Origin of the sequence: Actinoplanes sp. CA-051413, assembly GCF_050955795.1 — a bacterium.
GTDB lineage: Bacteria > Actinomycetota > Actinomycetes > Mycobacteriales > Micromonosporaceae > Actinoplanes.
On the sequence record NZ_CP192100.1, the window covers coordinates 6,474,600 to 6,528,848 of the forward strand.

The 54,249-nt window shown below is 72.1% G+C and carries 57 protein-coding genes and 1 pseudogene (2 of these 58 running past the window's edge); 31 read left to right on the forward strand and 27 right to left on the reverse strand.

Annotated features, from left to right (window positions below):
* Positions 1–21 carry the end of an aldo/keto reductase gene (locus ACQP2Y_RS30515; RefSeq protein WP_212994108.1) on the forward strand. The gene continues 996 nt to the left of window position 1, outside the view, so the window shows 21 of its 1,017 coding nt (coding positions 997–1,017); the start codon falls outside the window, past its left edge; it ends in the stop codon at positions 19–21.
* Positions 22–26: 5 nt separating this feature from the next.
* A complete protein-coding gene (locus ACQP2Y_RS30520; protein ID WP_203771494.1) occupies positions 27–218 on the forward strand; it encodes a DUF5703 family protein in 192 nt (63 codons plus the stop codon).
* 61 nt (positions 219–279) lie between these two features.
* Here ACQP2Y_RS30520 and ACQP2Y_RS30525 read toward each other — a convergent pair whose 3' ends face one another.
* Complete coding sequence (locus ACQP2Y_RS30525) at positions 280–945, reverse strand: hypothetical protein (RefSeq protein WP_433718618.1); 666 nt, start codon at positions 943–945, stop codon at positions 280–282.
* 19 nt (positions 946–964) lie between these two features.
* Positions 965–2,275: a M20/M25/M40 family metallo-hydrolase gene (locus ACQP2Y_RS30530; protein ID WP_433718620.1), complete on the reverse strand. Its 1,311-nt coding sequence runs from the start codon at positions 2,273–2,275 to the stop codon at positions 965–967.
* Between the two features lie 98 nt (positions 2,276–2,373).
* Here ACQP2Y_RS30530 and ACQP2Y_RS30535 point away from each other — a divergent pair, with 98 nt between their 5' ends.
* Positions 2,374–2,979: a hemerythrin domain-containing protein gene (locus ACQP2Y_RS30535; protein WP_360826488.1), complete on the forward strand. Its 606-nt coding sequence runs from the start codon at positions 2,374–2,376 to the stop codon at positions 2,977–2,979.
* Between the two features lie 179 nt (positions 2,980–3,158).
* Positions 3,159–4,139, forward strand: coding sequence for a LysR family transcriptional regulator (locus tag ACQP2Y_RS30540; protein ID WP_433718621.1), 981 nt, complete (start codon positions 3,159–3,161; stop codon positions 4,137–4,139).
* Between the two features lie 48 nt (positions 4,140–4,187).
* Here ACQP2Y_RS30540 and ACQP2Y_RS30545 read toward each other — a convergent pair whose 3' ends face one another.
* The gene (locus tag ACQP2Y_RS30545; protein ID WP_433718622.1) at positions 4,188–6,785 is read right to left on the reverse strand and encodes an ATP-dependent Clp protease ATP-binding subunit; all 2,598 of its coding nucleotides are present in this window, start codon (positions 6,783–6,785) and stop codon (positions 4,188–4,190) included.
* A gap of 108 nt (positions 6,786–6,893) precedes the next feature.
* On the opposite strand from ACQP2Y_RS30545, the gene ACQP2Y_RS30550 reads away from it, so the two are divergent.
* The 5 genes from ACQP2Y_RS30550 to ACQP2Y_RS30570 all read left to right on the forward strand — a co-directional run bounded on the left by ACQP2Y_RS30550 (position 6,894) and on the right by ACQP2Y_RS30570 (position 11,933).
* Positions 6,894–7,268, forward strand: coding sequence for a hypothetical protein (locus tag ACQP2Y_RS30550; protein WP_433718623.1), 375 nt, complete (start codon positions 6,894–6,896; stop codon positions 7,266–7,268).
* 152 nt (positions 7,269–7,420) lie between these two features.
* The gene (locus tag ACQP2Y_RS30555; RefSeq protein ID WP_023364464.1) at positions 7,421–7,681 is read left to right on the forward strand and encodes a hypothetical protein; all 261 of its coding nucleotides are present in this window, start codon (positions 7,421–7,423) and stop codon (positions 7,679–7,681) included.
* 4 nt (positions 7,682–7,685) lie between these two features.
* Positions 7,686–8,588 carry a hypothetical protein gene (locus ACQP2Y_RS30560; protein ID WP_433718625.1) on the forward strand — a complete coding sequence of 301 codons (903 nt, stop codon included), beginning with the start codon at positions 7,686–7,688 and terminating at the stop codon, positions 8,586–8,588.
* On the forward strand, positions 8,581–11,226 hold the full coding sequence (locus tag ACQP2Y_RS30565) for an FtsK/SpoIIIE domain-containing protein (RefSeq protein WP_433718627.1): 2,646 nt from the start codon (positions 8,581–8,583) through the stop codon (positions 11,224–11,226). The genes ACQP2Y_RS30560 and ACQP2Y_RS30565 overlap by 8 nt, the downstream gene beginning before the upstream one ends.
* Positions 11,223–11,933 carry a hypothetical protein gene (locus ACQP2Y_RS30570; protein ID WP_433718629.1) on the forward strand — a complete coding sequence of 237 codons (711 nt, stop codon included), beginning with the start codon at positions 11,223–11,225 and terminating at the stop codon, positions 11,931–11,933. The genes ACQP2Y_RS30565 and ACQP2Y_RS30570 overlap by 4 nt, the downstream gene beginning before the upstream one ends.
* Positions 11,934–12,017: 84 nt before the next feature.
* Here ACQP2Y_RS30570 and ACQP2Y_RS30575 read toward each other — a convergent pair whose 3' ends face one another.
* Positions 12,018–13,271, reverse strand: coding sequence for a cupin domain-containing protein (locus ACQP2Y_RS30575; RefSeq protein ID WP_433718631.1), 1,254 nt, complete (start codon positions 13,269–13,271; stop codon positions 12,018–12,020).
* A gap of 10 nt (positions 13,272–13,281) precedes the next feature.
* Positions 13,282–13,599 (reverse strand): BatC protein, encoded by a 318-nt coding sequence (locus tag ACQP2Y_RS30580; RefSeq protein ID WP_433718633.1) that lies wholly within the window; start codon positions 13,597–13,599, stop codon positions 13,282–13,284.
* A gap of 112 nt (positions 13,600–13,711) precedes the next feature.
* On the opposite strand from ACQP2Y_RS30580, the gene ACQP2Y_RS30585 reads away from it, so the two are divergent.
* Positions 13,712–14,443, forward strand: coding sequence for a DUF72 domain-containing protein (locus ACQP2Y_RS30585; RefSeq protein WP_433732137.1), 732 nt, complete (start codon positions 13,712–13,714; stop codon positions 14,441–14,443).
* A gap of 9 nt (positions 14,444–14,452) precedes the next feature.
* On the forward strand, positions 14,453–15,241 hold the full coding sequence (locus ACQP2Y_RS30590; RefSeq protein ID WP_433718635.1) for an aminotransferase class IV: 789 nt from the start codon (positions 14,453–14,455) through the stop codon (positions 15,239–15,241).
* Here ACQP2Y_RS30590 and ACQP2Y_RS30595 read toward each other — a convergent pair.
* The 5 genes from ACQP2Y_RS30595 to ACQP2Y_RS30615 all read right to left on the reverse strand — a co-directional run bounded on the left by ACQP2Y_RS30595 (position 15,238) and on the right by ACQP2Y_RS30615 (position 18,668).
* The gene (locus ACQP2Y_RS30595; protein WP_433718637.1) at positions 15,238–16,104 is read right to left on the reverse strand and encodes a DUF72 domain-containing protein; all 867 of its coding nucleotides are present in this window, start codon (positions 16,102–16,104) and stop codon (positions 15,238–15,240) included. The genes ACQP2Y_RS30590 and ACQP2Y_RS30595 overlap by 4 nt on opposite strands.
* Before the next feature lie 71 nt (positions 16,105–16,175).
* The gene (locus ACQP2Y_RS30600; protein WP_360830648.1) at positions 16,176–16,598 is read right to left on the reverse strand and encodes a TraR/DksA family transcriptional regulator; all 423 of its coding nucleotides are present in this window, start codon (positions 16,596–16,598) and stop codon (positions 16,176–16,178) included.
* A gap of 220 nt (positions 16,599–16,818) precedes the next feature.
* Complete coding sequence (locus ACQP2Y_RS30605; RefSeq protein WP_433718640.1) at positions 16,819–17,448, reverse strand: uridine kinase; 630 nt, start codon at positions 17,446–17,448, stop codon at positions 16,819–16,821.
* A 9-nt stretch (positions 17,449–17,457) separates the two neighbouring features.
* Complete coding sequence (locus ACQP2Y_RS30610; RefSeq protein ID WP_433732139.1) at positions 17,458–17,928, reverse strand: winged helix-turn-helix domain-containing protein; 471 nt, start codon at positions 17,926–17,928, stop codon at positions 17,458–17,460.
* A gap of 362 nt (positions 17,929–18,290) precedes the next feature.
* On the reverse strand, positions 18,291–18,668 hold the full coding sequence (locus tag ACQP2Y_RS30615) for a signal peptidase I (RefSeq protein ID WP_433718642.1): 378 nt from the start codon (positions 18,666–18,668) through the stop codon (positions 18,291–18,293).
* Positions 18,669–18,720: 52 nt separating this feature from the next.
* Between ACQP2Y_RS30615 and ACQP2Y_RS30620 the strand changes: the two genes are divergently transcribed.
* Together ACQP2Y_RS30620 and ACQP2Y_RS30625 are read left to right on the forward strand one after the other, a co-directional pair.
* Positions 18,721–19,113, forward strand: a complete 393-nt coding sequence (locus ACQP2Y_RS30620; RefSeq protein WP_433718644.1) for an ankyrin repeat domain-containing protein — start codon at positions 18,721–18,723, stop codon at positions 19,111–19,113.
* A gap of 20 nt (positions 19,114–19,133) precedes the next feature.
* Positions 19,134–20,042 carry a DUF3500 domain-containing protein gene (locus ACQP2Y_RS30625; protein WP_433732141.1) on the forward strand — a complete coding sequence of 303 codons (909 nt, stop codon included), beginning with the start codon at positions 19,134–19,136 and terminating at the stop codon, positions 20,040–20,042.
* 7 nt (positions 20,043–20,049) lie between these two features.
* On the opposite strand, the gene secA2 is transcribed toward ACQP2Y_RS30625, so the two are convergent.
* The 5 genes and pseudogenes from secA2 to ACQP2Y_RS30650 all read right to left on the reverse strand — a co-directional run.
* Entirely contained in the window at positions 20,050–22,338 is a 2,289-nt protein-coding gene (secA2, locus tag ACQP2Y_RS30630) for an accessory Sec system translocase SecA2 (RefSeq protein WP_433718646.1), read from the reverse strand.
* A 65-nt stretch (positions 22,339–22,403) separates the two neighbouring features.
* On the reverse strand, positions 22,404–24,137 hold the full coding sequence (locus ACQP2Y_RS30635; RefSeq protein WP_433718648.1) for an ABC transporter ATP-binding protein: 1,734 nt from the start codon (positions 24,135–24,137) through the stop codon (positions 22,404–22,406).
* Between the two features lie 54 nt (positions 24,138–24,191).
* The gene (locus ACQP2Y_RS30640) at positions 24,192–25,277 is read right to left on the reverse strand and encodes a zinc-dependent alcohol dehydrogenase (protein ID WP_433718650.1); all 1,086 of its coding nucleotides are present in this window, start codon (positions 25,275–25,277) and stop codon (positions 24,192–24,194) included.
* The gene (locus ACQP2Y_RS30645) at positions 25,270–25,908 is read right to left on the reverse strand and encodes a Gfo/Idh/MocA family protein (protein ID WP_433732143.1); all 639 of its coding nucleotides are present in this window, start codon (positions 25,906–25,908) and stop codon (positions 25,270–25,272) included. Before ACQP2Y_RS30645 ends, ACQP2Y_RS30640 begins: the two co-directional genes overlap by 8 nt.
* Positions 25,909–25,950: 42 nt before the next feature.
* Positions 25,951–26,253 (reverse strand): annotated as a pseudogene (locus ACQP2Y_RS30650) (Gfo/Idh/MocA family protein); the annotation flags it as partial.
* 184 nt (positions 26,254–26,437) lie between these two features.
* On the opposite strand from ACQP2Y_RS30650, the gene ACQP2Y_RS30655 reads away from it, so the two are divergent.
* From ACQP2Y_RS30655 to ACQP2Y_RS30680, 6 genes are all read left to right on the forward strand, one after another.
* Positions 26,438–27,454, forward strand: coding sequence for a glucosyl-3-phosphoglycerate synthase (locus ACQP2Y_RS30655; protein WP_433718652.1), 1,017 nt, complete (start codon positions 26,438–26,440; stop codon positions 27,452–27,454).
* On the forward strand, positions 27,451–28,587 hold the full coding sequence (locus ACQP2Y_RS30660) for a glycosyltransferase (RefSeq protein WP_433718654.1): 1,137 nt from the start codon (positions 27,451–27,453) through the stop codon (positions 28,585–28,587). Before ACQP2Y_RS30655 ends, ACQP2Y_RS30660 begins: the two co-directional genes overlap by 4 nt.
* A gap of 87 nt (positions 28,588–28,674) precedes the next feature.
* Complete coding sequence (locus ACQP2Y_RS30665; RefSeq protein ID WP_433718656.1) at positions 28,675–29,415, forward strand: ATP-binding protein; 741 nt, start codon at positions 28,675–28,677, stop codon at positions 29,413–29,415.
* Positions 29,412–30,464: a chemotaxis protein CheB gene (locus ACQP2Y_RS30670; RefSeq protein ID WP_433718658.1), complete on the forward strand. Its 1,053-nt coding sequence runs from the start codon at positions 29,412–29,414 to the stop codon at positions 30,462–30,464. The genes ACQP2Y_RS30665 and ACQP2Y_RS30670 overlap by 4 nt, the downstream gene beginning before the upstream one ends.
* Positions 30,465–30,497: 33 nt before the next feature.
* Complete coding sequence (locus tag ACQP2Y_RS30675) at positions 30,498–32,363, forward strand: CheR family methyltransferase (RefSeq protein WP_433718660.1); 1,866 nt, start codon at positions 30,498–30,500, stop codon at positions 32,361–32,363.
* Between the two features lie 51 nt (positions 32,364–32,414).
* Positions 32,415–33,149, forward strand: a complete 735-nt coding sequence (locus ACQP2Y_RS30680; protein WP_433718662.1) for an ATP-binding protein — start codon at positions 32,415–32,417, stop codon at positions 33,147–33,149.
* A 5-nt stretch (positions 33,150–33,154) separates the two neighbouring features.
* Here the strand turns inward: ACQP2Y_RS30680 and ACQP2Y_RS30685 are convergent, their stop codons facing one another.
* Complete coding sequence (locus tag ACQP2Y_RS30685) at positions 33,155–34,300, reverse strand: SigB/SigF/SigG family RNA polymerase sigma factor (RefSeq protein WP_433718664.1); 1,146 nt, start codon at positions 34,298–34,300, stop codon at positions 33,155–33,157.
* A gap of 1,127 nt (positions 34,301–35,427) precedes the next feature.
* Between ACQP2Y_RS30685 and ACQP2Y_RS30690 the strand changes: the two genes are divergently transcribed.
* Positions 35,428–36,615 (forward strand): hypothetical protein, encoded by a 1,188-nt coding sequence (locus tag ACQP2Y_RS30690; protein WP_433718667.1) that lies wholly within the window; start codon positions 35,428–35,430, stop codon positions 36,613–36,615.
* Positions 36,616–37,612: 997 nt separating this feature from the next.
* Entirely contained in the window at positions 37,613–37,846 is a 234-nt protein-coding gene (locus tag ACQP2Y_RS30695) for a CDGSH iron-sulfur domain-containing protein (RefSeq protein WP_433718669.1), read from the forward strand.
* Between the two features lie 33 nt (positions 37,847–37,879).
* On the opposite strand, the gene ACQP2Y_RS30700 is transcribed toward ACQP2Y_RS30695, so the two are convergent.
* Positions 37,880–38,839, reverse strand: coding sequence for an iron-containing redox enzyme family protein (locus ACQP2Y_RS30700; protein ID WP_433718671.1), 960 nt, complete (start codon positions 38,837–38,839; stop codon positions 37,880–37,882).
* Between the two features lie 170 nt (positions 38,840–39,009).
* Here ACQP2Y_RS30700 and ACQP2Y_RS30705 point away from each other — a divergent pair, with 170 nt between their 5' ends.
* Positions 39,010–39,549: a hypothetical protein gene (locus ACQP2Y_RS30705; RefSeq protein WP_433718673.1), complete on the forward strand. Its 540-nt coding sequence runs from the start codon at positions 39,010–39,012 to the stop codon at positions 39,547–39,549.
* Between the two features lie 5 nt (positions 39,550–39,554).
* Here ACQP2Y_RS30705 and ACQP2Y_RS30710 read toward each other — a convergent pair whose 3' ends face one another.
* The gene (locus ACQP2Y_RS30710) at positions 39,555–40,817 is read right to left on the reverse strand and encodes an SGNH/GDSL hydrolase family protein (protein ID WP_433718675.1); all 1,263 of its coding nucleotides are present in this window, start codon (positions 40,815–40,817) and stop codon (positions 39,555–39,557) included.
* 83 nt (positions 40,818–40,900) lie between these two features.
* On the opposite strand from ACQP2Y_RS30710, the gene ACQP2Y_RS30715 reads away from it, so the two are divergent.
* Positions 40,901–41,746, forward strand: a complete 846-nt coding sequence (locus ACQP2Y_RS30715) for an alpha/beta fold hydrolase (protein ID WP_433718677.1) — start codon at positions 40,901–40,903, stop codon at positions 41,744–41,746.
* Here the strand turns inward: ACQP2Y_RS30715 and ACQP2Y_RS30720 are convergent.
* Positions 41,712–42,035 carry a DUF3817 domain-containing protein gene (locus ACQP2Y_RS30720; RefSeq protein WP_433718679.1) on the reverse strand — a complete coding sequence of 108 codons (324 nt, stop codon included), beginning with the start codon at positions 42,033–42,035 and terminating at the stop codon, positions 41,712–41,714. The two genes, ACQP2Y_RS30715 and ACQP2Y_RS30720, sit on opposite strands and share 35 nt — an antisense overlap.
* Before the next feature lie 91 nt (positions 42,036–42,126).
* Here ACQP2Y_RS30720 and ACQP2Y_RS30725 point away from each other — a divergent pair, with 91 nt between their 5' ends.
* Both ACQP2Y_RS30725 and ACQP2Y_RS30730 read left to right on the forward strand, forming a co-directional pair.
* A complete protein-coding gene (locus tag ACQP2Y_RS30725; RefSeq protein WP_433732145.1) occupies positions 42,127–43,602 on the forward strand; it encodes a glutamate--cysteine ligase in 1,476 nt (491 codons plus the stop codon).
* Between the two features lie 286 nt (positions 43,603–43,888).
* A complete protein-coding gene (locus ACQP2Y_RS30730; protein ID WP_433718681.1) occupies positions 43,889–44,614 on the forward strand; it encodes a peptidylprolyl isomerase in 726 nt (241 codons plus the stop codon).
* A gap of 288 nt (positions 44,615–44,902) precedes the next feature.
* Here ACQP2Y_RS30730 and ACQP2Y_RS30735 read toward each other — a convergent pair whose 3' ends face one another.
* Both ACQP2Y_RS30735 and ACQP2Y_RS30740 read right to left on the reverse strand, forming a co-directional pair.
* Positions 44,903–45,484, reverse strand: coding sequence for a ClpP family protease (locus ACQP2Y_RS30735; RefSeq protein WP_433718683.1), 582 nt, complete (start codon positions 45,482–45,484; stop codon positions 44,903–44,905).
* A complete protein-coding gene (locus tag ACQP2Y_RS30740; RefSeq protein ID WP_433718685.1) occupies positions 45,424–45,828 on the reverse strand; it encodes a helix-turn-helix domain-containing protein in 405 nt (134 codons plus the stop codon). Before ACQP2Y_RS30740 ends, ACQP2Y_RS30735 begins: the two co-directional genes overlap by 61 nt.
* Before the next feature lie 109 nt (positions 45,829–45,937).
* On the opposite strand from ACQP2Y_RS30740, the gene ACQP2Y_RS30745 reads away from it, so the two are divergent.
* Together ACQP2Y_RS30745 and ACQP2Y_RS30750 are read left to right on the forward strand one after the other, a co-directional pair.
* Positions 45,938–46,129 carry a hypothetical protein gene (locus ACQP2Y_RS30745; RefSeq protein WP_433718687.1) on the forward strand — a complete coding sequence of 64 codons (192 nt, stop codon included), beginning with the start codon at positions 45,938–45,940 and terminating at the stop codon, positions 46,127–46,129.
* Complete coding sequence (locus ACQP2Y_RS30750) at positions 46,126–46,305, forward strand: hypothetical protein (RefSeq protein WP_433718689.1); 180 nt, start codon at positions 46,126–46,128, stop codon at positions 46,303–46,305. The genes ACQP2Y_RS30745 and ACQP2Y_RS30750 overlap by 4 nt, the downstream gene beginning before the upstream one ends.
* A 38-nt stretch (positions 46,306–46,343) precedes the next feature.
* On the opposite strand, the gene ACQP2Y_RS30755 is transcribed toward ACQP2Y_RS30750, so the two are convergent.
* Both ACQP2Y_RS30755 and ACQP2Y_RS30760 read right to left on the reverse strand, forming a co-directional pair.
* Positions 46,344–46,946 carry a response regulator gene (locus ACQP2Y_RS30755; RefSeq protein ID WP_433718691.1) on the reverse strand — a complete coding sequence of 201 codons (603 nt, stop codon included), beginning with the start codon at positions 46,944–46,946 and terminating at the stop codon, positions 46,344–46,346.
* Complete coding sequence (locus ACQP2Y_RS30760; protein ID WP_433718693.1) at positions 46,943–48,082, reverse strand: sensor histidine kinase; 1,140 nt, start codon at positions 48,080–48,082, stop codon at positions 46,943–46,945. The genes ACQP2Y_RS30755 and ACQP2Y_RS30760 overlap by 4 nt, the downstream gene beginning before the upstream one ends.
* A 125-nt stretch (positions 48,083–48,207) precedes the next feature.
* Between ACQP2Y_RS30760 and ACQP2Y_RS30765 the strand changes: the two genes are divergently transcribed.
* From ACQP2Y_RS30765 to ACQP2Y_RS30775, 3 genes are read left to right on the forward strand one after another with little or no spacing between them, the layout of a single operon-like run.
* Complete coding sequence (locus ACQP2Y_RS30765; protein WP_433718695.1) at positions 48,208–48,900, forward strand: ABC transporter ATP-binding protein; 693 nt, start codon at positions 48,208–48,210, stop codon at positions 48,898–48,900.
* Positions 48,897–49,625, forward strand: a complete 729-nt coding sequence (locus ACQP2Y_RS30770) for an ABC transporter permease (protein ID WP_433718697.1) — start codon at positions 48,897–48,899, stop codon at positions 49,623–49,625. The genes ACQP2Y_RS30765 and ACQP2Y_RS30770 overlap by 4 nt, the downstream gene beginning before the upstream one ends.
* Positions 49,626–49,648: 23 nt before the next feature.
* Positions 49,649–50,563 (forward strand): Nif3-like dinuclear metal center hexameric protein, encoded by a 915-nt coding sequence (locus ACQP2Y_RS30775; protein ID WP_433718699.1) that lies wholly within the window; start codon positions 49,649–49,651, stop codon positions 50,561–50,563.
* On the opposite strand, the gene ACQP2Y_RS30780 is transcribed toward ACQP2Y_RS30775, so the two are convergent.
* The 3 genes from ACQP2Y_RS30780 to ACQP2Y_RS30790 all read right to left on the reverse strand — a co-directional run bounded on the left by ACQP2Y_RS30780 (position 50,560) and on the right by ACQP2Y_RS30790 (position 52,409).
* Entirely contained in the window at positions 50,560–50,961 is a 402-nt protein-coding gene (locus tag ACQP2Y_RS30780; RefSeq protein WP_433718701.1) for a cobalamin biosynthesis protein, read from the reverse strand. The two genes, ACQP2Y_RS30775 and ACQP2Y_RS30780, sit on opposite strands and share 4 nt — an antisense overlap.
* Before the next feature lie 285 nt (positions 50,962–51,246).
* A complete protein-coding gene (locus ACQP2Y_RS30785) occupies positions 51,247–52,095 on the reverse strand; it encodes a class I SAM-dependent methyltransferase (protein ID WP_433718703.1) in 849 nt (282 codons plus the stop codon).
* Positions 52,095–52,409, reverse strand: coding sequence for a hypothetical protein (locus ACQP2Y_RS30790; protein ID WP_433718706.1), 315 nt, complete (start codon positions 52,407–52,409; stop codon positions 52,095–52,097). The genes ACQP2Y_RS30785 and ACQP2Y_RS30790 overlap by 1 nt, the downstream gene beginning before the upstream one ends.
* A 113-nt stretch (positions 52,410–52,522) precedes the next feature.
* Here ACQP2Y_RS30790 and ACQP2Y_RS30795 point away from each other — a divergent pair, with 113 nt between their 5' ends.
* Positions 52,523–53,098 (forward strand): TetR/AcrR family transcriptional regulator, encoded by a 576-nt coding sequence (locus tag ACQP2Y_RS30795; protein ID WP_433718708.1) that lies wholly within the window; start codon positions 52,523–52,525, stop codon positions 53,096–53,098.
* A 138-nt stretch (positions 53,099–53,236) separates the two neighbouring features.
* On the opposite strand, the gene ACQP2Y_RS30800 is transcribed toward ACQP2Y_RS30795, so the two are convergent.
* Positions 53,237–54,249, reverse strand: partial view of a cobyrinate a,c-diamide synthase gene (locus tag ACQP2Y_RS30800; protein ID WP_433718710.1) — the 3' portion only. Its footprint extends 364 nt past the window's final position; the window shows 1,013 of its 1,377 coding nt (coding positions 365–1,377); the start codon falls outside the window, past its right edge; the stop codon is at positions 53,237–53,239.

Here is a 54,249-nt window from a genome sequence, read left to right on the forward strand (position 1 = left end):
CCGGGCGCCGGGGCATATTAGGACGCATGGACTACGAGTACGCGCCGCTCCGGTTGCCATCGAATGTCGATCGCTTGACCGCCGCGGCGCAGCTGGCGATCCAGGCGGAATTCTCGGGGTGGGAGCTGGCCCGCGTCCAGCTCTTCCGGGACGGAACCCGGCAGGTGATGCTCCGCCGCAAGGTCCAGAGCAACCTCCAGCCGGGCCTGATCACTTAGCCAAAGTCAAAAAAGCAGCCGCCCGCCTCATGGAGGCGGGCGGCTGTTGGCCTGTCACAACTCAGTGGTTGTGGCCGGCGTGTTCGTCCTCTTCGTCTTCGGTGAAGGGGTGTTCGTCGAGGCGGCCGACTAGCTGGTCGCCGTCCAAAGGGGCGAACGGTCCGGCGCCGTCCTCGTCCTCGAAGGCCTCGAGGTCGAGGGGCTCCGTGACCTCGCTCACCGTGAGCAGGCCGTCGAGCGGCTCCAGCTCCGGCACGTCGAGCGACGACAGCGAGCCGTCGCCGGCCTGGAGGAGTTCCAGGACCGCTTCGCCGACCGATTCGACCTCGCCGGCCTCCTCGTCGGCCGGCACCAGGTTGCGGCGGGCCGCGTCGGCCACCCGCAGCAGCGCCGAGACGCTGGGCACCCGGTAGTCGCGGCGCTGGCGCACCGAGATCACCCGGGGGTGCGGGTCGGAGCCGCTGCCGTCGAGGCCGGCGACCGTGCCGAAGCGCTGGTCGGCCTCGTCCGGGTCGATCGACTCGACGTCCCACGGTGTGACCTCGCCGAACGCCTCGAGCAGCTGCTCGTCGTACGCGAAGGACGTGTTGTTGAGGTTGACGTACGCCTGCCACACATCGTCGTCATCCACCCGCCCCTGGGCGGCCTTGACTGCCGCCAGGTGGGCTTTCGCGGCCTCGACGACGCGCTCGAGAGCGGCGTCCAGATCCGCGTGCTGGTCGGTCATGGTGTGAAAAGTCCTTTCATCAGCTCGCCTGCAGCAGTCGGTCGAGCACACGCACGCCGAACTGTAGTCCTTCCACCGGAACCCGTTCGTCGACGCCGTGGAAGAGCGCGGAGAAGTTCAGGTCGGCCGGCAGCTTCAGGGGTGCGAAGCCGAAGCAGCGGATGCCCAGCGTGCTGAACGCCTTGGCGTCCGTGCCGCCGGAGAGCATGTACGGCACCGTGCGTGCACCCGGGTCCTCGGCGCGCAGCGCGGCCCCCATGGCCTCGACGAGCGCGCCGTCGAAGCCGGTCTCCAGGGCTCCCTGCTGGGAGATGTGCTCGATCTCGATGTCCGGGCCGATCACCCCGCGCAGCTGCTCGAGGAAGATCTCGGCCTGGCCCGGCAGGGTACGGCAGTCGATGGTCGCCGACGCCTTGCCGGGGATCACGTTGTCCTTGTAGCCGGCTTGGAGCCGGGTCGGGTTGGCGGTGTTGCGCACGGTCGCGCCGATCAGGTTGGCGATCGGGCCGAGTTTGGCGATGGCCAGCTCGGGCTCGTCCGGGTCGAGCTCCACGCCCAGCGCTTCGGAGACCTGCTCGAGGAAGGACCGCACGGTCGGTGTCACGACCATCGGGAACTTGTGCCGGCCGACCGCCGCGACGGCCTCGGCGAGCGCGGTGACGGCGTTGTCGTCGTGCACGAAGGAGCCGTGCCCGGGCCGACCCTTGGCGTGCAGCCGCAGCCAGTCGATGCCCTTCTCGGCGGTCTCGACCAGGTAGAGGCGCAGGTCGTCGTTGATCGTGTACGAGAAGCCGCCGACCTCGCCGATCGCCTCGGTGCAGCCTTCGAACAGGTCGGCGTGCTCACGGACGAGGAACTGCGAGCCGTACTCCATGCCCGCCTCCTCGTCGGCCGTGTAGGCCAGGACGATGTCGCGGGGCGGGACGTAGCCGGTGCGCTGCCAGCCGCGGACCACGGCGAGGGTCATCGCGTCGAAGTCCTTCATGTCGATCGCGCCGCGGCCCCACAGGTAGCCGTCCTTCTCCTCGCCGGAGAACGGCGGCACCGACCATTCGCTGGCGTCGGCCGGGACGACGTCGAGGTGGCCGTGCACGAGCAGAGCGCCGCGGCTGCGGTCGGCGCCCGGGATACGGGCGACCAGGTTGGCCCGCCGGGGTGCGGACTCGTGCAGCTCGACCTCGATGCCGACGTCGCTGAGCTTGGCCGCGGCGTACTCGGCGGCGACACGTTCGCCGACGGTGGTGCGCGGATCGCCGGTGTTGCTGGTGTCGATCCGGAGCAGGTCGCGGCAGATGTCGACGACCTCGTCGGCGGCGGGGACTGGTTCCATCCGCTCTTCTTACCAGCTCACCGCCGGGCGCGTTTGGCGGGAGATCAGGTACGGGTAAGACGGGCCCGACCCGCCGGGCTCCGCCGAAAGGAAGCACAGTGTCTGTTCAGCTGCCTCCGCTGCCGCCCGTGGGCGGTGAGACGACCGGACCCAACGTCGTCGACCTCATCAACCGCGAGCATCGCGAGCTGCTCGCGCTCTGCGAGGAGCTGACCGGCGAGGGTACGGACTCAGCGCGCCGCCGCACGGTGGCCCAGGTGATCAGCGCGGAGCTGTCGCGGCACCTGTCCGCGGAGGAGCAGTACCTCTACCCGGCGATCAAGTCGACCGTGCCGGACGGCTACGCGCTCGTGGACCGGGAGATCGCCGAGGACCGGGCTCTGCTGGAGGCGCTGCGACTGCTGGAGGCGGCCGACGACGAGAACCGGCCCGATCGCGCCGCCGATGTCTGCCGGCGGCTCACCCGGCACGCCGACGCCGCGGCGGGCGAGCTGCTGCCGCTGCTGCTGCAGATGGCTCCGGTGGAGGACCTGATCCGGCTCGGCAACCGGGTCGAGCTGGCCGAGGAGGCGGCGCCGACGCGTCCGCACCCGGGCACTCCGGCGACGCCGCCGTGGAACAAGGTGGTCGATCCGGCGGTGGCCGTGGTGGACAAGGTGCGCGACATGATGAGCCGGCGGACGACGTACCCGCGGGATCTCTGAACAAAGCACAAAGTGGACGGTAAATTCACGGATAGTGAAAGCAAACTCACGTTACGTGCCGGTAACAGCGTACGGGTTAGCTGGTTCTGTCCTTTTGGTTAACCTATTTGTCACAAGTGGAGGATCTTTGGCTGGCCGAAGGTCTAGCCGATATCCCGCGAACGTCCTACCGTCACGCTATGAACCTGGAGCTGCGGCATCTCAAGGTGGTCTGTGCCATCGCGGAGACGGGCAGCGTGACGAAGGCGGCATCGCTGCTGGGACTCGCCCAGCCGGCGCTGACCGCCCAGCTGCAACGCATCGAGCGGACCCTGGGTGGGCCGCTCTTCGAACGTGACCGGCGCGGTGCCCGCCCGACCGCCCTCGGTGAACTCGTCCTCTCCCGGGCCCGGGTGCTGCTGCCCGCGATGAAGGGCCTGCAGGACGAGGCCGCCCGGCTGGCCGGGTCCGGCGCGGACGAGAACGTGATGACCCGGTACCGGATCGGCGGCATCGGTGGACCGGTCATCGGCGGCATGGTGCACCGGCTGTCCGAGGCCCAGCCCGATGCCCAGATCAGCACCCACGCGTCGTACTACGTGGACGAGCTCTGCGGCATGGTGCTGGCCGGCAAGCTCGACTACGCCCAGGTGGGCGTCTGCGGTGACGCCATCCCGTCGGCCGACTACGGCCTGGTGTGGCAGACCATCGCGGTCGACGCCGTGTGCGTGCTCATGCCCGAGGACCACCCGGGGGCCAAGGGCGTCGACGTCGACCTCGCCGAGCTGGCCGAGGAGCAGTGGGTGGCCGGCACCGGCGACGGCTGCTTCGCCGACTGCTTCGCGGCCTGCTGCGCCCGCTCGGGTTTCACCCCGCGGCGGATGCTGGAGACCGACATCCGCGGCTGCGTGGACATGGTGGAGTCCGGGCTGGCGCTGGCCCTGTGCCAGCCGACGTTCCGGCCCCCGGCCGGGCTCACCCACCGTCCGCTGCAGGGCGCGCCGCTGCGCTGGCGGCAGGTGCTCGGCTGGCACCCGGACAGCACCGCCGCCCGGGTCGCGCCCCGGCTGATGACCATGGCCGCGGAGACCTACAACGAGGTCGTGGCCCGCAACCCGCTCTACATCGAGTGGCTGGAGGACTATCCACAGCTCGGCGGGGCGCACCTCGCGGCGGCATGAGAAACGCCCCGGCTCTCCGAGGAGAACCGGGGCGTTCGGTTGCACTTGTCAGGCGGTGGCCGCCGGTGCGGGCGACTGCACGTCGAAGGTCAGCTGACCCTCGGCCACGTCGACCCGTACCGTCTGCCCGGGCGCCAGGTCGGCGCTGAGCAGCAGCCGCGAGAGCCGGTTGTCCAGCTCGCGCTGGATCGTGCGGCGCAGCGGCCGGGCACCGTACTCGCGCTGGAAGCCCCGCTCGGCCAGCCAGTCGATCGCCGCCGGGGTGATGTCCAGTGCGACGTCCTGCGCGTGCAGGCGCCGCCGGGTCTCCTCCAGCAGCATCTCGGTGATCTGCCGCAGCTGCTCGGTCTCCAGCTGCCGGAAGACGATGATGTCGTCGATCCGGTTGATGAACTCCGGCCGGAACTGCTCACGCAGCCGCCGGTCCAGCTTCTCCCGCAGGCCGTCGTCGACGGCCGAGCCGTCGTCGCCGATACCGAAGCCGAGCGTGCGCTTCGTGCCGCTGATGATGTCCGAGCCGATGTTGCTCGTCATGATCAGTACGGTGTTCTTGAAGCTCACCGTCCGGCCCTGGCTGTCGGTCAGCCGCCCGTCGTCCAGCACCTGCAACAGGATGTTGAACACGTCCGGGTGCGCCTTCTCGATCTCGTCCAGCAGCACCACCGAGTACGGCCGGCGCCGCACAGCCTCGGTCAGCTGGCCGGCCTCGTCGTAGCCGACGTAGCCGGGAGGCGCACCGACGAGCCGGGACACGGTGTGCCGCTCCTGGAACTCGCTCATGTCGAAGCGGACCATCCGCTCGGCGTCGCCGAACAGCGCGTCCGCGAGGGTGCGCGCCAGCTCGGTCTTGCCGACACCGGTCGGGCCGAGGAACAGGAAGCTGCCCACCGGCCGGTCCGGGTCACCCAGCCCGGCCCGGGAACGCCGGACCGCCTCGGCGACGGCGGAGACCGCCTCGTCCTGACCGATCACGTGCTCGTGCAGGTGCGTCTCGAGGCGCAGCAGCCGCTCGCGCTCCTCCTCGGTGAGCTGCGCGACCGGGATGCCGGTGGCCCGGGACACGACCTCGGCGATGTCCTCCGACGTCACCTGCGGCACGGCTGAGCCGGCCCCGCGGCGGAAAACCGAGGCAGAATCGTCATTTGAGCCCGTGGCGTCCGTACCCTCGATCTGCTGTTTGATGGTGTTGATCTCATCGCGCAGCGCGGAGGCCTTTTCGTAGTTCTCCGCGGCGACCGCCTGGTCGCGGTCGCGGGTGAGCTGCTCGAGGCGCCGCTCCTGCTCGCGCACGTCCGCCGCGGGGGTCTTGACCCGCAGCCGCACCCGGGCACCGGCCTGGTCGATCAGGTCGATCGCCTTGTCCGGCAGGAACCGGTCGGTGATGTAGCGGTCGGACAGCTCCGCCGCGGCGTCGAGCGCCTCGTCGGTGATCCGCACCTGGTGGTGAGCCTCGTAGTTGTCGCGCAGCCCGCGCAGGATCGCCACGGTGTCCTCGACGCTGGGCTCACCGATCAGGACCGGCTGGAAGCGCCGGGCCAGGGCGGCGTCCTTCTCGATGTGCCTGCGGTACTCGTCCAGCGTCGTCGCGCCGACCACCCGCAGCCGGCCACGGGCCAGGGCGGGCTTGAGCATGTTGCTGGCGTCCATGCCGCCACCCTCGCCGCCGCCGCCACCGGCGCCGACCAGGGTGTGGATCTCGTCGAGGAAGACGACCAGGCCGTCGCCGCTCTCCTGGATCTCGTCGATGACCTTGCTGAGCCGCTCCTCGAAGTCGCCGCGGTAGCGGGTGCCCGCCACCAGTCCGGCCAGGTCGAGCTGGATGACGCGCTTGCCCGCGAGGGTCTGCGGCACGTCACCGTCCACGATGCGCTGGGCCAGGCCCTCGACGACGGCGGTCTTGCCGACGCCGGCCTCGCCGATCAGCACCGGGTTGTTCTTGGTACGCCGCGACAGGATCTCGACGGCCTGCTCGATCTCGTCGGCCCGGCCGATGACCGGGTCGATCTCGCCGCGCCGGGCCAGCTCGGTCAGGTCCACGCCGTACTGCTCGAGGGTGGGGGTGCTGCCTGTGCCGCCGGGCTCACCACCGCGGCCACCGGCACCACCCCGGCCCGGCTGCGGCTCGGCCTGCTGCAAGGTGCGCGGGTCGATCCGCGCGGCGAGCAGGCGGCCCGCCGTGGAGTCCGGGTTGAGGCCGAGCGCCATCAGGATGTGCTCGGGACCCACATAGGAGGCGCCCACGGCCCGCGAGAGCTGCAGGCTGTCCAGCAGCGCGCGCTTGGCGGCGGGGGTCAGGGCGATCCGGTCGGGCAGCTGGCCGCCCGGTGCGCGGGTGGCGCAACCGAGCTCGGCGAGCAGCGCGGCGGGGTCGGCGCCGGCCCGGCGGACCAGGGCCTGCTGCGGCTCCTGCTGGAGCAGCGCCCAGAGCAGGTGCTCGGTGTCGAGGTCGGCGAGGCCGATGCCGGCCGGCGCCACCTCGGCGGCGCGGCGGGCGGCGACGGACAGGACCTCACGCGCGTCCGCGCTCATGAATCTGGTGATGTCGATCCGCTGCGCGGACCGTCGTGGCTCGGCCGCCCCGAGGAAGCGGGCGAACAGGTCGTCCCATTCACCGGGGCCACCCGGCCCCAGGGGTCCGATGCTCATAATCTCTTCTCTCCTGATACTGCTGGTCGGGAGCGGCGAGGTCGCCGCCGGCCCGTGCTGCACAGCGCCCTGAACGAGCGTTTGATTCCGGTGTGAGACGCTCCTTACATGAGCGTCCCGCTGCTGGTCGTCGACGCCGCCAACGTGCTCGGCTCCAAGCCGGACGGTTGGTGGCGGGACCGCGCGGGGGCCACCGCCAAACTGCGCGACGGCCTCGTGGGTCTCAACGCCGCGGGGCTCCCGGATCTTCCAGGACCGGTCGACGTGGTGCTGGTCGTGGAGGGCCGCGCCCGGGACGTACCGGCGGTCGACGGGGTCCGGGTCGTGCGCGCGTCCGGCTCCGGGGACGACACGATCGTGGCGGTGGTCGCCGCCGAGGGCGCCGGCCGGCGGACCGTCGTGGTGACGGCCGACCGGGGGCTGCGGGAGCGGGTGACCGCGCTGGGCGCGGAGGTACGCGGACCGTCCGCCGTCCCCCGGTGAACTCCCCCGGCGACGGGTGGGACCCGGCTGCCGCGGCGCCGGTGGGCGTGCGAGCATGAATTCGCGAAAGGGGCGTGCGGGCACGACCGCCCCATCGTGGACGACTATTCTGGGTCTTTACCGCCGTGTCGATATCGCAGGAGGCTGCACGAGTGGCCAGCGTCGCCGAGGTCAGAGCGGCTGTGGATGCCGCACTCCAACAGGTCACGGAGGGTCAGGCGGCGATCCAGGCGGCCCGCGAGAAGCTCGGCGAGGCGCAGCAGAGCCTGGCCGCGGCCCTCGACGGCAGCGCCAACGACGCGGTCGGTGCGGCGCACGCCTCCCTGTCGCAGGCCGACCAGCAGCTCGAGGAATGCCTCGGCGCCACGCTGCTCGCGGTCGAGCAGGCGCAGACCTACACGGCGACGCTGTAACGCGATGTCGCTGCTGCAGGAACTCGGCGCCCAGCTCCGCGCCACGTCCGACGAACTGCCCACCGGCCTGGTCACGGTGGCGATGGAGCGGCTGCGCAGCGCCACCGAGCTGCTGAACTGGGTCCGCCAGACCTCCATCGACCCGATCGGCGTACCGCAGCTGGGCAATGCCACCGAGCACGCCGAGCACGCCGCGGCCGCCCTGCGCCTGGCCCAGGACGCGATCGCGGCCTATCTGGCCGCGCTGGGCCTGTCCGCCGATGCGAGCGCGCCACCGGACCGCGACTGGAAAGCCGGTCTGGAGGAGCAGAAGAAGAAGGACAAGAAGGACGAGCCGGCTGGGCCACCCGAGCAGCAGGATCAGCAGCCCCCGCCGGAGAAGCTCGGCCCCTGGTGGCGTGAGCGCGTCGAGAAGCTGACCGGCGAGGCACCGCCCCCGGCGCAGGAGAGCAACACGCCCGAACGCCCGCAGAACACGGCCGAGCTGCTGCGCAAGGTCGCCGCCGGGGTGCGCTCGGGTGACCGCGCGCGACTCGGCCGGGACCTGCACGGGGTCAACGCGGCCACCGGGCTGGGCCTGTCCGCGGTCACCCCGCCGGTGCTGCAGCGCCTCGCCGGTGACCTGCTGGGTCACGAGCCCGGGCCCGACGATCTGCAGCGGCTGCGCGGCGCCGCCGGTGGCCGGGTCAAGTCTCTGCTGCCCGGCACCCCGCCCGCGGTGCTGGACACCCTGCTGGCCCGCATCTGCCGGACGAAGCCACCCGAGCAGGCCCCGGCCCACCCGGCCGACTCGGCGGTCACCGCCAGCGTGCTGACCGGGGTGCTGCTGGCCCGCCTGGGCCGCGATCCGGCGACGCTCGACCCGGGCGCACCCGAGCCGTTGCGACCCCGCGGCGTCGATGCCTGACACCAAGGCTCAGCAGGTCGTCGAGGTCCGCGCCGCGCTGTCCCACGCCCTCGGCGCGGCCGACGACGCCCTCGAAGCGGCGCAGAGCGCGTACGAGGCGGCCGTGACCCGGCGGGCCCGGGTTGTCGCCGCCGCCCGTGAGCGGCGGATCCGGCTCGCCGGTGAACGCGACAAGCGGCTGCGGGAGATCGACGAACAGCACGAACGGGACCTCGCCGCGCTGGCCGGGGCCGCCGCCGAGACGGCTCTGCTGGCCGCGCCCGGAGCTGCCGGGCTGCCCTGGGACCAGTGGCGCCCGACGCCGGCCGGCACCCAGGTTCCGGCGCCGGAGCTGCGGGTGGGCCGGTTGCTGCTGCCGTACGAGGGGGACGTGCCGGCGCTGGTGCCGCTGCTCGATCACGGGCACGTGGTGGTCGAGGGCGACGAGCGCATCGGTGACGACGTCGTGGCGAGCCTGCTGCTGCGGGCCCTGGGCAGCGTGCAGGCGGGCCGGGTCCGGCTCACCGGGTACGACCCCGAGCAGCTCGGTGGCGGCCTGGCCGGCTTCGCCCCGCTGGCCCCGGCCGGGGTGCTGAGCTTCGTCGGCCCCGGCGGGCTCCCGGCGCTGCTGGACGAGCTCGTCGACCACGTCCGGCGGATCAACGAGACCGTGCTGGCCGGTGAGCACTCGTCGCTGCGGGAGCTGGCCTCGGCCACCGGCCGGCGGCCCGAGCCGTGGCGGGTGGCGATCCTGCTGGGCGCCGGGCGCGCCGACGAGCTGTCGCGGCACGAACGGGGCCAGCTCGACCGGCTGCTGCGCACGGGGGCTGCTTGCGGCGTACACCTGATCATGCGGGGTTTCCCGGTGCGGCCCGCCGCCGGGATCGAGGTCGTCACGGCGGCCGAAGGCGACGCCGGGCGCCTCAGCGGCTGCGGTGATCTTCCGGTACGGCTCGACGCGGGCCCGTCGGCGTCCGTGGTGACCCGCACCTGCCGGGAGATCGCCGACGAGGTCGCCGCCGGCCCGGCCCCGGTCGCGCTGGACAGCCTGCTGCCCGAGCACGAGTGGCAGCAGAGCTCGGCCCGCGCGCTGACCGCGCCGCTGGGCGACAGCCCGCAGGGCGCCCCGGTGCACGTGACCCTGAGCGACTATCCGCCGCACGCCCTGATCGCCGGGCCGTCCGGCACCGGCAAGACCAACCTGATCTACGCCTGGATGGGCGCGCTCGCCGCCCGCTACTCCCCCGCCGAGCTGGCCTTCTACCTGCTCGATTTCAAGGAGGGCGTGTCCTTCGCCCGGTTCGCCCCGGGCCGGCGCGACCCGAGCTGGCTGCCGCACGTCCGGCTGGTCGGGGTCAACGTCAACACCGACCGCGAGTTCGGCCTGGCCCTGCTGCGCTTCCTCGGCGCCGAGCTGCGCAGCCGGGCGGACGCGGCCAAGCGGCACGAGGTGACCAACCTGGCCGAGCTGCGCGCCGAGGACCCGAAGGGCTCCTGGCCGCGGATCGTGGCCGTGGTCGACGAGTTCCAGGTGCTGCTGTCCGGCCGCGACGCGGTGGCCGCCGAGGCGGTCGACCTGCTGGAGGACCTGGCCCGGCGCGGCCGCTCCCAGGGCATCCACCTGGTGCTGGCCAGCCAGGACGTGTCCGGCATCGAGGCGCTGTGGGGCCGGCCCGCGCTGGTCGCGCAGTTCTCGCTGCGGATCGCACTGCCCCGGGCCCGGCGGGTGCTGGCCGAGACCAACCAGGCCGCCGACGCGCTGCCGCGCTACCACGCGGTCGTCAACGCCGACTCGGGCGCGGTCGAGGCCAACCGGGTGGTCCGGGTGCCGGACGCGGGCAACCGGGAACGCTGGAGCGAGCTGCAGCACCGGCTGTGGCGGCACCGGCCGGCGGAGCTGCCCGCGCCGCGGCTGTTCGACGGTGACGCCATCCCCCGGCTGGAGGACAGCCCCGAGTTCCGCCGGTTCACCCCGGCGGCCACGGTCGCCGCGCCGGTGGTGCTGCTCGGCGAGACCATCGATGTCGAGTCGCGCTCCGCGCAGACGGTGCTGCGCCGCGCGCCGGGCCGGACCATCGCGGTGCTGGGCACCCGGGTCGACGAGGCCTGCGCGGTGCTGGGCACTGCTGCCCGCTCGCTCGCGGCCCAGTTCACGCCCGGGGCGGCGCAGTTCTCGGTGGCGTGCCTGGACACCGACGCGGCGGTGGCGGTCGAGGCGCTGAAGCCGCACCTGCCGGTGGAGACGGGCTACTTCGACAACGACAACGTGGACAGCCTGCTGGAGCTGGCGGCCGAGCGGGCCGAGTTCGGCTCGGCCGCCGACAAGCCGTGGTTCCTGCTGCTGTACGCGGTCGACGCGGCGCCCGGCGGCAGCAACGAGATGCTGCGCCGGATCATGCGGCAGGGCCCGGAACGCCGCATCCACGTGATCGGCTGGTGGCGCGGGGCGGCACTGCTGCGCGACACCCTCGGCGGGCAGGGGACCAGGACCGACACGGTGGGAGCGTGGGTGGCGCTGGACGTGCACGGCAGTGAGCTGTCGCCGTACTACCCGGGGCACGGCTCGCCGAACTGGTATCCGCGGCCCTGGCGGGCGCTGCACTTCGACCGTTCGGTGCACCGCGGCGCCGAAGTGATCATCCCGTACGGGCCGTCATGACCGCGCCGGAGAACGAGGGCACGGTGGAGCGGCGCACGCCGGACTACCGCAGTGTCGTACGGAAGTTGACCAACCTGGACAACGAGGCTGCCGCGCACCGGGCCGAGGCGCGCGCCTGGCACGACAGTCGCGCGATCGAGGCCGACAACGCCGTCCGGGCCGCCGACCAGCGCATCCGGGAGACCCAGACGGCGTGGCGGGCGGCCCAGCGCGCGCGGGAAGAGGTGGACGCGCGCTCGGCGGTGCTGTGGGCCGAGTTCGCCCACAGGGCCGGGCGGGTGGCCGAGCGTTTCGGCGCGCATGCCCCGCAGTCGGCCGTGCCGCACCAGCGTGACCGGGACGCTGAGGACTACTTGCAGGAGGCCGAGGCCACTGCGGCCTGGAAGCCCGCGCCGCGCAAGCCCGGGAGCGGGGCTTCGTTGCTCTATGTCGTGCTGGGGGCGCTGGGCGGCGCCATCGGGGTGGCGGCGTGGTCGACGTTGCGGTGGGCGGGCCGGGAGGCCGGGGGTGACTGGGCGGCCGGGCTGCCGGTGGTGGCGCTGGTCGTCGCGTTGCTGGGGCCGATCCTCGCGGTCGTCACGGCCAAGCGGGTCGCCGACCGGCGGACCGTGCAGCTGGACGCGTCGGCGGTGGCGACCGTGCTCATCGCCAGCTTGATCGCCGCCGGGCTGGTGCTGGCCCTGGCCAGGGGCAGCACCGCCGCCTGAGCGCGCGAGACAGCCGGGCCCGGGCGCGGCGCGAGCGCGCGGGAAAGCCGGGGCCCGGGCGCCGGTAGGGCGGCGCCCGGGACGTCAGGTGGTCGCCGGGACGGTCAGGGCTTCGCGGAGCAGGCGGCGGGCCAGCACCAGCCGGTCGTGATCGTCGTCCAGCTCCGGCAGGTCGCCGACGCGATGCGGCGCGCCGTCCAGCGCGGTGCGCACCGCGGCCGCGCAGTAGGCCGGGAACCGCAGCGTGCGCCCGGTCAGCCGGAGCACCACGTGCTCGGGACCGTCCTCGTGCAGCTGCCAGCGCAGCCCCTCGCGGACCGTGATCCGGTCGTCCGCGCCGAGGCGCTCCGCGAACTCCAGCTGGGCCAGCGGCCGGATCGGGGCCGGACGCTTGGCGGGCCAGGCCCGGTCGCGCAGCCGGGCGGCCACGGTCGCCGGGTCGGCGGTCAGCAGCCAGTCGCGCAGGGCCTCGACCGTCGCGGTGAGCTCCGGTGCGACGGCCTGCGGGTCGGCGACGTCCATCGCGTACGGCAGGGTGGCACGCAGCCGCTGGTCCTCCGCCGCGAGCTGGAGCAGCTCCTCGACCAGGGCGTACCGGGTCAGGGCGCGGACGCCGAAGGTCAAATGCAGGGAACGCTCGCCCTGGGCCTGGGCCGAGTGCAGCCAGCCGCGGGGCAGGTAGAGCGCGTCGCCCGGGGCCAGGACCACGTCCAGGGCCGCCGGGCCGTCGGCCACCGCGCCGACCTCGTCCGCGCGGCCGCCCCAGGCCTGACGTTCGAGCGGCTCGGGCAGCACCGGCTCGTGGATGCGCCAGCGTTTGGTGCCGTCCACCTGGAGCACGAACACATCGTGGGTGTCGTAGTGGGTGGCGAAGCCCTTGTTGCCGGCCGGCGTCAGGTAAGCGTTGACCTGCAGCGGCTGCCGCAGTTCCTCGCCCAGCCGGCGGGCGTAGTCGGTCAGCGGCGGCCAGATCCGGTGCAGGCCCTGCAGGACCAGGGTGGCGCCGTCGGCGTACAGGCGCATGACCTTGTCGTCGATCACCTGGTCGCCGACCTCGGCGCCGGCGCCGCCGCTGCCGGTGAACGACGACGCGGGCAGCACCGTGCCCTTGTCGGCCACCCGCAGGAACGGGGTCCGCAGGCCACGCTCGCTGAGCAGCTCGTCCACCGCCGCCGGGGACAGCAGGTCGGTGAAGCCGTCCGGCCCGGCCAGCTCGTCGGCCCGGGTGAGCAGCGGCTGGCGTCCCCAGTAGGCCTCGGCGAACTTCGCCGGGTCGACGGCGATCGCCCGGGCCAGAGCCGGGCGGTCCTCGGTGCCGCCCGGCGTGTGGTTCGTCATGGCTTCAGCCTCAGACCGCGCTGCCGTCGGCGCCACCGTCGTGGCCGCCCGGGTTGGCGCCACCGTCGGCCGGGCCCTCGCCCGCGCTGCCGTCCGCGCCGCCGTCGTGGCCGGCCGGGTTCGCGCCGCCGTCCGCGGGGCCCTCGGCACCGGCGCCACCGTCGGCACCGCCGTCGTGGCCGGCCGGGTTCGCGCCGCCGTCGGCCGGGCCCTCGCCCGCGCCGCCGTCCGCGCCACCGTCGTGACCGTTCGGGTTGGCGCCGCCGTCGGCCACACCCTCGCCCGAAACGCCGCTGCCGCCGGTGATGTCGTCGTCGCTGAGTCGCATGGAAAGCTCCTTCGTGTCGCCCCGACGCTGGGGCAGGTGGAGATCTGCTCCTACCCTGCGTGGATCACGTCTAACCGGGCCGCGACGTGGGTAACAGAACGGCGTGCTCGTGATGGGGACGTCCGGCTGGCAGTACAAGGACTGGCGCGGCGAGGACCGGCTGTACCCGCCGAAGCTGCCGCAGCGGCTCTGGCTGGAGAAGTACGCCGAGTCGTTCGACACCGTCGAGGTCAACAACGCCTTCTACCGGCTGCCGGAGCGCGACACCTTCGCCCAGTGGCGGGCGCGTACGCCGGACGACTTCGTGTTCGCGGTGAAGATGAGCCGGTACCTGACCCACATCAAGCGGCTGCGGGAGCCCGCCGAGCCGGTGGCCCGGTTCCTGGGCCGCGCCGAGGCCCTGGGCGACAAGCTGGGTCCGGTGCTGCTCCAGCTTCCGCCAACGCTCAAGATCGATGTGGCGGCGCTCGACGAGACGCTGGGGCTGTTCCCCAAAGAGGTCAAGGTCGCCGTCGAGCCGCGGCACGACTCGTGGTGGACCGACGAGGTCCGTGAGCTGCTGGGCCGGCACAACGCGGCGCTGAGCTGGGCCGACCGCAAGGGGCGGCCGGTGACACCGCTGTGGGTCACCGCCGACTTCGGCTATCTGCGGATGCACGAGGGGCGCGCGACGCCATGGCCGCGCTACGGGCGTACGTCGCTGGCGACCTGGCTGGACCGGCTGCCCGGCGTACCCACGTATGTCTTCTTCAACAACGATCCCGGCGGCGCGGCAGTCACCGACGCCGCCGCGATGGCCGCGCAGGCCCGCCGCCGCGGGATCAAGGTCACCCGGACGCCGTAGGTTGATGAGGTGTTGAACGTCGAGCTCGACGGGCGGACGCCGGACCTGGCGCAGCTGCACCGGATCACATGCGTGAACTATGGGCACTACACCTCGATGCAGGTGCGTGACCACCGGGTGCGTGGCCTGGCCCTGCATCTGGCGCGGCTCGCCGACGGGGCCGAGGAGCTGTTCGGCCACCGCATCGGGGTGGCCGAGGAGCACCGGCTGCTGGGGCTGATCCGGCACGCCCTCGGCGACGTCCGCGACGCCTCCGTACGGGTGACTTTCGTGCCGGGTTCGCACGAGCAGGCCCCGCCGGACGTGCTGGTGTCGGTCTCCGAGCCGGCGCCGCCGGAGCCCGGCCCGCCGCTACGGGTGCAGGCCGTGCGCTACGAACGCGAGCTCCCCGAGCACAAGCACGTGGCGACGATGGGCCTGAACTACCGGCTGCGCGAGGCGCGGCTGGCCGGCTTCGACGACGCGCTGTTCGTCGGTCACGACGGCCGGGTCCGGGAGGGCACGTCGTGGAACGTGGCCTTCTGGGACGGCGCGCAGGTGGTGTGGCCGGACGCGCCGGTGCTCAAGGGCGTGACCATGGTGCTGCTGCAGATCGCCATGTCGATCAACGGCACGCCGTGGACGCTGCGGCCGATCGACGCGGAGGAGCTCAGCGGCTTCGCGGCGGCCGCGGCGGTCAACTCGCGCTGCCCGGCGCAGCCCATCGCCAGCATCGATGAGCTACCGCTCAAGGACGACGGTCAGCTCGCGGAGGCGCTGCAGGCAGCGTGGGAGACAGTGCCCTGGGACGAGCTTTAGTCGAGCAGCTCGATCAGCTGGGTGGCGTTGCGCTGGGCGTAGTCGCCCGCGCAGTTGTTCATCAGGACGTGGGTCTGCTTCGCCTCGTCGGCCAGGGCGCGCAGCTTCGGCGCCCATTCCCGCAGCTCCTTCTCGGAGTACAGGTAGCCGAACTTCTCGTGGATGTCCTTGCTGGTCCACTTGTCGCTGTGGCCGTGGAAGCGCACCACGGCCAGGTCGGTGGTCGCGGCCATCAGCGGCGGCACCGACGACTTGTGACCCTGCGGCATGTCGACGCAGACCAGCGGCAGCTCGTGCCGGCGCAGGAACTCCAAGGTCTCCTCGGCGTTGTCGCCCTCGAACCAGGAGGAGTTGCGGAACTCGAAGACCGGCCGCAGCGGCCGGCAGCGGGCGGCGACCTCGCGCAGATAGTCCTTGTTGTCGCGGCGGATGCCCCACCACGGCGGGAACTGGAACAGCAGCGCACCCAGCTTGCCCGCCTCGACCAGCGGATCCAGGGCGCTCAGGAAGCGGGTCCAGATCTCCTCGTACGTCTGCGGCGGCAGGTCACCGGGGTAGACGTTCTTCTTGTCGGTCTCCGGGCGCAGGTCCTTGTATATCGCGGACACCTTGGTGGGGTGGCCGGTCAGCATGCTGAACGCCTTGATGTTGAACGTGAAGCCGTCCGGGGTGCGCTCGGCCCACAGCTTGGTGGTCTGCTCGGCCGGCGGCCCGTAGTACGTCGCGTCGACCTCGACGATCGGGAACTGCTTGGCGTAATACCCCAGCCGCTTCTCCGGGGTGTTCGCGGTCTGCGGATACCAGCCCGACTCGAGCAGCGTCTTGTCGGTCCACGAAGCGGTGCCGACCCGGATCTCGCCCATCAGGCCAAGTTAACCCCGATACGGCCGGTCCGCCGCCCACGTGCGGGCGACGGACCGGATCAAGCCTGAAGTCAGCCCGCGCGCCGCTCGCGGTTGGACTTGCAGGCCACGCACGAGGTGGCCGACGGGAAGACGGCGAGCCGCTCCACCGGGATCGGCTTGGAACAGCCCTCGCAGTTGCCGTACGTGCCGTCCTCCAGGCGCTGCATGGCGTGTTCCGCCTGCGTCCGCCGGTCGAGCAGAGTGCGGATGAGCGACGACGCCGCGTCGCGTTCCGCGGTCTTGGACCCGCTGTCGGCCTGGTCGTCACCGGCGGCGTCGCCGATCTCGACGAGCCGGAGCTTCTGGTTCTCGGCGACGGCTTCCTCGTACTCGGCCGTCAGATCGTCGAACCGGGCCCGCAGCAACTCCCGGATCTGGTCGACCTCATCGCTGGAGCGACCCTTGGCGGTGTCGGCACCTTTACCCGTGATGACCGCGCTGTTGACGAGCATGTGCTCCCCCTGCCCTTCCCTCTGCCCCTGCCGGTGGACGTCCCCCGCGCCGGCCCTTGGCGTCGCACCGTGGAGCCCGCAGATACCCACCGCCGAAGATCCCAAACGGGACCCTCGCAAAAAAGTAACCGCAGCATAACTGTCAGTGCACGTTACCGCCACGGACTGCGCGATCCAGCTTTCGCGTCGCAGCTCAGCGGGGGTGTGACGAGCGATTCATTCATGATCCGACGACCACGGCGGGGCGCCGCGGGTCGTCGAGCCGGACCACGAGATCGGCGAAAGCGGCGGGGTCGACCTCCGCGCCGTAGCGGGCGTACGCGGGCAGCGTCCAGCGCTGCTCCGGCTCGGTGCGCCGCTCCAGCGCGGCCGCCGACAGATGCAGATGGACGGTGACGTCGAAGGGCAGCCCGGAGCCGAGCAGCAGGGGCCCGCTGACGATCACCACGGCGTCCGCGGGCAGCTCCCGGTACGGCTCGCGGGTGGCGCGGTCCGTGCGGGCGTCCCAGAGCCGGGTCACGATGCGCCCGCTGCCGCCCGGGCCCGCCGGGTCGAGCACCTCGCGGCGCAGGCCGGCCTCGTCCAGCCAGCCGAGGTAGAACGAGTCGGGGTTGGCGCGGCCGAACTCCAGGCGAAGCGAGGCCGGCCGCAGGAAGTCGTCGGTGCGTACGCGTACCGCTGCGCGGCCCCGGACCCGCAGCGGAGCGACCAGAGCGTCCGCCAGCGCCGCGGGATCGGCGGCGTCGGCGCCGTCGACGGCGACCCGCAGCCGGCCGTCCGTCGCCGTCGAGGCCAGCCGGTCGGCCAGCTCCTCGACCAGGACCTCGATCGACACCGGACGCACCCGCACCCGGCAATCCTAATCGTGCGGCAGCACCACGATCCGCGCCTCGTCGGCCAGGCGGTAGCCGACGCCGTAGACGGTGGTGATCAGGGGCAGCTGGGTGCCCATCTTGACCCGCAGGCGGCGCACGTGCACGTCCACCGTGCGCTCGCCGGTGTGCTCGTAGCCCCAGACCGCGGTGAGCAGCTGGGTGCGGCTGAACACCCGGCGCGGGTGGTCGGCCAGGAACAGCAGCAGGTCGAACTCGAGCCGGGTCAGCGGCAGCAGCGCGCCGTCGACGAGGACCTGGCGCGACGAGGTCAGCAGCCGGACCTCGATGGTGCCGTCGTGGTGCGCGGCCGGACCGGGCTCGGTGACCCGCGCAGTCGCCGGCGGCTCGACGGCCACGGAGCCCTGACCGGCCTCGACCAGCTCACGGACCGCCTCGATGAGCCGGTGCGCCTGCGGCGGCAGCGCGTCCCCGTTCAGCGGGATGTTGAGCGTGATGGTGAGGGCGGCGGGAGGCACGGGCGCGGGGGCGACGCGGCGGATCGCGGCCAGCCGGCCCGACCCCTTCGCATGTCGTCCCGTGCGTGCCGACAGGGCGGTGACCGCCATGAATCCTCCTGCGTCGAAGAATGGAAACCACGCACCCGACAACGGGCGCGATTTAATGCACGCTTAAACCGCGGTCGATATTTCCGGCCACGCGGTTGCCGGGTCAAGGTGGCATCCACACTGTGGGAAACTCGTTCCATAACCGTTGGATGCATCGTGTTTTCGCGCACCAGGAATGCGAATACCGGCGCGGCGGTTAACGGCGGGCATCCGTTTGTCTTCGGCGACAAATAAAGCGGGAACGCGGGCGATCAGGGCGCCGGCGGGGGCAGGCGCCAGCCCGGCATCGACGGCCAGCGCACGGTCAGCACCACTGTCTCCACGTCCCCGGCCTGCCAAGAGTGGTCCTGGCCGGGGCCCCAGACGACATAGTCGCCGGGCTCGCGCAGCAGCACCGTACGGTCGCGCAACTCGATGTCGAAAGCCCCGTGGATCAGCACGAGCAGCGCCGTACGGACCTCGTCGGTGGCCCACGCCGCGCGCCGATCACCGGGCGGGTGCACGCCCCACTTCACCTCGACGTCGACGCTGTGCAACAGGTCACCCTTGGGCATGAAATGGCCGAGCAGCCAGCCCTGGTTCGCCGCACCGTCCGGCCCGGCCCGGCCCACGTAGACGCCGTCGCTCACCGCTCACCCCCGGATAATGTGCGCCAGACATTAGCACCGTAGGCTGGCCCGCATGCCCGAGGAATTGGATGCCGAAACCATCGCCTTCGCGCACCGGATGTTCGACCTCGCGCGCTCCGGGTCGGCCGAGGAGCTCTCCGGTCAGCTGTCCCAGGGGCTGCCGGCCAATCTCACCAACGACAAGGGTGACACGCTGCTGATTCTGGCGGCTTACCACAACCATCCGCCGACCGTCGCCGTGCTGCTCGAGCACGGCGCCGACCCGGCCCGGGTCAACGACCGCGGTCAGACCGCCCTGGCGGCCGCGGTGTTCCGCAAGAACGCCGACAGTGTCCGGACGCTGCTCGCCGCCGGCGCGGACCCGGCCGCCGGCAGCCCGTCGGCCGTCGAGACGGCCGCCTTCTTCGACCTGCCGGAAATGGCCGCACTGCTGCGTGGGGAGTGACTTTGACGCTCGCGGATGAGATGCGTACGGCGGCCGCCGCTCTGCTGGCGACCGCGGAGGGGCCGGGGGCCGCTGCCGCCTTCGACGACGACCGGGCGCGCCGCTGGATCGAATACCGGCCCCGCCCGCGGCCCGGACTCAGCCTGGCCGACCTCGGCATCGGCGCCCGCAAGGCCGCGCACCGGTTGCTCGCCACCGCGCTGAGCCCGCCGGCGTACGCGCAGGCCATGACCGTGCTGGCGCTCGAGGAGATCCTCGACCGCCGGGAGGGCTGGGCCCGCGGCCGGCACAGCGAGGACTACCAGGTGATCGTCTTCGGCACGCCCGGCGACGACGAGTGGGGCTGGCGCTTCGAGGGTCACCACCTGTCGGTGAGCATGACCGTGGCCGGTGACCGGGTCTCCCCCGCGCCGGTGTTCCTGGGCGCGAACCCGGCCCGGGTCGACACCGCCGGGCGCACGGTGCTGCGCCCGCTGGCCATCGAGGAGGACCTCGCCCACGAGCTGCTGCGGTCGCTGCCCGCGGCGGCCCGCAGCCGGGCGGTGGTGGCCGACGAGGCCCCGTCCGACATCCGCTCGGCCACCCGGCCGGCCAGCGTGCCCCTGTCCCCCGCCGGGATCGCCCGCACCGACCTGCGACCGGGCGAGCGGGCCCTGCTCGACCAGCTCGTCGCGGTGCACCTGGGCCGGCTGCCGGACGAGCTGGCGGCGGCCCTCGACCCGGCCGGCGGCGACGTGCACTTCGCCTGGGAAGGACCGCCCGGCCCGGGCACCCGGCACTACTACCGGATCCAGGCCGACGACCTGCTCATCGAGTTCGACAACACGAGCGACGACGGCAACCACGCGCACAGCGTGCTGCGGCGCCCGCACGGCGACTTCGGCGGCGACATCCTCGCCGCCCACCGCGCGGACGTCCCGCACACCTGAGTGGCGATCAGCCGCCCGAGGTGAGGCGGCGGCCGACGGCGGCGATGAGCCGGTCCAGCTCGGAGCCGAACGGGTTGTCGTGCACCAGGTACGTCCAGGTGGCACTCGGGCGCACGATCTCGGCCTGCTCCGGGTGGTAGCCGTCGCTGAGGTCGAGCTCCTCGAACGTGGCGATGGTGCGCGCCTCGATCTCGGTGAAGACCTTCTGGAACGCCGGCACCGCCGCCCGGTGGAACTCGTCGAGCGGGTCGAGCTTGCCCAGCGCCCGCAGGTGCACACCCTCGCGCACCTCGGAGAGCTCGGCCAGGTGCTCGGCCCAGAGCCGGTCGAGGTGGTAGAGCGCGATCGAGCGGGCGGCGTCGGAGAGCACGTCCTCGTCGATCTCCTTGGCCTTCTCCGGCGACCGCTCGAGCAGCATGATCGTGGCGACCTCGGAGGTGAGCAGCCGTTCCCGGCGCTGGGCCAGGGCGAGGCGCTGCTCCTCGATCACGACGCTGTAGCGCCAGGTGTTGCGGTGGATCTCGTGGTTGACGCCCTCGGCGACGCGCTGGGCGTGCTCGACCGCGTACTCGACCTGCTCGTCGTGCACGACGCCGTCCATGTCCATCCGCGGCGAGGACGGCAGGATGTCGCCGGCGTGCCGGGTGATCAGGTCGTCCTCGAGGCTGACGAAGAACACCGAGCCACCGGGGTCGCCCTGCCGGCCGGCGCGGCCCCGCAGCTGGTCGTCGACGCGGCGGCTGTCGTGCCGGCCGCTGCCGATGACGTACAGGCCGCCCAGCTCGGCGACCTTCTCCGCGTCCTTGCCGTCGCTGCCGCCCAGGCGGATGTCGACGCCGCGGCCGGCCATCTGGGTGGAGACGGTGACCGCGCCCAGGGCACCGGCCTCGGCGATGATCGCCGCTTCCTCGTCGTCGTTCTTGGCGTTGAGCACGTTGCTCGGCACCCCGGCCGCGGCCAGCTGCTTGGCCAGCAGCTCGGAGGCCTTCACGTCGAGGGTGCCGATCAGCACCGGGCGCCCCTTGTCGTGGGCGATCTTGATCTCCTCGACCAGGGCCTCGTCGCGCATGTCGTGCGCGGAGTAGATCCGGTCGGGCTCGTCCTCGCGGATGTTCGGCGTGTTCGACGGGATGACCGCGACCTCGAGCTTGAAGTACTCGCGGAGCTGCTCGCCGACGTGCACCGCGGTGGCGGTCATGCCGCACACCGTCTCGTACAGCGCGATGTAGGCCTGGACGGTGATCGTGTCGAGGACCTCGCCCTCGGCGGTGGCGCTGAGCCCCTCCTTGGCCTCCACGGCGGCCTGCAGACCGTCGGGCCAGCGGCGGCGCTGGGCGACCCGGCCGCGCATCTCGTCGATCAGCTCGACGGTGCCGTCCCGCACGATGTAGTCCACGTCGCGGCGCAGCAGGGCCCGGGCGTGCAGGGCCACGTTGACCGCGGAGAGCTGCTCGACCTGGTCGTCCGCGTACAGGTCGATGCCCATCTTCTTCTCCAGCGCCTCCAGGCCGGCGTTGGAGAAGGCGACGCTGCGGCCGTCCTCGGCCACCTCGTAGTCCTTGCCCGGGCGTAGGTCGCGGACCAGCGCGGCGGCGTCGTGCACCGGGTCGCTCTCGGTGGAGATGCTGCCGGCCAGCACCATCGGCACCCGGGCCTCGTCGATCAGGATCGAGTCGGCCTCGTCGACGATGGCCGTGGCCAGCTTGCGCTGCACCCGGTCGGCGATGTCGGTGACGAGCTGGTCGCGCAGGTAGTCGAAGCCGGCCTCGCTGACCGAGACGTAGGTGACGTCCGCGGCGTACGCCTCGCGGCGCTCCTCGTGGGTGGAGGTCTCGGTGACCCAGCCGACGGACAGGCCCAGCAGCTGGTAGACCGGCTCCATCCAGGTGGCGTCCCGGCGGGCCAGGTAGTCATTCACCGTGAGCACGTGCACCGGGCCGTTGCCCCGCCGCACGTGGCCGTACGCGGCGATGGTGGCGGTCAGCGTCTTGCCCTCACCGGTGGCCATCTCGGCGACCTTGCCGGAGAGCAGCGCCATCGCGCCGACCAGCTGCACGTCGTACGGCCGCTGCTCGAGGGCCCGCCAGGCCGCCTCGCGGCCGACCGCGCAGATCTCGGTGTAGTCGTCCGCCGCGGCGGCGGCCTCGGTCAGCGCGGCGTCGTCGAGCTCACGCAGCGCCTCCTCACGGGCTTCGATGGCCGGCAGCCGGCGCTCGAGCGGCGCCAGATCGACCGTGGTGCCCGGACGCTGCAGGAACTTACGGAACCGGTTCTTGAACCGCTGCGACACACCCATGGGCGGTTACGGTACTTCACTTACCTTGAAACGTGGTGCCGACTCCCGCCTGTTTCGCCCAGGGCTCAGCTGACCAGCAACTGGTGCGCGGCGAGCTCCCGATAGAGCGGGCTGGTCTCCAGCAGTTGCTCGTGCGGGCCGACGGCGACAACCCGCCCCGCTTCCAGCACCACGATCTGATCGCTGTCGACCACCGTGCTCAGCCGGTGCGCCACGATGATCAAGGTGCGCTGGAAGGACGCCGCCGCGATCGCCTCGCGCAGCGATGCCTCGTTGCGGGCGTCGAGATTGCTCGTCGGCTCGTCCAGCAGCAGGATCGGGGCGCCGGCCAGCAGCGTCCGGGCGATGGCCAGGCGCTGACGCTCGCCGCCGGAGAGCAGCACCCCGCCCTCGCCCACCTGCACATCCAGGCCCTCGGGGGTACGGGTCGCCAGCGCGCCGAGATTGACCTGCTCCAGCGCGTCCAGCAGGCGCTGCTCGTCGGCGCCGGGCGCGGTGAGCAGCAGGTTGTCGCGCAGGCTGCCGGCCAGCACCGGGGCTTCCTGCTCGACGTAGCCCAGCCGGCGGCGCAACGCCTCGCGGGGCAGCTGCCGGATGTCGGTGCCGCCGACCCGGATGGCTCCGGAAGTGGTCTCGTAGAAGCGCTCGATGAGAGCGAGCACCGTGGACTTGCCCGCGCCGGACGGCCCGACCAGGGCGATCCGGCTGCCGGCCGGCACGGTGAAGGAGACGTCGCGCAGCACCTCGGTCCCGCCGGGATAGCCGAAGCTGACGTTCTCCAGCAGCACGGCCGGCTCCCCGTCGCCGTCCGGCCCGGCCGGCGCCGGGCTGTCGCCGGCCGTCTCCGACGGCAGATCCAGGACCTCCTCGATGCGCTGCAGGGCGCCGAGGCCGGTCTGGAGCTGGGTGTACGCGTTCAGCGCCTGACCCAGCGGCAGCACCAGGAAGAACAGGAAGAGCACGAACGCCACGAGGTCACCGACACTGATCGCCCCCGACGCCACCCGGGCCCCGCCGACGCCGAGCACCAGCAGGAACGCGCCCTGGGTGGCCGCCGCGGAGGCCGGCCCGATGAGCGCGCGCAGCCGGGCCACCCGCATGCCCGCCTCGTAGGCCTGCGTGGCGCTGCGGGTGACGGTCTCGGCCTCACGCTGCTCGGCGCCGCTGGCCCGGATGGTGCGCGCCGCCGAGATGGCCCGTTCGACGGCGGAGGTCATCTCGCCGAGCCGTTCCTGCGTCAGCTCGGACAGCCCCCGCACCCGGCGCGAGACCGAGATGGCGACGGCCATGCCGACGGCGAGGCCGCACAGGGCCACGCCCAGCAGCAGCGGATCGAGCACCGCCATGGCGACGGTCGCGCCGGCCACCATCACCGTGCCGGTGACGATCTCGAACAGCCCGGACGTGACCACCGCGCGCAGCAGGGTGGTGTCGGCGCCGACCCGGGAAAGCAGGTCACCCGTGCGGCGGGCGTCGTATTCCGCGATGGGCAGGCGCAGCAGGTGCCGCGCCAGCCGGCGGCGGGTGGTCAGCACCAGCCCCTCGGCGGTGCGCTGGAGCAGATAGTCGCGCAGGCCGCCGAGCGCGGCCCCGGTCAGCAGCAGCGCGACCAGCAGAGCCACCGCACCGCCGATCGGCTGCTTGGCCCCGATGCCGTCGAGCACCGAGCGGACCAGCACCGGCTGCACGAGCGCGGTGACCGCGGTGACCAGGGAGAGCCCGCCCACCACGGCCAGCGTGCCGCGATGCTCGCGAAGATAGGGCAGCAGTGCGGGCAGTCCCACTCTCCGCACGGCCATGCGCCGAGCGTAGCCGCGCCCGGCTATCGCGCGAGGGTGTCGCTCAGCACTCTCTCAGCAGGCCAGCACCGCCTGGAGTTCCTGGCGGCGGCGGGCGGCCAGGTCGTCGAGGAACTGCGGTGCATCGTCGAACGGCACCACGGCCGAGACGAGGTGCTTGCGGATCAGGTCGCCGTCGGCGCGCAGCAGGTCGATCGTGGCGGCCGAGAGGCGTTCGCGGTCCCAGGTCGGCGCCAGGCCGCGGGGCACCCGGCCGATCTGGGCGCAGCGCAGGCCCAGCCCGTTGTGGTGGAACTCCTCGCCGAGCCGGACCTCGTCGGCGCCGCCCTGATAGAAGGCCAGGTCGATCACCGTTCCCTGGGGGCGCAGCAGCCGCAGGGCCAGTTGCAGCGCCGAGGCCTGACCGCGGCACTGGAAGACGATGTCGGCGCCGCGGTCGTCCGCGGTGTGCCGCCAGGCCGTCTTGAGGGTGACCGCGGGGTCGCCGTCCTCGGGGTCCAGGGTCTCGAGGCCGAGGGCGGCGGCGACCGCACGCCGCTGTGGCGTCGGGTCGACCACGACCACGGAGGCCGCGCCGTGGGCCCGCGCGAGCAGGGCCGTGAGCAAACCGACCACCCCGGCACCGGTGACCGCGACGCGGCGGCCGGCCACGCCGTCGCCGAGGCTGCGCACATCGGTGCCGTGCAGATCGGCGGCGGCGTGCAGCAGGCCGTTGGCGCAGATCGGGCCCATGTGGGCGACGTAGATGCCCAGCATCGGGTCGAGGTCGGCCGGCAGCGGCACGACCCGGTCGCGCAGCGGATCGCCGGTGTAGCCGGTGCGGTGCCCGTAGGTCATCGCCACGACCGCACCCTCGGCGACCGCCGGGGTGCGGCTCTGCTCGACCCGGCCGACCTCCATGTAGCCGAGCCGGGTGACCGGGAACGGCTGCTCGACCAGACCGCCGAACAGGCCCAGCACCGGGTCGAAGCCGTGGTGCAGGGCCGGGTTGGTGCCCTTGACGTAGCTGAGCTCGGTGCCGGCCGACACCCCGCTGAACAGGGTCGCGACCCGGAACTGGCCGTCGGCGAGCGGGGCCGGCTCCTCCTCGGCGACCGCCAGACGGCCGGGCGCGGTCACGATGATGTTGCGCTCAGACATGCGAGACCTCCGCGGTGCGGGGGGTGACGGTCCGGCCGGTGGCCGCGGCCTCGGCGACGGCCAGGGCAACGGCATGGGTACGCAGCGCCTCCGCGTACGGCACCCGGACGTCGTCGCCGTCGCCCCGGACCGCGTCGATGAACGCCTGGTCCACGGCGATGCGCGCGGTCTCCGGATCACTGTCCACTGTGCGTGGTCCGTCGGCGTCGCGGACCACCAGCCCGGTCTCGGTGACCGCCAGGGCCAGCCCGTCGGCGTAGACCTCCAGGCCCGCCCGTTCCTTCCAGCCCAGCACGCAGGTCGCGGCGAGCGTCCCCACGGCACCGCTCGCGAAGCGCAGCGTGGCGGCGGTCGCGCCGTCCACATCGGCCCCGTCGACCGGCGGCGGCGTGCCGTTGCCGGCCGCCGTCACCTCGGTGACCTCGCCGGCCAGGTGGCGGGCCAGGTCGAGCACGTGGGCGGCCTGCTCGACGACCGGGCCACCGGAGCGGTCCTGGTGCGGCCACCAGGACACCGGCGGCACCTTGTCCAGCCACGCGCCGGTCACCAGCCGTACGGGCCGGTCCTGGAGCAGGGCGCGCGCTTGTTCAACAATCGCGAGATAGCGCCAATGGTGACCGACCGCTGTCACAATCTTACTTTCCGCAATGAGGGCTGCGATTTCGGTAGCTGTATCCCAATCAAGCGAAATAGGCTTTTCGACGAACAATGGCAGTCCAGCGGCCACCACCGCCCGCTCCGCGTCGCCGTGGGCAAAGGGCGGCACGCACACGTAGGCCGCGTCCAGACCGGACCCGAGAAGGGCCTCGACGTCCGGGAACGCCCGCGCGCCGTGCGCGTCCGCGAGGCTCTGCGCCGCCGCCGGAACGACGTCCGTCACGCCCACCACCTGTACACCCGGCAGCCCGGACAACACCCTGGCATGCCGTTGCGCGACACCGCCGGCGCCGATCATTCCCACTCTTGTCCCGGCCATGAGCCCTCCCCGATCGTCGACACCGTCCTGCGGCCCCTCGACTTCTCCGCACCGGCAAATGTGAAACGTCAGGTCTTTCCGCAGCTGGCGGACATCCAGCTGTTACCCGGCGGCAAGATTGGAGGCGGCCGGTCATGGGAAAGTTTCGCGCTTCGCTGTTGATCGTCAACTGGGGGGTGTGCCCATGCGGCACTCGCGCACGAACGTTGCACCGACCGCGTCACCCATCGTCGAGGCCTGGGCGGCCTATCGGACCGGAAACGCCACACAATGGACATCCCGGCAACTGGCCCGCGCGAAGAAAGGCACCCGCGTCAGCGTGGTGATCCCGGCACGCAACGAGGAGGCGACGGTCGGCGCCATCGTGTCGACCATCCACGAGCACCTGAGCGTGAAGGTTCCGCTGGTGGACGAGATCCTGGTGGTGGACTCCCGGTCCACCGACGCGACCGCCCTGGTGGCGCGCGCGGCCGGGGCCCGGGTCGTGCACCAGGACGACGTGACCCGCGGCCTGCCCCGGATGGAGGGCAAGGGCGACGCACTCTGGGCCGGTCTCGCGGCCAGCACCGGTGACGTGGTCGCCTTCGTCGACGGTGACCTGCGCGACTTCTCCCCGCACTTCGTGACCGGCCTGCTCGGGCCGCTGCTCACCGACCCGTCGGTCGAGTTCGTCAAGGGCTTCTACCACCGCCCGCTGGTCAGCAACACCGGCGTCGAGACCGACGGCGGCGGCCGGGTCACCGAGCTCGCCGCGCGCCCCCTGATCAACCTGTTCTGGCCGGACCTGGCCGGCGTGGTCCAGCCCCTGGCCGGCGAGTACGCGGGCCGCCGCACGACCCTGGAACAGATCCCCTTCGTCTCCGGGTACGGCGTCGAGATCGCGATGCTGATCGACCTGCTGGACCTGGTCGGCCTGGACGCGCTGGCCCAGGTCGACCTCGGCGAGCGGTTCCACCGTCACCAGGGCACCGAGGCGCTGGGCCGGATGTCGGCCCAGATCATGGTGACGGCGTGGTCCCGGCTGCACCGCCGTGGCCTGGTCACCGACGCGCTGCCGCCCTCGACGCTGCTCACCCAGTTCCGTCGCGGCGGCGCCGACGCCCTGCCGCACCTGGACCGCGAGATTGTGCTCAGCGAGGTGGGCGTCACGGAACGGCCGCCGCTGAAGACCATGGCGCGCAGGTCGGTGCCGGCCGCATGAGAGTCCTGATGAACGCGGGGCCGTGGCTCCCGGTCCCCCCGAACGGTTACGGCGGCATCGAGAACGTCATCGCCACCCTGGTGCCCGAGCTGCGCCGGCTCGGGGTCGAGGTGGTGCTCGCCACCGTGACGGAGAGCACGCTGGCGGTGGACGAGCAGGTGTCCGTCTACGACACCGGCCAGTTCGCTCAGCTGCAGCGGCCGTACAACCAGGTGTGCGGGATCGTGCCCGCGCACCTGCACGCCGTGCGGCGCCGGCTCGCCGAGGGCGACATCGACCTGGTGCACGACCACGTCGAGGCGGCCGGGCTGGCCACTCTGGCCGCGCTGGGCCCGGACTCGCCACCCGGCCTGCACACCCTGCACTGGGATCTGGCCAAGCACCCCGAGTTGTACGGCACCTTCGACGGTGGCGACCGGGTCCGGGTCAACGGCGTCTCGGCGAACCAGCTGACCCACGCCCCGGCCGCGCTGCGGGCACACGCCGTCGGCCACGTGCACCTCGCGACACCGCTGGCGGACGGGGCCGATCTGCGCTCCCCGGTCGGCAAGGAGGACTACGCGGTCGTGCTGGGCCGGATCAATCCCGGCAAGGGCCAGGACCTGGCGGCCCGGCTCGCACACAGTGCCGGCTTCGACCTCGTGCTGGCCGGGCCCGTCGGGCCGTACCACCGTCCCGAGGATCTCGCCGCGGCCGGCCCGGCGGCGGCGCAGAATCCGGATGTGCGGTTCTGGCAGGAGCACGTGGCGCCGCACGTCGACGGTGACCGGGTCCGCTGGGTCGGCACGGTGACCGGGCACGACCGCGACGACCTGGTCGCGCGGGCCCGGGCCGCACTCTTCCCGCTGCGCTGGGAGGAGCCCGGCGGTACGGCGGTGGTCGAGTCGCTCGCGCTGGGCACCCCGGTGATCGGCATCGCCCGGGGCTGCCTGCCCGAGCTCATCGAGCACGGCCGGACCGGCCTGCTCACCTCCGACGAGGAGGAACTGGGCGAACTGGTGGCCGCGGCCGGCACGATCGCCGAGGCCGCCTGCCGGGAGGAGGCCGCCCGTCGGTTCACCCCCGCGGTGATGGCATCCTCGTATCTCGGCCTCTACGAACGGGTACGCGACGGGGCCGCCGTCGGGGTGTGATGCCGCTCCTTGCGTTTGCCCCGGTGGGTTCGAGGGCACTGATCGCGGACGACGCGACGGATACGGCGCGTCGGTAGAGGGGGGCGGATGACGAGCCAGCTGGTCTGCCGGCCGGAGCAGCACCTCCCGGTGGCGATCCTGCGGGTCAGCGGCGTGCTGGACGCGATGACGAAGGATGCGCTGGAGCACGCGCTCGCCCAGGCACTGTCGGCGCAGCCCGAGGCTCTGCTCATCGACGTGTCCGCCCTCGAGATCCCCGATCCCGCCGCGCTGGACGTGCTGAGCACGGTGGTGTGCCGGACGGCCGACTGGCCGGCCGTACCCATCGTGCTCTGCGGCGCCGGGCCGGAGACGGCCCGGATCATCGGCTCCTGGCCGGACTGCGCCGCGGTCAGCACCGCGACCAGCTGCGCCGACGCTCTGAAAGGCACCAAGGAAGAGCCTGAGCCCCGCAGGATCCGGGTCCGGCTGCGGCCGGTCCCGGACGCCTGCCGGCAGGTACGCCAGCTGGTCACCCAGGCCTGCACCTCGTGGCACCGCCGCGAGCTCGCCGGCACGGCCGCGCTGGTCGCCACCGAGCTGGTAGCCAACGTGGTCCGGCACGCGCACACCACCATGGAGTTCACGGTCGGGCTGCGTGACGGGCGGGTCTGCCTGACCGTCCGTGACGGCAGCCGGCTGCTGCCACGGCCCAAGGCACCTGAGGTCGGCGAGGCCGGCGGCCGCGGTCTGCAACTGGTCCGGGAGCTGACCGATGCGTGGGGGGTCCTGCCGGTTCCCGACGGTAAGGTGGTGTGGACCCATCTGACGGCGGGAGCGGCAGTGTGACAGTCAGGCACCGGGACGTCATCGCCGTCGGCGCGTCCGCCGGCGGAGTGGAGTCCCTGCGTGCCCTGGTCGCCGGTCTGCCGCCGGACCTGCCCGCCGCGGTCCTCGTCGTCCTGCACCTGCCCCGCGACGCCCCCAGCGCCCTGCCCTCGATCCTGAACCGCAGTGGCTCGCTACCCGCCGCCTCCGTCGTCGAGGGTGAGCACATCCGGCCCGGTCACATCTACGTCGCGCCCATCGACCACCACCTGCTGCTGCTCGACGGGCACCTGCGGCTGTCGCACGGCCCCGCCGAGAACGGGCACCGGCCGGCCGTCGATCCCCTCTTCCGCTCGGTCGCCCGCGCCGCCGGCCCGCGCGGCATCGGGGTGGTCCTCTCCGGGTCCCGCGACGACGGCGCGGCCGGCCTGACCAGCATCGTGGCCCGCGGCGGCACCGCGGTCGTGCAGGATCCGGCCGAGGCGCTGTATTCCTCGATGCCGCTGGCCGCTCTCGCCCGGACGCCCACCGAACACGTCGCGCCCGCCGCCAAGCTGGGCGGCCTCCTCGCGGAGTTGACTGCCATGCCCCTGCCCGACGGTCCGCGGCTGCCCGCCGACAGCCTGCTCGACACCGAGGTGGCGATGTCCGACCTGGCCTCGGTCACCACCGACCAGTTCGCCCCGCCGGCCGGCTTCGGCTGTCCCGCCTGCGGCGGCGGGCTGTTCCAGATCGACGACGGCCCGGTCCCCCGCTACCGGTGCCGGGTGGGCCATGCCTGGTCGCCCGAGAGCCTGCTGGACGAGCAGGCCATCGCGCTCGAGGGCGCGCTCTGGATGGCGCTGCGCGCGCTGGAGGAGAAGTCCGAGCTGAGCCGCCGGATGGCCGCCCACGGCCCCCACCGGCGGACCGGCACCGGGGCCCGCTTCGACAACATCGCGGCCGACGCCGACGCGGCCGGCGCGACGATCCGCCGGCTGATCGCCCGGCTCGGATCGATGCCCGACCGCGATCCCGACACGGCCGCCCCCGGGGATCATCCGGACGAGTTGCCGTCCGACGTGCGGTAGCGTCGCCGCGCAACCATGTGACGGAAGGCCACCATGATCCCCACCGACCCGGACTTCGAGGCGCTGCTGGTCTACCTCAAGGAGTCCCGGGGTTTCGACTTCACCGGCTACAAGCGGTCCAGTCTGATGCGCCGGGTCGACCGTCGCATGGCGCAGGTCGGCATCACCGGTTACCAGGACTACTCCGACCACCTCCAGGTGCACCCGGACGAGTTCACCGCTCTGTTCAACACCATCCTGATCAACGTCACCGGCTTCTTCCGCGATCCGGAGGCCTGGCACTATCTGCGCGCCGAGATCCTCGAGCCCCTGGTGACGGCCCGGGCGCCGGCAGCGCCGATCCGGATCTGGTCGGCCGGCTGCGCCTCCGGCGAGGAGGCCTACACGCTGGCGATGGTGCTGGCCGAGACGCTGGGCATCGACGGGTTCCGCGACCGGGTGAAGATCTACGCCACCGACGTGGACGAGGAGCAGCTCACCGAGGCCCGCCAGGCGACCTACGGCGAGCAGGCGCTGGAGGCGGTCCCGCCGGAGCTGAGGGAGAAGTACTTCGAGCGGACCGGTGAGCGGGTCACCTTCCGCAAGGACCTGCGGCGCTCGGTCATCTTCGGGCGCAACGACCTGGTCCAGGACGCGCCGATCTCCCGCATCGACCTGCTCGTCTGCCGCAACACCCTGATGTACTTCAACGCCGAGACCCAGACCAAGATCCTGTCCCGGTTCCACTTCGCCCTGGCCGACGGCGGCATCCTGCTGCTGGGCAAGGCCGAGATGCTGCTCAGCCACGGCAGCATCTTCACGCCGGTCGACCTCAAACGCCGGATCTTCCGCCGCGTGCCCCGCCTCGCGTTCCAGGCCGGGACCGCCTTCGGCGAGCAGCTGCCCGCCACCGCGAATCACGTCCTCGGCCTGGACCAGCTGCGCAACGAGGCGTTCGCCGCCAGCCCGGTGGCCCAGCTCGGGCTCACCTCCGACGGGCTGGTCGCGCTGACCAACAACCGCCTGGACAACCTGTTCGGAGTGTCGTCGCGCGACATCGGCCGGCCGTTCCGTGACCTCGATCTGTCGTACCGGCCGGTGGAGCTGCGCCGCTACATCGAGCAGGCGCAGGTCGAGCGCCGCACCATGCGGGTCAGCGACGTCGAGTACGTCCGCAGCGGCGAGCTGATCCACCTGGAGATCCAGATCAGCCCGCTGAACACGGCCGACGGCAGCCTGCTCGGGGTCAACATCGTCTTCGACGACGTCACCGCGGCCCGCCGCCTGCAGGATGACCTCGAGCAGGCCCACCAGCAGCTCGAAGCCGCGTACGAGGAGCTCCAGTCCACCAACGAGGAGCTGGAGACCACCAACGAGGAGCTCCAGTCGACGGTCGAGGAGCTGGAGACCACGAACGAGGAACTCCAGTCCACCAACGAAGAGCTGGAGACGATGAACGAGGAGCTCCAGTCGACCAACGAGGAGCTGCAGAACATCAACGACCAGCTGCGGATCAGCACCGCGCAGCTCGACGACGCGAACGCGTTCCTGGAGACCGTGCTGGCCAGCCTGCGGGCCGGTGTTGTCGTCGTCGACCACGACATGCGGATCCGGATGTGGAACAGGCGCGCCCAGGACCTCTGGGGACTGCGCTCGCACGAGGTGGTCGGCGAGCACTTCCTCAACCTGGACATCGGGTTGCCGTTCGAGCAGCTCCGGCCCCTGCTCCGCGGGGTGCTGGGCGCGCAGGGCAGCGCGGCCGAGCTGGCGGTGGAGGCGGTCAACCGGCGGGGCCGGCCGATCACCGTACGGGTGGCGGCGACCCCGCTCGCGGCCCGGGATTCCGGCAAGGACAACGACGGCGCCATCATTGTCATGGAGGCGGACGCGGTGCTCGACGCGACAGCCGACACCGTTTGAACAAAGTTGCATCGGGTATGGAGCCTCAGTGGTACCCAGTTCAGGAGGTCGGTGGCAGTGGCTGTCGCCTGCGAGGTGAGAGACGACGGGCGCCGGCTGATCGCGGAGCTCGCCGGCAGCCTTGGCCTCGGCGACGTCGCGGACCTGCGGGTGCGACTGCTCAAGTGCCTGGCCGAGCAGCCTGAGGCGCTGCTGATCGACTTGTCCCGGATGACCCTGGCGGACCCGCTGGCCCTGAACGTCTTCGTCGCCGTACGCCGGCAGGCCGCCCGCTGGCCCGGCATCCCGATGCTGCTGTGTGCCGCTGATCCGTACACCGACGATCAGCTGCGTGGCGCGACTTACAGGGCCGTGCCCCAGTTCGTCACCGTCCAGGCAGCCCTCGAGCACGCCGGGTTCGAACGGCACACGCTGTCCGTGCTCAGCGACGAACTGTTGCCCATCTCCGGCGCAGCCCGCCAGGCGCGCAACGTGGCCACGGACGCGTGCGTGCGCTGGGACCTGCCCGACCTGGTCGCCCCGGCCAGCCTGGTGGCGAGCGAGCTGGTCAGCAATGTCGTCGACCACGCGCACACCATGATGACCCTCCGCGTGACCCTGCGGCCCCGCTTCCTGCACATCGCCGTCCGCGACGGCGACGCGGCCGAGCCGGTCCTGCGCGCCTCCGACGGCTCCGCCACGATGCGCGGCCGGGGCCTGCTGCTGGTGAAGGCCACGGCGCATTCCTGGGGCTGGCTGCCGACCGATGACGGCAAGGTCGTCTGGGCGTCCCTGCAGGTGAGCTGACTTCCCTACCGGGTGTCGGTGTCCAGCAGATTGTGCAGGCCGGAGACGGCGAGGATGCGCGACACGTACGGCTGAGCGCCCGTCAGGGACAGGGACACCTCCGCCACCGCAGCCGCGGACGCGGCGTCGACCAGGGCAGCCACACCGGCGGCGTCCACGAGCGGCACCGCCGACAGGTCGACGACCAGCCGACCCGCGCCGGCGGTGGCGATGGCATGACGCAGACTCGTCCGCAGCCGGCCGGCCGTGTCGCGGTCGACCTCCCCGCGGATCCGTACGGTGAGAACCCCGTCCTCATGCGAGACCGTGATCTGCATGCCGTGGCCGTCGGTCACAGTGCTCGCGCCTTCCCAGCGCGGCAGCGTGTCGCTCAGCATGGCCTCACGCAGCCAGCCGAGCGCCCGGCTGAGCAGCCGCGACACGTGCATCTGGGAAATGCCCAGCTCGGCGGCGATCTCCGCCTGGGTACGGTTGCCGTAGAACCGCATCGCCAGCATCTGCCGCTCCCGCGACGGCAGCCGCAACAACAACCCGGCGACGGTGATCTTGTCGTCGATCGCCTCGAGCTCGGCGTCGGCGCCACCGATCAGGTCACCGAACTCCGCCGAGCCGTCCACTCCGGCCGGAGCATTGAGCGAAGCCGGCGAATAACCGGCGGAGGACTCCAGCGCCTCCAGCACCGCGGACTCCGGCAACCGCAGATGCGCGGCCAGCTCGGCCGCGCTGGGCCTGCGGGACAACTCGGTGGTCAGCACCATCGTGGCGTGCCCGACCTCCAGACTCAGGTCCTGCACCCGCCGGGGGACGTGCACACCCCAGGTCCGGTCCCGGAAGTGCCGCTTGATCTCACCGGAGATCGTGATGACCGCGTACGCCGTGAAGGAGCCCCGCTGCGGGTCGTACCGGTCGATGGCCTTGACCAGGCCGAGCCGCGCCACCTGCTCGAGATCCTCGAGGGCCTCGCCCCGGCCCCGGTAACGGCGGGCCATCCGCCCGGCGAACGGCAGACAGAGCGCGACGAACTCCTCCCGCAACTGCTCCCGCGTGAGGGCGTCGGCCGACTCGACCCGCTCCGCGTAGGCGGTGGCGGCCAGATCCAGGTCCTCCAGCACGCGCTCACCGGATGGCTGCACGCGGTCGTGTGCAGACATATAACCCCCTAGATCACGCATCCGGATCGACGCCCCCGACACCCGGCTCGCGCCTGAGGCCACAGTGGCGCCACCGATCCTCCGGTCACCGTACTGCCCGACCCGAATCATGCCGAAACACATTCCACCGATAGGTGGTGCTCATTGTCCGGCGGGCGCTTTCCCCCCGGTCAGCCGTTGTGATGCCCCCTGGGCTGCTCCCCGGCCGGATCGCCCGCGGCCGGATCCTGCGGGCGGCGCGGAAGCCCACTGGGCGCATCCTCGTCCGAAGCAGCGGCCGCCGGAGCAACCGGAACCTGCGGGGCGGCGCCCCGGGTGGGCAGACCCGACGGCGTTTCGGCGGGCGGAAGGGGGCGGTTGAGCTGGCCCATCTGCGGGGGTTCCAGTGGTGGGCGGGTGGTGCGGGCTGGTGCTGGGGAGCCGCTGAGGCCGGGCTGGGTGGTGGGGCCTGGCCGGTCTGGTTGCTGTCCGGCTCCCTGGGCCGGGCCGAATCCCTGCGGGTGGGGCTCTTGGCCGTTCGCCGGGCCTCCGCTCGCCGGGCCTCCGCTCGCCGGGCCTCCGCTCGCCGGGCCTCCGCTCGCCGGGCCTTGGGGAATTGCGGGCGGCTGAGCTGCAGGCGCTTGGGATGCGGGCGCTTGAGATGCGGGCACTTGGGATGCGGGTTCGAAGGGGCGGTTGAGCTGGCCCATCTGGGGTGGTTCGAGTGGGGGGCGGTTGGACTGGCGGGGCTGAGCTCCGGGGTGGCCAGAGAGCTGGTCTCCCGGCCGGCCCGGGCCTGGGCTCCACTGGGTCGAGCCTGCCGCCGGGTTGATCTGCTGACCGGCGGTGGGGCCGGCCGGCTGGTTCGGGTCGGCGGAGTGGCCTGCGGTCGGGGCGCCTTGCCAGCCGGGGATCGGTGCGGCTGGACCGTTCGCCGGGGTTTGGTCGGTGTCGCTGGGGCGGGTGAAGGGCGCCGGGGTGGCGGCGAACTGGTTCTGGGGTGGGGTGACGGGCTGGGTCGAGCGGGCGAACTGGTCCTCGACCCCGGATCGGGCCGGTCCGGCGGCCGGGTCGGGGTGGTCGGGCTTGTTCTGGTGGGTGGGTGTGGCAGGCCCTGCCGTCCATCCGGCTGGGGTGTCCGTTCCTGCTTGCTGCGCAGGGCCCGGCTGCGGGGGCCAGGCGGCGTGCTGGGCGGCGGGTTGGTGGGCGGCGGGTTGGTGGGCCGTGGGCTGTTCGGGAGCATGCTGCTGGGTGGACTGCTGACCGCCCGGCTGCTGACCGCCCGGCTGCGCGGACCAAGTGGCAGGCTGCTGAGCGCCAAGCTGATGGGCAGTGGGCTGCTGGGCAGCGGGGTGCTGACCGCCGGGCTGCTGGCCGCCCGGCTGCTGGGCGCCGGGCTGCGCGGACCACGCGGCAGGCTGCTGAACGCCGGGCTGCTGGACAGCGGGCTGCTGGACAGCGGGCTGCTGGACAGCGGGCTGCTGGGCGCCAGGCTGCACGGACGAGGCACCGGGCTGCTGAGCACCGGGCTGCGCGGACCACGCGGCGGACTGCTGAAGGCCGGGCTGCGGGGCAGTTGGCTCCTGCGTGCCCGGCTGTTGCCCGGCGGCCTGCTGCCCGGCGGCCTGCTGGGTTGGGCTCGGGTGGGGTTTGCGGTCGGGCTCGTGGGCGGCCGGCGGCTGGGCGGTGTCCGCGCCGGACGGGTGCGGGCCCGTGCCGTTGGCGGCGGTCGACGGCAGGGCGTTCTGCGTGGCGCTTGCCGACTCCGGAGTGCGTGCCGACGGGGTGAAACGGGGTGCATCCAGCGGGCGGTTCTGCTGCACGAACAGCGGCGGGCCGAGCAGCAGCGGGTCCACGTCCGGGGCCGGGCGGGCACTCTCAGGGGCCGGACCGGCCGCGGCGGGCCCAGCGTTCGTCTGCCCAGAATTCGACTGCTCGGCGTTCTGATCGGAGGGCGCGGTCCGGCCGCCTTCCGGGCGACCACTCCCGGGAAGGCCGGTATCCGGGTGACCTGCGTGCGGCAGTCCGGCATCCGGACGACCATCGCCCGGGCGCCCAGCATCGGGAAGACCCGCACCCAAACCACCAGCACCCATTCCACCAGCACCTGGACCACCGGGATTCGGACGACCAGCATCCGAGCCGCCGGCTTGGAGGCGGCCGGGGTCCGGAGCGCCGACTTCCGCGCGACCGACGCCTACGCGACCGACATCCACCCGGCCGGCGTCCACCCGACCGGCCTCAGCGCGGCCCACGTCAACCCGCCCAAGGTCCTCACGACCGGCCTCGGAGCGATCGGCCTCCGAGCGACCGGCCTCCGGACCACCAGCCACTGAGCGACCGCCCTCGGGACGACCGCCCTCCGCACGACCGCCCTCGGGACGACCGCCCTCCGCACGACCGCCCTCGGGACGACCGCCCTCCGCAGGACCGGCCTCCGGGCGATCGGTGTCCGCGCGATCAGCACCCGAACGACCGGCGCCCAGGTCGCTGGGATCGCCGTCGCGGTCCCGCCCCGAACGGCCAGCCGCCGGATCGCCCAAGGCGGACTGCCCAGTTGAAGCTTGGCCGAACGTTGCCCGACCAGCAGACGGCTCGTCGGAAGCCGACTGCGCCGAAGGAGCCTGCGAGTAGGCCGACCCGGCAGCAGACCTGGCCGCCGAGGCCGAGCCGAACGCCTCCGGGCCGGGCGGAGTAAGCCCGGACGGCGTATTTCCGGACGGCTTCAGCCCGGATGCCGGCGCAGCAGACCCGGAAACGGCGTCGGCTTCAGCGGCTGGCTGCGGGCGAGCAGCATCAAACTGGCGGTAGGCCGGTTCCGGCAGCGACTCCTCCGGCGGAGCGAACGCCATCGGCGGGTGCGCCACCCCCACCGCGGGCGCCGGACGCTCGGCCGTACTGCTCAGACCCAGCGGTGATCCCGATTCCCGGCCCTGCTGGCGGGCCGCTTCGACCAGCCCGGACGATTCGGCCAGGCCGGCCGCCGCCACGACCTCCGCCGCCGCGCGGCCGGCGGTGCAGGGCAGGGGTTCGCCGCAGACCGGGCAGACGGTCATGCCCTCGTGGGGGCCCAGGCCGCCCGCGTGGGTCTGGACCATCTCCCACGCCGTACGCGCGAGCACACTGTCAGGATTCACGTACTTCATGCCGATCAGCGCCATGCTGTCCCACCCCCGTAGATCGCCCGCGACAGGCGTTCAGTTCCAAGTTCACCGTGTCCGGGACCGCGCCGTGACCGTTTCGGCCAATCGGTAGACGGACGGCGGACAGCCCCGTGGTCTGCGGTGTTTCGGGCGGGCGCGCCGGGGCATCTCCCCCGCCATGACTGGATCGGTGGATGATCGCGGCGCGACCGTGATCCCGTACGAGGACGGGCCGCTGCTGCTGCGGGGCAACTTCACGCTCAGCACCCCCGACGGTGAGGTCATCGATCCCGGCCGGGGCACCGTCGCGCTCTGCCGTTGTGGCAAGTCCGCGATCAAGCCGTTCTGCGACGGCACGCACAAGGCCATCGGCTTCCGGGCTGGCGTCGGCCGCGAGAGTGCCGCTCCGCGCGGCGACGCCTGACCGCTCACAGCGCTGGGAGCGGTCGGCGCCGGCTCATCCGCGCAGGGAGGTCTCCCCCGCCGCCCAGCGCTCGAGGATGTGTTCCGCCCATTTCTCTTCCAGCTTGAGCACGCACCGGGCGCCGAAGAGCACGTCGCCCGCCGATTCCGGTTCGGCCTGGCAGAACGAGCCGCACATGTCGTACGCGGCGATCTGCTCGTGCACCGCGTCCGCCTCCACGTGCTCGTCGTAGAAGCGGGTGCCGTCCGCGTCGCCGCCCAGCCGGCGCAGGCCGTTGCCGTACGCGCGGTTCGGGCCGGTCGAGGTCATCTCGTACGCGGCCAGGTGGCCCAGCAGCGCCCCGCGCCACCGGCGGTGCAACCCGAACAGCGACATGAGGTTGTTGTTGGCCAGGGTCGTCGCCGGCACCACATCCACGTACGCGCCGTACTCGGTGTCGAGGCCGAGCGCGGTCATCGTGCTGCGGAACATCTCCTGGTGCATGCGGTCGGCGACGCCTCCGCCGTACTCGTCGATCTGGATCTCGATGAGTGCGGCCTTGGCCTTGCCGCCCAGCCGGGGGATCGCGAAGGTGTGCGGGTCGGCCTCGCGCAGGTGGTAGATCGAGCGGTGGGTGGCGAACTCCTTGAACTGTTCCAGGGTCGCCCGGCCGCGCAGGTAGCCGGAGAGCGACGGGCCGCTGTTGTCGGAGGTCAGGGCGACGAGCGTGCGGGGCACGTCGTCGGCGGGCGCCGGGTCGCCGACGAGCTCGCGCAGGTCGGCCTCGAAGCGGGCCTCCAGGCGGGCGCGCAGCGCCAGCAGTCCGGGGTGCCATTCCCACTGGTCGTCGACGCCGTCCCAGCCGCGGTAGTGCAGCTCGTAGAGCACGAAGAGCGTCAGGTGCAGGTCCTCGTGGCCGACTTCGCCCGGGTCGAGGGTGAAGTCGTACGGCGAGCGCGCGAGGGCGTCGATGACAGCGGCCGAAACCGGTCCGCGGGCAGAGGGCATCTTCATGCGGCACGTCCTAATGGGCAAGCGGGATTGAGAGATGCCCGGTGGGATCGGCGCCAAACGGAGAGATCAGCTGCTGGTGAGCCGTGATCCAGAATTCACTCACTGTGTTGTACAGGTAGCTCTCCGTACAATTGAGGGACATGCATCTCCCCCTCCCAGGAGATATCCCCATGGACGACACCGAGCTCTACCGCGAGCGGATCCTCCGGCACGCCGGTCCCGTCATCACCGGCCGGTTCCTCGGGTTCCGGCCCTCCTACACCCGCGAGGTCAAGGTCGCCCAGCCGCTGCTGGTCGCCGTGTTCGTCGCGGCCACCATCACCCAGGCGCTCGGCGCGCTGCTCCTCGCCCTGCTGCGCAGCGGCGGCGGAGGCGCGCGGCGCAAGTTCAAGGACCTCAAGAAGGGCCCGGAATACCTGGTCACCCCGGTACGGCTGCGCGACGACCTGGGCCAGACGTACGAGGTGGAGATGCACGGTCAGCTGCCGCAGTCGGCGTTGCACCGCGGCGACCTCGTGCAGTTGCGGACCCGGGCGCAGAAGGACCCGGATCTGCCGGTGAAGCTGGAGCAGGTGCTGAACCTGACCACGATGCAGCCGCTGACCCCGCGCATCCCGACGCTGTGGTCGCACTTCGGTCCCGGGTTGCTGATCCAGGCCGTGCTGGGCCTGGCGCTGGCCGCCGTGCTCGTGGCGGCCTGGATCAGCTGATCAGCTCAGAGCCGGGCCAGCGGCACGACGGCGGCCATCGCCTTGTCCCCGGCGTCGTTGGGGTGCAGGTGGTCGCCGCTGTCGAACGCGGGCAGCAACTGCTCGGGGTCGGCCGGATCCCGGGTGGCCGCGTCGAAGTCGGCGAGCCCGTCCAGCGTGCCGTCACCGCCGGCGCGGATCCACTCGTTCACCGCGACCCGGGTCTTCTCCAGCTCGGGGGTCCAGGAGCCCCAGCCCTTCCAGGCCATGATCGTGGCGCCGACGACGCGCAGTCCGCGGTCGTGCGCCTGGGCCGCGATCTGGGCCAGGCCGGCGATGATCTGCTCCGGGTCTTCCTGGTGCGGGGTCTGCTGGATGTCGTTGATGCCCTCGAAGACGATGACCGAGCGGGCACCGGCGCGTTCCAGCACGTCGTAGTTGAGCCGGGTCAGCGCGCTGGGGCCGAAGCTGCTGTAGATCGTGTAGTTGGGGGCGTTGCTGTCCAGCAGGACGCGGTTGCCGCTGATGCCGGAGTTGGCGACGCCGTAGTCCGGCACCGGGCTGCCGGCCAGCCGGGCGGCCAGGTAGTCGGTCCAGCGCCGGTTCGCACCCCAGGTGGAGGTGACGCCGTCGGTGATGGAGTCGCCGAGTGCGACCACCGTGCCCGGGCCGCCCCGCACGTCGACCCCGTTCACGTAGTGCCAGACCCGGGTGGTCTCGGTGAACGCGGCGGCAGCCTCGTCCCCGGCGTGGTCGGCCGGGCCCCGGGTGAAGTACGAGTCCTGCATCGCGGCCGGGTGGTAGGTGACCGTGCCCGAGGGCTGCGGCGTCCACGTGGTGACGAGCAGGTCGCGGTCGGCGGCGACCCGCAGCGGCACCGGGTCGCTGACCACCTCGGCGCGGGCCGGGATGGTGATCGAGCCGCGGCCGTGGAACAGGACGTCGCGCAGGGTGCCGGGCTGCGCCGTACCGTCGCTGCGGTCGATGGTCCCGTCGCGGCGCCCGCCGGCGTGCGCGGACAAGGCCACGGTGACATGCCCCATCAGCACGGGCTGGGTGCCGAAGCGGTTCGACAGGTGGACCCGTACGGTGGCCCCGCCGATCGTGGTGTGCACGACGTTGCGGATCGTGAAGCCCGCGTACCCCTGCTCGACGCCGGCGACCGCGGCCGCCGGCGCGGTGGCCCAGGCGGTGCTCCATCCCGTCGCGGGCCGCTGCGCCGCGGCCGGGGCCGCGAGGCCCGCCGCGAGCAGGGCCGACGCTGCGACGATCGTGCCGAATCTGCGCATCGTTGCCTCCCTGAGGGCCTCAAGACAACGATCAGTCTCGATGCGATGCTTCGTTCTGTAAAGGCCGGGTAACGGCTACGGTCATGTTCGACGGCTTCGCTCTGGACCACATCGACGTCGGGGCGGCGACCCTGCGGGTGCGCCACGGCGGCAGCGGCCCGCCGGTCGTCCTGCTGCACGGGCATCCGCGTACGCATGTCACCTGGCAGCAGGTCGCGCCCGCGCTGGCCGCGGAGCACACCGTGGTCTGCCCGGACCTGCGCGGCTACGGCCGGTCGTCGAAACCGCCGGCGGGCGACGACTTCTCCGGGTACGGCAAACGGGCCATGGCGGCGGACATCGTGGCGCTGATGGCCCGGCTGGGACACGAGCGTTTCGCCGTGGCGGGGCACGACCGTGGCTGTTACGTGGCCATGCGGCTCGCCCTGGACCATCCGGGGGTGGTGAGTCACTTGGCGGTGCTTGACGGCGTACCCATCGGCGAAGCCCTCGCCCGGGCCGACGCCCGTTTCGCGGCCCGGTGGTGGCACTGGTTCTTCCTGGGCCAGACGGCGAAGCCGGCGGAACCGGTCATCAACGCCGACCCGCACGCCTGGTACGGCCTCGGCGACGCCGTGCCGCCGGAGGAACGCGAAGCGATCTACGACCCGGCGACCGTGCACGCGATGTGCTGCGACTACCGCGCGGGCCTGCGCGGCGATCGCGCCACCGACGACGCGGACCGGGCCGCCGGCCGGCGGATCACCTGCCCGACGCTGTTCGCCTGGTCGACCCGCGACGACATGGAGGAGCTCTACGGCGACCCGCTGGCGATCTGGCGGGAATGGGCCGACGACGTGCAGGGGGTGCCGATCGAGAGCGGCCACCACATGGCCGAGGAGAACCCTCAGGCGCTCACGACTGCGCTGCGGGCTCTGCTGCGGCGGTGAGCAGGCCCCGCGAACGGGCCCAGCGCTCGAAGACCACGGTCGCGAACGGCGGGATCGAGCAGAGCAGGGCGACCAGCGTGACCCTCCACTTCCAGCCGGCCACCCGGGCCTGCACCACGGTGACGGCCAGGTAGGCCATGAAGAAGGCGCCGTGGATCGGCCCGGCGATCTGCACGCCGATCTCATTGCGCACGACGACGTACTTGAAGAACATCCCGATCAGCAGCGCTGCCCAGCTGCACGCCTCCGCGATTGCCACGGCGACGAAAAGGGCAGGTATGCGACGCACGCGGAAACCTCCGGAGTGGTTCGACGCGTTCTTCTGATGCGCCGACGGGTTGTCCACGAGATCATAGATGCAGGCAGAGGGGCGGTGCGCGGTGGGCGAAGAGGTCGACCAGAGGACATTCACCCGCGAGGACAGATCGCAGTACCGGCAGAAGATCAGGCGCAGTCTCGACGTCTTCGCCGCCATGCTGCGCGACTCGCGCTTCGATTTCGAACGGCCGCTGACCGGCATGGAGGTGGAGCTCAACCTGGTCGACGACAACGCCGACCCGGCGATGCGCAACGCCGAGGTGCTGCGGGCCATCGCCGACCCGGACTTCCAGACCGAACTGGGCCAGTTCAACGTCGAGATAAACGTGGCGCCGCGGCGGCTGGCCGGCGAGGAGAACGCCGACCTGGAACGCGAGCTGCGGGCCAGCCTGAACAACGCGGAGGAGCACGCCCGCAGCGTCGGCGCGCACATGGTGATGATCGGCATCCTGCCGACGCTGCGCAAGGAACACATGACCGCCGACTCGCTGTCGGCGAACCCGCGCTACAAGCTGCTCAACGAGCAGATCTTCGCGGCCCGCGGCGAGGACCTGGACATCCGCATCGACGGCATCGACCGGCTGGCCGTCACCACGGACACCATCGCGCCCGAGGCGGCCTGCACCAGCACCCAGTTCCACCTGCAGGTGAGCCCGGACCAGTTCGCGGCGTACTGGAACGCGGCCCAGGTCATCTCCGGCATCCAGGTGGCCCTGGGCGCGAACTCGCCGCTGCTGTTCGGCCGAGAGCTGTGGCGCGAGACCCGGATCCCGCTGTTCGAACAGGCCACCGACACCCGCTCGGAGGAGATCCGGGCCCAGGGCGTACGCCCCCGGGTGTGGTTCGGCGAACGCTGGATCACCTCGGTCTTCGACCTGTTCGAGGAGAACGTCCGCTACTTCCCGGCGCTACTGCCGATCTGCGACGAGGACGACCCGGAGCAGATCCTCCAGAGCGGCGACACCCCGGAGCTGAGCGAACTGCGCCTGCACAACGGCACGGTGTACAGGTGGAACCGGCCGATCTACGCGGTGGTCAAGGGCCGCCCGCACCTGCGCGTGGAGAACAGGGTGCTGCCGGCCGGCCCGACGGTCGTCGACACGGTGGCCAACGGGGCGTTCTACTACGGCCTGGTCCGGATGCTGGCCGAGGCGGAGCGTCCGATCTGGACCCAGATGTCGTTCAGCGCGGCGGAGGAGAACTTCCACTCCTGCGCCCGGCACGGTATTGCGGCGTCGGTGTTCTGGCCTGGGTTGGGGTATGTGCCGGTGTCCGAGCTGGTGCTGCGTCGTCTGCTGCCGCTGGCCAAGGAGGGGTTGGACAAGTGGGGTGTGTCGGCGGGTGAGCGGGACAGGTTGCTGGGGATCATTGAGCAGCGCTGCTTGACGGGGCGTAATGGGGCTACTTGGCAGGTGGAGACTTTGCATTCGTTGGAGGGGGAGGGGTTGGACCGGCAGGCGGCTCTGCATGAGATGTTGCGGCGGTATCTGCCGCCGATGCACGAGAACATTCCGGTCCATGAGTGGCCGGTCTCCTGATCGGCGCTGTGCTTCCCTCATCTTTGACTCGCCGGTAGTCGGTTTGGTGTCGCCTGTGGTCGGCCTTGTCTCGCCTGGCCGTCGGCTAGGTCGCACCTGGCCGTCGGCTTGGTGTCGTCTGTCGTCGGTTGGTGTCGCCTGTGGTCGGTGCCGGTGGGTTGGCTTGGCTTGAGCGGCCGGTGGTGGCGATTGCCCGGGAGCTGCTGGGGAACAGGCGCGCCGTCATCCGGTCCGGGGCCGGCCGGGGTGGCTTGACGTATCCAAGTGGATCGATTAGACCGGGGGGATGATGAAGCGACGTCTGGCGTTCGTCCTGGTCTCGGTGTTAGCGGCTGGTGTGGTCGGGGCCGCCCCCGCTGCCGCGCACGGCACCGATCCCACCGCGCCCACCAAGGGGCCGTGTGCGTACACGCCCACGCCGGACGATCCCGCTGTGCGGCCGGTGCCGCTGCCCCGCGACCCGCGGCACACCCCCGATCGCGGCACCGTGGACGTGCTGCTGAAGACCAACCTCGGGCCGATCCCGCTGGAGCTGGACCGCGCCCAGGCGCCGTGCACGGTGCAGAGCTTCGTGCACCTGGTCCGGCACCGGTTCTACGACCGGACCATCTGTCACCGGCTGACCGCGTACCCGACGCTCCTGGTCCTGCAGTGCGGCGACCCGAGCGGGACCGGCTCCGGCGGCCCCGGCTACCGCTACGGCGACGAACTGCCCACGGACCTGCCGCCCGCGCCGACCGACCCGACCGGCGAGCGCAAGGTGTACGCCCGCGGCGTGCTGGCCATGGCCAACGCCGGCCCGGACACCAACGGCAGCCAGTTCTTCCTGGTCTACGGCAACTCGGCGCTGCGGCCGAACTACACAATCTTCGGCAGCGTGGAGCGGAGCGGGCTGCGGACCCTGGACCGGGTCGCTGCCGGTGGCGTGACACCGACGGCTGAGGATCCGGCTCCGTTGGATGGGCCGCCTGCGCTGCGCACTGAGATCCGGCGGGCTACGGTGCGTCGCTGAGTCACGCGGCTACCGCCGTCGCGGTCGCGGTCGCCTCGCTGGATCACGGGCCACCGCGGCCGCTGCCGCCTCATTCAGTCACTGGGCCATCGCGGCCGCCACCACCTCGCTGAACCAGGCGGCCACCGCCGTCGCGGCCGCCTTGCTGGGCCACGCTGCCACCGCCGTCGCGCCGCCTCGCTGAATCACGGCCGTCTCGGCCGCTGCCGCCTCACTGGGGCCACGCGGCCATCGCCGTCGCTCCGCCTCGTTGGATCGGGCCACCGCGGCCGCTGCCGCCTCGTTGGGTCACGCGGCCACCGCGGCTGCTTCGGTGATGACCTCGTCGATCAGGCCGTAGGCCACGGCCTGCTCGGCGGTGAACCAGCGGTCGCGGTCGGAGTCGGCTTCGACCTCGGCCATCGTGCGGCCGCTGTGGCGGGCGATCAGTTCCTGGACCTTGCGCTTGACGTACAGCATGTTCTCGGCCTGGATGGTGATGTCCGCGACCGTGCCGCCGAAGCCGCCCGACGGCTGATGCATCATGATCCGCGCGTGCGGCAACGCGAAGCGCTTGCCGGCGGTGCCCGCGGTCAGCAGGAACTGCCCCATCGAGCCGGCCATGCCCATGGCGATGGTGGCCACGTCGTTCTTGATGAAGCGCATGGTGTCGTAGATCGCGAGCCCGGCACTGACCGAGCCGCCCGGCGAGTTGATGTAGAGCTGGATGTCACGGCGCGGGTCAGCGGCGGCGAGCAGGAGCAACTGCCCGCACACCATGTTGGCGCTCGCGTCGGTGACCTCGGTGCCGAGGAAGACGATGCGTTCGGCTAGAAGCGCGTCGTAGAGCTGGGCGCCGAAGGGAGCCTGGTCGGTCTGCATACGACCCATCCTGCGGCGCGCCCCGGGGGCCGGCGACGATCTCTGCCGTGGGCAGATCTGCCCTGGGCATAGCCGCAGGTCACGCGCATTCTGGGGGCGCGTACGGGGGTGGTCACCGGGGTGGTGCGGAGCAGCTCGGCGCGTACCTGCTCGAGCAGGTCGGTCAGCGGCAGGCCGAGGGCGGCGCAGATGCTGGCGAGGATCTCGGAGGAGGCCTCCTTGCGGCCACGCTCGATCTCCGACAGGTACGGCAGCGACACACCGGCGGCGTCCGCGACGTCCTGCAAGGTGCGACCCTGCTGGTGGCGCAGGCGCCGCAGCACCGTTCCGATGGCTGACCGCAGGAGTGACATCGCACCCTCCCCCTCTGGCGAGACCCCATTCTAGGGGCATCCTGTGTCCGCACCGGGGTCGCCGGATACTCCGTTGTCTGCTCGCGCCGGCTGCGGCAACGTGCAGGAGATGGTCGAGACCCTTGTGCTGGCTCCGGACGACTTGATCTGGCGGGAGCTGCGACTCGAGGCGCTGCGTGAGGCGGGCTATGCCTTCGGCTCCCAGCTGGCGGACTGGCAAGGCGACGGCGACCGCGAGGAACGCTGGCGCGCACGGCTGGCCGCGAGGTGGAGCGGTGGGCCTGGCAAGCGGGCGCGGTGACGTTGCGGTTGGCCGCGGTGGAGGGGAACGGCAATGCCTGGGCGCTCTATCGGCGGAACGGCTTCCGTGACACCGGGGAGCTCGGGGACCTCATGCCCGACGGCGTCCGCCGCGAGCACGTCATGACGAAGAGCCTCGTGGATGAGGGGCCGGCCGACGCCCTCGGCCGGGGCTGACCACGGCTTCGCTTGTTCGGCGGGCCGCGCCTCGCGGTCTAGATCCATCCTTGCTCCCATGCGTGGTGGGCGGCCGCGTGTCGCGTCGCTGCGCCTACCTTGGCCATCGCGGTGGACAGGTAGTTGCGCACGGTCCCGGGCGCCAGGTGCACCGCCGCGGCGATCTCCGTGATGGGGGCACCGCTGCGTACGACCCGCAGGATGTCGAGCTCGCGGGTGGTCAGCGGGCATTCGTCCTCGGTGAGCGCCGAAGCCGCGATGTCCGGGTCGATGTAGCGGCGCCCGCCGTGCACCGCCCGGATGATCACGGCGAGCCGGGCGGCCGGGGTGGTCTTCGGCACGAACCCGGCGACGCCGGCCGCCAGCGCGCGGCGCAACACGGCCGGGCGGGCATGCCGGGTGACCAGGATGACGGGGATCGCCAGCCGTTCGCGGATCTCGGCCGCCGCCTGCAATCCGTCGCCGGGCGGCATCTCCAGATCCAGCACGGCCACCTCGGGCCGCGTTTGCAGTGCGACGGCAACCGCGGCGACGCTGTCGGCGGCCTCTCCGACGACGGTCAGATCGGGCTCGAGGCCGAGGAGCGCCGCCACGGCGCCGCGGATGAGGTCCTCGTCGTCGGCCAGCAGCACTCTGATCATCGCTTCACCGTCGCCTCGATCGTGAACTCCCCCGGGGCCGCGTGCCAGTGCAGCGCGCCCCCGGCCGAGACCAGCCGCTCGGCCAGGGCCGCCAGGCCTCCCGCCGGGCCGGGTCGAGCGCCCAGCGGCGCGTCGTTGCCCATCAGCAGGCGCACCGAGCCGGCCTCGGCGGTCAAGGCGATCGTGCACCGGCGGGCCGCACTGTGCCGGAGCACGTTCGTGGTGCCCTCCCGAACGACGAGACCGATCAACATCGCTGCCTCGTCCGGCAGGCCGGGCAGCCCGGCATCACGCTCGATGCGGCAGTCGATGCCGGCCGATGTCAGCACCCGCGCCGCGTTGCCCATCTCCGTCTCCAGCGTCACCCGGCGGTAGCCCTGCACCACCGCGCGGGTGTCCCCCAGCGCCTGCCGGGCCAGATTCTGCACCTCGCGCATCTCGGCAACCGCCCGCTCCGGGTCGACGACGGCCAACCGCTCGGCGAGCTCGCTCTTGAACGCGATGACCTCCAGGTTGTGCCCCTGGATGTCGTGCAGATCCGCCGCGAAGCGCAACCGCTCCCCCGTCACCGCTGCCGCGCTCTCGAGCCGACGGGCCCGGTCCAGGCGCTCGGCCACCCGCAACATCCACACCTGGGCCAGCAGGCCCCAGGCGCCCAGCGCCACCATCGCCGCATCCTGGACCGCCCCGGTCCATGACGGCTGCCCGCCCAACCACGAGCCCAGCAGCGACGCGGCCAAGGCGAGGCCGAGACCGGCAGGCCAGACGATTCGCCACGGGTGACGGCTCCCGGCATGGGCGCCGGCGAGCAGCGCGGCCAGCGGTAGCGGCCAGGGAAAGCCGCCGTCCGCAACGGCTCGGGAGACCACCAGCACGGCGTTGGCAGCCACCGCCGTGATGACCACCAGTCCACGCCGATAGGCCGGATGCAGCAGGGGACGGCCGAGGACGGGCGCGGCGAAGAGGACACCTGCTGCCGCGCAGACCGCGAACACGAGCACCCCGACGACCACCGTGCCGGACTCCGCGGTGACCAGCACGGCGAAGACCACCAGGCAGGCGACTGTCACCCACCAGGTCAGCCGGCGCAGGGCCAGCAGACCCGGCCTCGGGTGCTCGGGCATGGATGCGGTCACCGGTTCATCTTGCGGGTCGGAATCGAGGCCGCCCACACCTGCCGAGGTATTGATGACATCTGTCATCGGGGCTGGTGGGCAAACGGCACTACAGCGCCCGGGCCGGGCCGACGAGAGTCGACGTCATGAATCCAGTCATCTGCCGTGACGTGCATCTGTCGTACGGCTCGTACCAAGCGGTGCGGGGCGCGGATCTTGAGGTCGGTCCGGGCGAGTTGATCGCGCTGATCGGCACGAACGGGGCGGGCAAGAGCACCCTGCTCGACGCGATGCTCGGGTTGCGCCGGCCTGACGCCGGGACGGTGCGGGTTTTGAGCCTGGATCCGTACCGGTCACGCCGTCGCCTGGCGCCTGATGTCGGCGTGGTGCTGCAGGAGGGCGGGTGCGCCCCGGACCTCACCGTCGCCGAGACCGTACGGCTGTGGCTGGGCCTGCACCGGCGACTCCCGCTGACGCACGCGGACGCCCTGATCGAGGAGGTGCACCTGGAGCATCGCGCCGGCGTGCGAGTGCGCCGGCTCTCCGGTGGCGAACGGCGCCGCCTCGACCTGGCCGTCGCGCTGTGCAGCGAACCGAAGCTCTTGCTGCTGGACGAACCGACGTCCGGGCTGGACCCCGAGGCCCAATTGCACACCTGGGACGTCTTGCGGTGCCGCCTGCTGCGAGGCGCGACGGTGGTGATGACGACGCATCACCTGGAGGAGGCGGAGACGCTTGCCGACCGGGTGGCGGTGCTGCATCGCGGCGTGGTCACAATGGCCAATCCGCGGGTGCCCGGGTTGGTCAAGCACCTGGTGCATGGGAGCACGCACCGATGAGGGCGCCGGCGTGGGCGCTGATCGCCGGGGCGGAGCTGCGGATGCTGAGCCGCAGCGTGCCGGCGCTCGTAATGGGGGCAGTGCTGCCGGCCGCGCTGGGGCTGCTGATCGTGTGGGCCGAGCACGACACCGGGCGGGCCGGCCGGGGCACCGCGACCGGCCTGCAGCTGGCGGTGCTGCTGGCGTTGACGACGTACACGGCGGGGACGACCACCCTGGTGGCTCGGCGTTCGCAGTCGGTGCTCAAGCGGCTGCGCGTCTCCGGGGCGTCGGACACGGCTGTGCTCACCGGGGTTCTGCTCCCGTCCGCGTTGCTGATGCTGTTGCAGGGCGCCGTCATGGTCGTCGCGGGCGGCGGGCAGTTGCCGGGCCATGCCTGGGCGCCGATCATCGCCTTTGCCGCGGGCATTCTCGTGGCCGGAGTGTTCGCCGTAGTGACCTCAGCCTGGACGCCGGCCCCGGAGCTGGCGCAGCTCACCACCGCCCCGCTGGCGTTGGCCTTTCTGGGCGGCGCTTTCTGGGCCGCCAGAACTCCGGCGTCCGAGGTGGAGTGGTGGATGCTCGCGCTGCCGGGCGCTGCGGTGACCCAATTGACCCGGCTCGGTTGGGACGAGCCTGGCATCGGCACGGCTGGGGGCCTCGCCGCGGCGTCAGCCCTGGTCATCGCCGCGGCCGCAGTGGCGCCGTTGGCTGTCCGGGCGGTTCGCTGGGATCCGCGGCCGTGACGGACCGAGCTACCGTCACCGCCATGGCGCAGTTGCAGACCGTCGTCGACGATCTCGACCGGTTGTTCGAGCTCGCCTCAGCCGCGCCCGACATCGCCATGAGCCGGCACCTCCCCCAGGTCTATGCCGAGGCCGGCGTCGACTGGCGGCGCTGGGCCACGCCGGAATTCGCCGAGAAGTTCAATGGCCTGATGATCCGTGGCCGGCCGCAGGTCGGGCAGGTCTTCGCCGCCTGCTTCCCGTCCGCGGAGGTCCTGGAGCAGTGGCTGGCGCTTGCCCGTCCCGGCGACCTGCTGATCACCCACCATCCGATCGACGTGCGCAACGGTCACCCGGACGGACGCTGGGCCGAGGGCTTCGTGCCGATCGGCAGCCGCCACCTCGCCGCGATCACCGGACGCGGGCTGAGCATGTATGCCGTCCACGCCCCGATGGACACGTCACGCGAGGTCGGCACGGCGGCCGCGATTGTGGAGGCGCTCGGCGGCACCGTGGAGGGCGGCTTCTGGCCCTACGGCAACGGGTTCGCGGGTCTGCTGTGCCGGGTGCCGCCGCTGTCCAGCACTGAGCTCATCGCCACGGCCCGGCGGATCTTCAAGGTCGATCTCGTGGAGGTCGCCGGCCGGCAGCGACCGGTCATCGAGCGGATCGCGGTGGTCGGCGGCATCGGCGACCGGGTGGCCGAGATGGCGGCGGCGGAGGACCACGGTGCGCAGGCCTGGCTGACCGGCGAGATCCACGTACGGATCGAGGGCGACTACGGCCGTCGCAAGTACGCCGGGGTCCGGGCCTTCGCGGCCGGCACGACGATGACGCTGATCGGCGTGTCCCACGCGGCCAGCGAGCAGCTCGTACTGCGCACCCAGCTCAGCCGTTGGTTCGCGGAACGGCACAGTCTGACACCGCACCTGCTCGACGAGCCGCAGTGGTGGCGTTAGGCGTGGGGATCAATGCTGCCGCGAGCGATCGCCACAGTCGACCGGGGAAAAGCCATCTTGGGCAGGACGAGAACGGCGTCAGGGCCGGCGGCCAGCAGCGCGGCGGCTTCCGCGACGCTCGGGGTGCCGGTCGCCGCGGCCACAATTCCAGAACCGTGCGGCACGTCGACAACGGCCAGGGCAGCCCCGGCGAACCCGGTGACCGGCCAGCCGTATCGCTGGGCGACGGCTTGGACGCCCGCCTCAGCGGCGCGCCGATCCAGGGTGGCAAGGGCGTTGATCCGGGCGGGTTCCAGACCGGCTTGCTGCAGCGCGGCATCGATTGCCGCAGCCAGCTCTTCCTCGGGTACGCCGGCTCGTGCCCCGAGGCCGAGGACCAGGCTGCCCGTCACGATCACCTCCGGACCGTACGCCGGCGCCAGTCTGTTCGTGGGACAGCGTTGGGGTTCGAGCGGCCGCAGGCCGCAGTCACCCCGCCGGCTCTCGGATCCCCATCGATGCCGACACGCCGCTCCACAGGTCACCGGGACAGGACGGCGGAGCCGGGTACACCCCGATCGGCCCACGAAGACGAGGGTCCGGTGTTCCGGAAACGGGCTCAGGAGCAGTCCCGCGTCGACCGGTCACCGGACACGTCCCGACAGCCGATCGAGGCACGGCCACAGTTACGACGGGGACGGGTGTCAGCCGCCGAGCTCCGCGGACACGAGCCAGATACCAGCCGGGAGACGGTAGCCGACACCATGAGTACGGAAGCGTTCGAGCAGCCGCACCGCACCCGATCTGGCCGACGCCTGCGCCGGAGGGGTGGCCTTCCGGTAGGCGGCACCGGCCGGCCCGATCTCGATCAACCACTCAGCGACCGCGTCCGGCTCGTCCGGCGGGTTCAGCGTGACGTCGTGCGGTTCGATCACCACGGCGCCGAAGCCTGCGGCCGTGAGCAGGCGCTCGATCCGTGCGGGATCCGCGAAGGCGAACGGCCCTGGCTCGTTCCCGAGCGGCAGCGGCGGCAGATCTCCCACATGCGGAGCAGCGCCCAACACGGCAGCCGGCAGCCACGGGACGGTCCCGGCGTCACGGAAGACCGTTGCAGCGAACCGACCACCTGGACGCAGGGACTGCGCGATCGTGGTGAGCCCGGCGACCGGGTCGGCCAGGACCATCACGGTCATCCGGGAGTACGCCGCGTCGAACGGCGCTCCCGGCACCGCACCCATCGTCTCGACGTCACCCGCCAGGAAGCGCGGCTCCGGGAACCGGTGTCGCGCGGCAGCCACCATCGCCTCGGAAAGGTCGACGCCTACGGCGACACCGGAGGGACCGACTGCCGTCGCGAGCTCAGCCGTCGTACCGCCGCAGCCGCAACCAACGTCCAGCACGCGCTCGCCGGGGGCCGCGCGCAGTCGCTCCATCGCCGCCGCGCCCAGCGGACGGCCGAATTCGTCCTGCCGCTCGGCATGCCGGACCCAGCCGGGCGCGGCCTGTTCCCAGAAGCTTGCATTGCGGGCACGCAGCTGCGCCGCGCGTGCCATCAGAACGGCATCTCGGCGCCGTCGACGCTCAGCGAGCTGAACGAGGCGGCCTTCGTGGGATCAAAACCGTCCTCCTGCGCGGCGAGACCCGCGGCCCGGACCAGGCGTTGCGACTGGAACGCGCGGAACGCCGCCTCGTCCGCCCAGATGTTGATGATGCGCCAGCCGACGTCGCTCGGCCCGGCGACGTGGGCCAGCAGGCCCGGCGGCCGATCCGGGCCCAGGTGCTTCTCGACCTGGCGGTACTCCGCTTCGCTGACTCCCGGCATCTCCTGCACCACACCGAACGGCATCGCGTACGCCCTCTCGACCATTGAATAGAGTGAAGCTCTATCGAATAGATTACTACACTGAACCGGTGACCGGCGGCAGGGCTTACACGTCAGCTCGACGACAGGAACAGGCGAGGCAGACACGACGGGCGATCTTGGACGCTGCGGCCAAGTTGTTCGTCGACCCCGGCTATGCGGCGACCCGGCTCACCACCGTGGCGACCGAAGCCGGGGTGGCCGTCCAGACGCTCTATGCCGTGTTCGGCAGCAAGCGGCAGCTGCTCTCGGAACTGGTCGACGTCACGATCGCCGGTGACGACGCGCCGGTGGCACTGCCGGACCGGGCGTTCGTCGCGGAGATCCGTGCGCTCACCGGGGCACGGGACCGGCTCGCCCGCTTCGCCCGCCACCTCGCCGAGACCCACGAGCGTCAGGCGCAGGTGATGCTGGCGTTGGCCGGGGCAGCCACCGCGGACCCGGACGCGGCGGCGGTATGGCGCAAGAACCTCGAGGACCGGCAGCGCGGTATGACGATGTTCGCCGCGGACCTGGCCGCGACCGGCGAGCTGCGGGACGACCTGCTCCCGGACAAGATCGCCGACGTGCTGTGGCTGGCCCAGGACGTCCGCAACTACGACCGGCTGGTTCGCGAACGCGGCTGGACCAGCGACGAGTTCCAGCGTTGGTACGTCGACACCGTCGCAGGCGCGATCCTGACAACACCGCTGTAGCGCCGGCGGGACCGCGGCCTGGATTCCCGCCACATCGCGCAGGACTTCCTAGGATCCTGGCCCACTGCCTATCAGCAGATCACCAGCGGGCCGTGGGCCGGCGCAAGAATCTCCCCGCATGTCGATGCCGGGCAGCAATCAGGGCACCGCGATCGGCCTGACCGCAGCCGCCTGCGCCACCACCCGCCGCGCGATAGCCGGCGCCGCAGCCCAATGCAGATGCAGATACGAAGCATGAAGGTTCCCCGTGGCGAACCCCTCCGGATCAGCCCCCCGCCAGGCCCAAGCCGCTCCCCCAGCCGGTTCCAGCAACAGCCCCGACCGCGGATGCACCATCGTCCGATGGAACTCATGACCGGTGATCCGCGACCCCGCCGGGAACAACGGACTATCCGTGAGCGCAACCGCGTCCCGATACCCCAGCGTCAGCGTCGGCGTCATCGAAGCGTCAGCGTTCAGCACCCCGCACATCGGCGCGCCGTCCAAAGTCCGGCACAGCCACAGCAGCCCAGCGCATTCCGCCGCGATCGGCATGCCCACCGCCGCCAGTGACGCCACGGCCAGGCGCAGGGGCTCGTTCGCGGACAGTTCTGCCGCGTACACCTCGGGGAAGCCGCCGCCGACGACCAGCGCGCGGGTGCCCTCCGGCAGGGCCTCGTCGCGGAGCGGGTCGACCGTCACGACCTCCGCGCCGGCGCCGGCCAGGAGTTCGGCTGTTTCCGCGTACGCGAAAGTGAACGCCGGTCCGCCCGCGATGGCGACCACCGGGCGGCCCGGCACCGGGTCCGCGGCCTGTGGGGTCCACGGCGTCGCCGTCAGCGGCGGCGCGGTACGGGCGACGGCCAGCACCGCATCGAGGTCGACCGACGCCGTGACCAGCGACGCGAGGGCCGCGACCGACGTGGTGGCCTCGGTGCGACGTTCGGCCGCGGGCACCAGGCCGAGGTGGCGGGACGGGGCCGCGACGGCATCCGCCCGGCGCATCGCGCCCAGCACCGGCGTGCCCACCTCCTCGCACGCCTCGCGCAGGATCGACTCGTGCCGGTCGGAGCCGACCCGGTTCAGGATCACCCCGGCCAGGCGGACGTTGCCGAAGCTGCGGAAGCCGTGCACCAGCGCGGCCACCGAACGGCCCTGCGCGGCGGCGTCGA

Bases quoted from the DNA above. Each gene is read 5' to 3' on its own strand.
- ACQP2Y_RS30520 (WP_203771494.1), top strand. From the start codon at position 27: ATGGACTACGAGTACGCGCCGCTCCGGTTGCCATCGAATGTCGATCGC.
- ACQP2Y_RS30525 (WP_433718618.1), bottom strand. From the start codon at position 945: ATGACCGACCAGCACGCGGATCTGGACGCCGCTCTCGAGCGCGTCGTC.
- ACQP2Y_RS30530 (WP_433718620.1), bottom strand. From the start codon at position 2,275: ATGGAACCAGTCCCCGCCGCCGACGAGGTCGTCGACATCTGCCGCGAC.
- ACQP2Y_RS30540 (WP_433718621.1), top strand. From the start codon at position 3,159: ATGAACCTGGAGCTGCGGCATCTCAAGGTGGTCTGTGCCATCGCGGAG.
- ACQP2Y_RS30545 (WP_433718622.1), bottom strand. From the start codon at position 6,785: ATGAGCATCGGACCCCTGGGGCCGGGTGGCCCCGGTGAATGGGACGAC.
- ACQP2Y_RS30550 (WP_433718623.1), top strand. From the start codon at position 6,894: ATGAGCGTCCCGCTGCTGGTCGTCGACGCCGCCAACGTGCTCGGCTCC.
- ACQP2Y_RS30560 (WP_433718625.1), top strand. From the start codon at position 7,686: ATGTCGCTGCTGCAGGAACTCGGCGCCCAGCTCCGCGCCACGTCCGAC.
- ACQP2Y_RS30565 (WP_433718627.1), top strand. From the start codon at position 8,581: ATGCCTGACACCAAGGCTCAGCAGGTCGTCGAGGTCCGCGCCGCGCTG.
- ACQP2Y_RS30570 (WP_433718629.1), top strand. From the start codon at position 11,223: ATGACCGCGCCGGAGAACGAGGGCACGGTGGAGCGGCGCACGCCGGAC.
- ACQP2Y_RS30575 (WP_433718631.1), bottom strand. From the start codon at position 13,271: ATGACGAACCACACGCCGGGCGGCACCGAGGACCGCCCGGCTCTGGCC.
- ACQP2Y_RS30580 (WP_433718633.1), bottom strand. From the start codon at position 13,599: ATGCGACTCAGCGACGACGACATCACCGGCGGCAGCGGCGTTTCGGGC.
- ACQP2Y_RS30585 (WP_433732137.1), top strand. From the start codon at position 13,712: ATGGGGACGTCCGGCTGGCAGTACAAGGACTGGCGCGGCGAGGACCGG.
- ACQP2Y_RS30595 (WP_433718637.1), bottom strand. From the start codon at position 16,104: ATGGGCGAGATCCGGGTCGGCACCGCTTCGTGGACCGACAAGACGCTG.
- ACQP2Y_RS30600 (WP_360830648.1), bottom strand. From the start codon at position 16,598: ATGCTCGTCAACAGCGCGGTCATCACGGGTAAAGGTGCCGACACCGCC.
- ACQP2Y_RS30620 (WP_433718644.1), top strand. From the start codon at position 18,721: ATGCCCGAGGAATTGGATGCCGAAACCATCGCCTTCGCGCACCGGATG.
- ACQP2Y_RS30625 (WP_433732141.1), top strand. From the start codon at position 19,134: ATGCGTACGGCGGCCGCCGCTCTGCTGGCGACCGCGGAGGGGCCGGGG.
- secA2 (WP_433718646.1), bottom strand. From the start codon at position 22,338: ATGGGTGTGTCGCAGCGGTTCAAGAACCGGTTCCGTAAGTTCCTGCAG.
- ACQP2Y_RS30635 (WP_433718648.1), bottom strand. From the start codon at position 24,137: ATGGCCGTGCGGAGAGTGGGACTGCCCGCACTGCTGCCCTATCTTCGC.
- ACQP2Y_RS30640 (WP_433718650.1), bottom strand. From the start codon at position 25,277: ATGTCTGAGCGCAACATCATCGTGACCGCGCCCGGCCGTCTGGCGGTC.
- ACQP2Y_RS30655 (WP_433718652.1), top strand. From the start codon at position 26,438: ATGCGGCACTCGCGCACGAACGTTGCACCGACCGCGTCACCCATCGTC.
- ACQP2Y_RS30660 (WP_433718654.1), top strand. From the start codon at position 27,451: ATGAGAGTCCTGATGAACGCGGGGCCGTGGCTCCCGGTCCCCCCGAAC.
- ACQP2Y_RS30665 (WP_433718656.1), top strand. From the start codon at position 28,675: ATGACGAGCCAGCTGGTCTGCCGGCCGGAGCAGCACCTCCCGGTGGCG.
- ACQP2Y_RS30675 (WP_433718660.1), top strand. From the start codon at position 30,498: ATGATCCCCACCGACCCGGACTTCGAGGCGCTGCTGGTCTACCTCAAG.
- ACQP2Y_RS30685 (WP_433718664.1), bottom strand. From the start codon at position 34,300: ATGTCTGCACACGACCGCGTGCAGCCATCCGGTGAGCGCGTGCTGGAG.
- ACQP2Y_RS30700 (WP_433718671.1), bottom strand. From the start codon at position 38,839: ATGAAGATGCCCTCTGCCCGCGGACCGGTTTCGGCCGCTGTCATCGAC.
- ACQP2Y_RS30705 (WP_433718673.1), top strand. From the start codon at position 39,010: ATGGACGACACCGAGCTCTACCGCGAGCGGATCCTCCGGCACGCCGGT.
- ACQP2Y_RS30710 (WP_433718675.1), bottom strand. From the start codon at position 40,817: ATGCGCAGATTCGGCACGATCGTCGCAGCGTCGGCCCTGCTCGCGGCG.
- ACQP2Y_RS30715 (WP_433718677.1), top strand. From the start codon at position 40,901: ATGTTCGACGGCTTCGCTCTGGACCACATCGACGTCGGGGCGGCGACC.
- ACQP2Y_RS30730 (WP_433718681.1), top strand. From the start codon at position 43,889: ATGATGAAGCGACGTCTGGCGTTCGTCCTGGTCTCGGTGTTAGCGGCT.
- ACQP2Y_RS30735 (WP_433718683.1), bottom strand. From the start codon at position 45,484: ATGGGTCGTATGCAGACCGACCAGGCTCCCTTCGGCGCCCAGCTCTAC.
- ACQP2Y_RS30740 (WP_433718685.1), bottom strand. From the start codon at position 45,828: ATGTCACTCCTGCGGTCAGCCATCGGAACGGTGCTGCGGCGCCTGCGC.
- ACQP2Y_RS30745 (WP_433718687.1), top strand. From the start codon at position 45,938: ATGGTCGAGACCCTTGTGCTGGCTCCGGACGACTTGATCTGGCGGGAG.
- ACQP2Y_RS30755 (WP_433718691.1), bottom strand. From the start codon at position 46,946: ATGATCAGAGTGCTGCTGGCCGACGACGAGGACCTCATCCGCGGCGCC.
- ACQP2Y_RS30765 (WP_433718695.1), top strand. From the start codon at position 48,208: ATGAATCCAGTCATCTGCCGTGACGTGCATCTGTCGTACGGCTCGTAC.
- ACQP2Y_RS30770 (WP_433718697.1), top strand. From the start codon at position 48,897: ATGAGGGCGCCGGCGTGGGCGCTGATCGCCGGGGCGGAGCTGCGGATG.
- ACQP2Y_RS30775 (WP_433718699.1), top strand. From the start codon at position 49,649: ATGGCGCAGTTGCAGACCGTCGTCGACGATCTCGACCGGTTGTTCGAG.
- ACQP2Y_RS30785 (WP_433718703.1), bottom strand. From the start codon at position 52,095: ATGGCACGCGCGGCGCAGCTGCGTGCCCGCAATGCAAGCTTCTGGGAA.
- ACQP2Y_RS30790 (WP_433718706.1), bottom strand. From the start codon at position 52,409: ATGGTCGAGAGGGCGTACGCGATGCCGTTCGGTGTGGTGCAGGAGATG.